The sequence below is a fragment of the Streptomyces sp. NPDC015032 genome (assembly GCF_043080425.1).
In the GTDB taxonomy this organism is placed as follows: Bacteria; Actinomycetota; Actinomycetes; order Streptomycetales; family Streptomycetaceae; genus Streptomyces.
In genome coordinates this window covers 1-57,355 of sequence record NZ_JBIBVN010000035.1, presented here as the reverse complement: position 1 = coordinate 57,355, position 57,355 = coordinate 1, and the positions used below count along the sequence as shown (strand labels likewise).

The window sequence follows — 57,355 nt, the reverse complement described above, 5'->3', positions numbered from 1 at the left end:
CCCCGGGGTCGCTGAGCGTGTCGGGCAGTACCTCGGAGTGCTGACGTGAAGCACCACTCCGAACAGGTCGCCTACGTAGTGGCCCTGGCCGCACTCGTGGCAGCGCTCTACTTCGGAATTTTCGGCAGCGGATAGGGACCAAGGGCTACGGCAGACCTCGGGAGGCGGCAAGGCCGCCGTCCCTGATGCCCTGCCCAGTGCCTGAAAGCTGCCGGGCAGATTCGCCGCCCTGCGCCCCAGCGAGCGCACCCAGACTCCACCCTCCGCAGGCGACCCGCCTGCCCGTGCCTGCCGAGGGTGGACGCCCAGCCCGGCCTGCCCTCCAGACCCCCGCCAGAGGTCGCGCCCGGCTGGGCCACCACATGACTGACAGCGGGCCGAACAACGCTTCGCTCAACCGGGCGAAGCGCATCCGCAGAAAGGAAAGTCACAATTCCGGAGATCGCGAAAACGGACGCCTTCATCGACCTTCCGAGAGGGCTGGAAGAAGACCTGATCAAGATCGGAAGCACACTTCCTGCTTGGAGCATGGAGGGAACGTTCCTGGCGGAGTCCACAATCGAGCGGTACCGGACCGCGCTGGACTCGGCTCCGCTGTTCGATGAATTCCGGGGTTTCCTCCTTTCCACCCTGGACGGGGTGACAGGCGGATACGCCGTCGTACGACTGCGAAACATCGCTGAGGCGCTGGGGTTCGAGGACCCGTTCCTGCGCTTGGCGACGGCGATTCTGGCCGAAGTAGCGATCCCGTTTCAGCCCTTCCAGCGGTGGCCGCTGTGGAAGGAGCTCGGGACCAACCTCGACGCCAATCCCGGCATGTCCACCGGCGTGGGCTACAACGCGTTCCACATGGACTTGGTCAACGTGACCCGGCCACCGGACTACACGACGCTTCTGTGCGTCCGGCCCGACCCGCTCGGTGCCGGTGCGAGCATCCTCTCCGACGCCCGCGCGGCCGTATCGCGCTTAATGCCGTCAAGCCGTGCCCGCCTCGCCGGCGCGACGTACAGCTACGGCTCGTTCTTCGAGCTGTCCGACGTCGGCGAGGAGTACAAGCCGTTCCCCATCCTGGACGGTGAACCCGCAGGCCGCGGGTTCGTGCGGTTCACCGCCAAGATGCTCGCCGAAGCCGGACTCGACCTTGACGAGGAACACGCCCACGCGGCCAGGGAACTTGCGGACGAGATGGTCGCCGGTCAGGTCTCCTTCACGCTTCAGCGCGGCGACTTCCTGATCGTGAACCAGCACCGCTGGGTGCACGGCCGCGAACCGCTCGCTGCCGGTCAGCACGACGTTACGCCCGAGGATCGGCGTCTTCTGCTCCAGCTGTTCCTGCGTGGCAGGGGCGCCGCGGAACCGGGCGCCTCGTAGGTCGTGCGGGCGGGCGCCTGGCTGGGTCCCGCCGAGGGTCCTAGATCCGCGAGTTGCGCAGCGACTGCCACGCAGCGCCGGCCAGCGCCCGCGTCGACCGGGGGACCGACAGCCCCTCGTGCTCGCGGTACAGCTCCCAGTTGTACCGGACCAGGGACAACTTGTTGGAGGACAGCGATCCCGCCTGGTGGGATCTGTACACGGCAAGCGGCTCGGGCAGACCCCGGGCGTCAGCGCCGTCGCGCATGATCGACAGCCACAGGGCGTAGTCCTGTCGCTTCCGCATCTCCGGCATCAGTCGCGTGCCGAGGACGGTGCGGTCGTACATGGCGGTCAGAGCGCCGATGTGGTCCCGGACCAGCATCGCGCGGTAGTCCACGTGTTCCCTCGCGCGGACCACGCGCCCGTTCGGGATGAAGTCGGTGCTCCCGCCCTCGTACTCGGCGGCCATCTTGAAGTACGAGGTGAACGTCAGCGGCGCGCTACCCGCCTCAGCAAATTCGATTTGCCGCTCAGTCTTCTCCGGAAGCCACATGTCGTCGCTGTCGAGAAAGGCGACGTAATCCCCCCGGGCCCGCTCAATTGCGAGGTTGCGTGCCCGGCCGGCACCGCCCTGCTCCGGTGCCGATTCCGGCAGGACGCGCTTGTCCTGCCGGGCGAACTCCATGAGCAGGTCCATGGAGCCATCGGAAGACTTGTCGTCGGTGATCAGCAGCTCCAGGTCGCTGTGGGTCTGCGTGAGCACCGACCGGACCGCTGCGCCGAGAGTCGCTGCCGAGTTGTACACGGGCATCACGACAGACACCAGGGGCACAGCGCTTCTCCTTGCCAGGCAAAGACGACAGTCCATTCAAACACTGGAATTGTAGTAGGAGCTGCCATGCATGTTGTTGTCGCTGGCCAGGGCTACGTGGGGCTGCCGCTGGCCGTACGCGCCGCAGAGATGGGCCACCGGGTCATCGGTTACGACGTGGACGATCGCCGGATCAAGCGGTTAGCGGTCGGTGAGTCATACGTGGAGGACATTCCCGCCGAGCGGCTGCGACCGCTCCTGGACAACGGGGCATACGTACCCTCGGCAGAGGCCGGGGACGTGGCCGGCTTCGACATCGCGATCATCACCGTGCCCACCCCGCTCCGGGACGGGGTACCCGACCTCTCGTACATCGAGTCGTCGGCCCGGCTGCTTGCGCGGCACCTGCGACTCGGGGCCACCGTGGTGCTGGAGTCCACGACATACCCGGGCACTACCGAGGAATTGCTCGCCCCGCTGCTGGAAGAGGGCTCTGGCCTGAGGGTGGGCGAGGACTTCCACCTCGGCTACAGCCCCGAGCGGATCGACCCGGGCAACCCGCGGTGGAGACTGGAGAACACCCCGAAGGTGGTCTCCGGCACCACGGCCGAGGGCCTGGCGGTGGTGGACGGCTTCTACGGGCAACTGGTCGAGCGCACGGTGCCGGTCTCCTCCTGCAAGGAGGCCGAACTGACCAAGCTGCTGGAGAACACCTTCCGGCACGTGAACATCGCCCTGGTCAACGAGCTCGCCATATTCGCGCACGACCTCGGCATCGACGTCTGGGAGGCGATTGACGCCGCCGCCACCAAGCCGTTCGGCTTCCTGCGCTTCACCCCCGGACCGGGGGTCGGCGGCCACTGCCTACCGATCGACCCCTCGTACCTGTCCTGGCGGGTCGAGCGGACGCTCGGCCAGCCCTTCCGCTTCGTGGAGCTGGCCAACGATGTCAACAGCCACATGCCCGACCACGTGGTGCGCCGGCTGGGCGAGGCTCTCAACGAGCGGCAGCGCTCGGTGAAGGGCTCCCGGGTGCTCCTGCTCGGTCTCGCGTACAAGAAGAACACTGGCGACGCGCGGGAGACGCCGGCCGCGCGGGTCGTCGAACTGCTGGCCCGGATGGGCGCCGAGGTCCGGGCCGCCGATCCGCACGTGGTGGTCGGAGTGCACGCCCCCGAGCCGATCATTCCGGGGCAGCGGGCGGCCGAGCACGACCGGCACGGCGACCCGTTCGCCGCCGTCCGTCGGGTCGAGGCGACGCCGGAGGAGCTGGCCACGGCCGACGCGGTGGTGCTGCTCGCCGACCACGACGAATTCGACTACGAGGCGGTGGAGCTGCATGCCCGGTACGTGCTGGACTGCCGGAACCGACTGTCCGGTGCGAACATCGATCTCCTGTAAGCGCCGGCGCTGGAGTCCACCCCGGCCGGTTGGACACGTGACCAACGCATGACCAACAGCCGTCACGAGCGGCCGGGAACACCCAGAAATGGCCCGGACCCGGCAGCAGGCTAGGTTCCTGATCGGACGACAAAATGCCTGGTCATGGGCTTTTTTGTGCCTCATTCAGGCCAGTGGTGGCGGCCCCGGTCGTCCTCGCTTTTCCCCGCTCTGACCAGAAATTGTCCGGTGTTCGGAACCCCTCCGTGACCAATGCGCAACCAATGCGTGACCAATACAGCCGAGCACTCGCCCGATCCGCCCCAGGCCAATGCGCTGCGCCGGCCCCAACGCGAGCTTCCACACGCCGTCACTCGCCGTTTTCCGCGCCGGGCATGGTGCATCGCCCGGCGCGGCCTCACCCCGCCCCGCGCGCTGCTCGTGTCCGCCGCGCGCGCACCGCACACCCCGGTGCGCCGGCGCGTCTCGGACCTGGACGACGCCGGTCTGCTCGGCTGGCTGGACGGGTTCGGCGGTTTCCCGCCCGAGCTGACCCGCTACCCGGCGTATCTCCGGTACGCGCTGCGCACGGTCCGCCGCGACCTCGCCCTCACCAGTCCTCGGAGGACCTGGACCACCTCCCCGAGGCCCCGCGCCACACCGAGCTGATCGACGGAGCCCTCGTATTCATGATGTCGCCCCCGCGGTCCTGGCACGGCCGTCTCATCACCGCCCTGACCACGACGCTCATGACACAGGCACCGACCGGCATCGAGGTCGAGCGAGAAATGACGATTCGCCTCGATGCCCGAAACCGCCCCGAGCCTGACCTCCTGCTGACGGACTTGACCTACGACGCCGACCGCACCCGGTACGCCCCGGAGCACGTGAAGCTCGTCGTGGAAGTCGTCTCCCCCGAGTCCGCCCACCGCGACCGCACAGTCAAGCTCCACAAATACGCGGAAGCCGGCATCCCGCACTACTGGTGCATCGAAGACGAGGATGGCGCACCCGCCGTCCACGTGTACGAGCTCGACGAACCGACGAGCGCCTACGCCCCCGCCGGCATCTTCCGGGGCTCCCTGCAGCGCCCGGTGCCCTTCGAGATCAGTCTCGACCTCAACAAGCTCACGCCTCCCCGAAGCAGCTGAAGGGGCCATGGCAAGGAGCACCCGTCGGCCACCCCCCAAGCGCCCGGTTCGAAGACCGGCCGTTCTTGGTGTCAACTGGTGTAGAGGGTGGGCAGATCGACCAGGAGGAGGTCGTCACGACGGTTGGCCAGGTCAACCAGGTCGGGGTAGAAGCCGTGCAGGGAGTACAGGGCCAGAGTCGTGGCAGCGGTGTCGTACCCCTGATCCGCGAGCAGGGCACGGATACGTTCCAAGCGCTCCAGGTCACCGGTCCCTCGGCGGGCGGCGGTCGCCTTGGCCTCGCCCAGCAGCGCGATCCTCGCGCGGGGAGCCTGCGGGCGCTCACCAGTGGCCAGGGCGATGACATCGACCTCGTGCTTCGTCCGGGCGGCCTGGTCGGCGACCTCGGTGGTACCGACTGGACCAGGCAGCCCACCGGGCAACAGGGCGTAGGCGTAACGACGGGTGAAGTCGCGGGCCAGGTCCTCGAAGTGCGGCCCGAGGATCTTGGAGTTGAAAGTCGGAGCGGCCTGCTGCCACACCTGCTCGGCGAAGCCCCGGTCCACGGCGGCGGCCTGTGGAAGGGTGATGAGCTGGTTGAAGCGGATGACGGGGTCAGCGAGCGTGATGACGGGGTGCCTGGAGCGCAGGATGTCCTGTTCCCGCCGAATGTAGCCGGTGGATTCCAGCACTCCGAGCGGGTGAGCGACGGCGTTGCGCGGGCGCTCCAGGGCGGCACCGATCTTGCTGGGGGTGGTAGCGCCTTGCGCGATCGCGGTGAGGATGTCGTAGTACAGCGTGTGCTGCGTGATCCTCGGGTCCTCGCGCAGCAGGTACTCGGTCTCGGTACGTGAGTACACTGCCCGCCCCGGGTCGAGCAGTGTCCGGGTAAGCCAAGTGTCGAAGCCGTCGTCCGGATGCGGCCGGGCAGCCACCGGCCGGTAGCCGGGGGCCCCGCCCAGGACCGCGTGCACCTTCAGCGCGGTCAGCGGGTCGGCGATCTGCCAAAAGGCCCGGCTGCCACGGTAGTCGAAGGCGCCCAGCCGTAGATCGACCACGGCACGTCCCCGCAGCGGCTTGGTCCCCGAGAGCAGTTCGTGCATGACACTCATCGCGGAGCCGCACAGGATCAGCCGCGGACCCGGCCCGGCGCCGGGCCGGACGCCCCGCTGGCGCTCGTCGTAGAGCTGTTGCAGCAGCCCCGGGATTTCAGGCGAGTGCTGGAGCAAATACGGCAATTCGTCGATCACCAGGAGCGGGTGCGACGAACGGGCGGTCACATCAAGGGCACTGGACAGGACATCACGCCAGTCGGTCAGACGCAGGCTCCCCGGCCTCAGGCCGGCATGGGCGGCGACCGCGTCACTGAACCGCTGGATCGCGGGCAGCCGCCCCTCCTCCCGGACCGCTGTGACGTACAGGCCTCCGACCTGATCGGACAGGGCCTGCAGAAGGTATGACTTCCCATGCCGCCGCCGCCCCGACACAATGCCGAGCCGCATCGCCGGATCCGGATCAGCGAGGAACTCCGCAAGCAGATCCCACTCCCGGTCCCGGTCGACCACGTCGTCCGGCTTGGTCAGCAGGCTTCTCTTCACTCGCTCTCCTCCACACCGACTGAACGAAACCCGTCTAAGTGTACTTCGACACAATGCGTCGCACTGGGATTGATCCCTGAGCCCCGACGGCAGGATGCGCGGGCAGATGCACGACGGCCTTCACCACTTTCACTGACGAACAAAGCCAGGCCGACGTGGCTCCACGCGCTCCCCCGCCCTCCCCTTCCGGGGCAAGCCGCCCTCGATCCGCACCACAACCCCAGGAGTCACCGCTGTTACGAACCATGCGGGCCGTCTCACCCAGCATGATGGCGACTTCTGGCACGGCAGCCCGCGCAGGGGCCGACCCGACGGTTGGGCGCATGACCAACGCATGACCAACAGCGGCCAGGAACGGTCAGAAGCGCCTGGGAAGAGACCGCCCCAGACAGTATGCGAGAACCTCCACCCGGACGACATAATGCCTGTTCAGAGGACCTTTCAAGGCTCAGGCCCGTCGGGGGTGGCGGTCCCGGTCGTCCTCGTCCTCCCCCGGTCCTCTCCGTCCGGCCGGGCGAATGCGACCCCGGCCCACCGCGCCGTCCACAGGGGTTCCCGCTCGCCCGCTCAGCCCACCCCGTCGATCCGCCCGGCCAGCGCCCGGAACTGGTCCCACCTCAGCGTCGGCTCGGCCGGGTCCCACAGCTTCTGGGCCGTCGCCCGCAGCGGCATCCGGATGCCCTGCGCCACCTGCGCCGGGGTCTGCGCCTGCGGCAGGTCGCCCCAGACCGCGAACCGGCCGCCGAGGATCTGGCCGGAGTAGCTCGCCGGGACCGGCTGGGTGCCGCGCAGGACGAGCGGGGTCCACTGCTCGTAGATCCGCTTGCCCGTGGGGTAGACGAAGTTGTTGGGCTGGCCGAGTACGTAATAGAGGAACTCGTCGTTGAGGTTCACCACGCGCCGCCCCTCGCGCAGGTACTCCTCCGGCGGCCGGGCGCCGTACTCCTTGCCCGTCCAGTACTCGACCTCGATGTCCTTGTCGGCGTGGACGACTCCGTCGCGGAAGAAGCCGTCGTTCCACGCCTTGGGCTGCTTGCCGTGCGGGCGCACCACCGCCGCGCGGTCGTTGAGCCAGCCGGTGGCGAGGTCCTTGATGCCGGCCTGCGGTCCGTATTTCTGCTGGGCGGCGCGTTGCAGCTGCGGGTACGAGGCGGCGGGGTCCCGCGCCATCAGCGCGAGATACTCGTCGGCGCCGAGGTGCCAGTAGCGGCCGCTGAAGAGCTCGGTGAACTCGCCGAGGAGTTCGTCGATGAGCTTCGCCGCGCCCGGGTTGGAGATGTCGAGCGATCCGGGCGAGCGGACCCCCGACACATTGCGCAGCTGGAGGTCGGGGTGGGCCCGCAGGACCGCGCCCAGATGGCCCGGGGAGTCGATCTCCGGGACGACCTCGATGTGCAGCCGGTCCGCCAGGCCGAGGATCCGGCGCACCTCCGCCTTGGTGAGGTGCTGCGGTGACACCACCTCGGGGTGGGTGTCGGACTGGATGCGGAACGCCTGGTCGTCGGAGAAGTGCAGGCCGAGCTGGTTGAGCTTGAGGTCGGCCATCTCGCGCAGCCGGTCCTCGATCCAGGCGACGCTGTAGTACTTGCGCGCGATGTCGAGGTTGAGGCCGCGCTGCGGCCGGTCGGGGCGGTCGCGCACCTCACCCTCGGGCATGGCGCCGTCGGCGCGCACCGACTGTTTCAGCGTGCGGGTTCCGTAGAAGACACCGGCCTGGTCGGGTCCGCTGATCGTGACCCGTCCGCCGTGGGACGTGAGGGTGTACGACTCGGGGGTGCCCCGGCCCGGGGTGAGGGCCAGTTCCACGTCGCCCGCGCGGGCGGGGACGTCACCGCGGTACTGGATCCTCAGCTCCTGGGCGAGCAGCTTGCCCTCGTCCGCGAGCGTCCCGCTGCCGCCGGCGATGACGACCCCGGCGGACGGGGCGGGCCGCCAGCCGGGGCCGCGGGCCGCGATGTGCTCCCGCACGGCGGGGATGGTGCGGGGCGGGGCGGAGAGCGGGTAGCTCCGGGTCGGCGAGGGGGCGGCCGAGGAGCCCGAGGGGGTGCGGGCCCCCGACTCCCCCGAGAGTCCACTGTCGGAGCCTTCCGGCCAGACGATGACGGCGATCGTCGCGGCGGCCGCCGCGGTGAGGGCCGCACCGGTCACGAGAGCGCCACGTGAGGGCGACATCGGTCAGAGACCTCCGAATACGAGCAGAGAACTGGGCAGGAAACCGTGCAGAAAGCAGGGCAAGAACGAGAGCAGAAGCGAGGGCGGAAGCGGGAGCACAATCAAGACAGGAACAGGCAGGGGCGAAGTAGGCGGAAATGGGAGTAAGCCGGGCATTCTCCTCGTCTCACGTCCCCTCAGGCGTTCCGAAACCCTCCCGTCCGGGTGAAGTTCGCGCATCCGTCGGACGACCGTTGCCCGGCCTCGCTAGTTTTGAGGCACATTCGTCACTCTCTTCACCCGGCGAATCTCCTTCCATCCTGCAACTCTCCCTTCACTCCGCAACTCTCCCTTCACTCCGCATCCACCCGTCCCGCTCCGGACCCCAGGATCACGGATGCCGCTGATTCGAGGAGCCCACGCTGTCCAGGTCCAGCGAGTCCCCCGCCGGCCTCCCGAAGCGGCTGCGGCGTCCGGACCCCCGGACGGCCGCACCCATCCGGCATTCCGGTCCGGCGCAGGGCCGGGCCGGGCTCCCGGGCCTCGACCGCTTCAACACCGCGCCGTCCGCCGAGGCCGAGGCCGCCCTGCTGGAGTGCTCCGGCAGCCGTCGCTGGGCGCAGCGGCTGGCCGCCCACCGCCCGTACCCCGACCTGGACGCCTTGCTGGCCGCCGCCGAAGAGGCAGGCTACGACCTGTCCCCGGCGGACCTCGCCGAGGCGCTCGCCGCCGAGGTCTCCCCCGGGCTGCACCACGCCGCGCCGTACTCCGCCCATCTCGCGCTGCGGGCCGCGCACGCCGCGTACGAGTCCCGCTTCGGCCATGTCTTCGTGATCTGCCTGGACGGCTTCGGGCCCGCCGAGCAGCCGGACCAGGTGCTCGCCGGGATCCGGACCAGGCTGGGCCACGACCCCGACCAGGAGCGGGTGGTCACGGCGGAGGAGATGCGGCGACTCGCCCGGGGCCGCATCATCGAGCTGATATCGGGTTCATAACGGAATGGGTTCGGCCAGTGGCGTTCAGCGGCCCGTTCTAGTCCGTCCGTGGCTGTTTGATTGCCACTTTGATCACACCAGAGGCCCCCGCGCGAGCGAACCGACAAAGCGTCGCTACGATGGCCGGGGCCGGTGGACCGTACCCGGCCGGGTCAGACCGACAGTCAAGCCGGCCGGCCCCAATCCCTGCTCCCGGAGGGTTCTTCCGTGCCGGCTGGAACGCTGTACCGCGGCCGGGAAGGCATGTGGTCCTGGGTGGCTCATCGAGTCACCGGTGTCCTCATTTTCTTCTTCCTGTTCGTACACGTCCTGGACACCGCTCTCGTTCGCGTTTCCCCCGAGGCGTACGACGATGTCGTGGCCACGTACAAGACGCCGATCGTCGCGCTCCTCGAATACGGCCTCGTGGCCGCCATTCTCTTCCACGCGCTGAACGGTCTTCGTATCGTCGCCGTGGACTTCTGGGCCAAGGGCCCGCGCTACCAGAAGCAGATGCTCTGGTCCGTCGTGGGTATCTGGGTCGTGCTGATGGTCGGGGCCCTGTACCCCGTCCTCGGCCACGCCGTACGCGAAGTCTTCGGGAGCTGAGGCCAATGTCCACCGAGTCCTCCGCCGCGATCGGCTCCGTCGAGGGCGTAAGCCTCTACGACGTCGACCACCCGGCCCCGGTCATCGAGCCGCCGCGCCAGCGGACCGGCAAGACCCCCAAGGGTTCGCGCACCAACTTCGAGATGTACGCCTGGCTCTTCATGCGCCTGTCGGGCATCGTCCTGGTCGTCCTGGTCCTGGGCCACCTGCTGATCCAGCTCGTGCTGGACGGCGGCGTCTCCAAGATCGGCTTCGCCTTCGTGGCGGGCCGCTGGGCCTCGCCGTTCTGGCAGGTCTGGGACCTGGCGATGCTGTGGCTGGCCATGCTGCACGGCGCCAACGGCCTCCGTACGGTCATCAACGACTACGCCGAACGGGACAACACCCGCTTCTGGCTGAAGATGCTGCTGTACACCGCCACGGTGTTCACCGTCCTGCTGGGCACGCTGGTGATCTTCACCTTCGACCCGAACATCCGCTAGGCGCCGGGCCAGAGGGACCAGAGGAAATCATGCAGATCCACAAGTACGACACCGTCATCGTCGGCGCCGGCGGCGCCGGCATGCGCGCGGCCATCGAGTCCACGAAGCGCAGCCGTACCGCCGTGCTCACGAAGCTCTACCCGACCCGCTCCCACACGGGCGCCGCGCAGGGCGGCATGGCCGCCGCGCTCGCCAACGTGGAAGAGGACAACTGGGAGTGGCACACCTTCGACACGATCAAGGGCGGCGACTACCTGGTCGACCAGGACGCCGCCGAGATCCTGGCGAAGGAGGCCATCGACTCCGTCCTCGACCTGGAGAAGATGGGCCTGCCGTTCAACCGCACGCCCGAGGGCCGTATCGACCAGCGTCGCTTCGGCGGCCACAGCCGTAACCACGGCGAGGCCCCGGTCCGCCGGTCCTGCTACGCCTCGGACCGCACCGGCCACATGATCCTCCAGACGCTGTACCAGAACTGCGTCAAGGAGGGTGTGGAGTTCTTCAACGAGTTCTACGTCCTGGACCTCCTGCTCCAGGAGGACCCCGAGACCGGGCAGAAGAAGTCCGCGGGCGTCGTCGCGTACGAGCTGGCGACCGGCGAGATCCACGTCTTCCAGGCGAAGGCGGTCATCTTCGCCTCCGGCGGCACCGGCAAGTTCTTCAAGGTGACGTCGAACGCGCACACCCTGACCGGTGACGGCCAGGCCGCCGCGTACCGCCGCGGGCTGCCGCTGGAGGACATGGAGTTCTTCCAGTTCCACCCGACGGGCATCTGGCGCATGGGCATCCTGCTGACGGAGGGCGCCCGTGGTGAGGGCGGCATCCTCCGCAACAAGGACGGCGAGCGCTTCATGGAGAAGTACGCGCCCGTCATGAAGGACCTCGCCTCCCGTGACGTCGTGTCCCGCTCCATCTACACGGAGATCCGTGAGGGCCGCGGCTGCGGCCCCGAGGGCGACCACGTCTACCTCGACCTCACGCACCTGCCGCCGGAGCAGCTGGACGCCAAGCTCCCGGACATCACCGAGTTCGCGCGTACGTACCTCGGCATCGAGCCGTACACGGACCCGATCCCGATCCAGCCGACCGCGCACTACGCCATGGGCGGCATCCCGACCAACGTCGAGGGCGAGGTGCTGGCCGACAACACCACCGTCGTCCCGGGCCTGTACGCCGCCGGCGAGGTCGCGTGCGTCTCCGTGCACGGCGCCAACCGGCTGGGCACCAACTCTCTGCTCGACATCAACGTCTTCGGACGCCGGTCGGGCATCGCCGCCGCCGAGTACTCCGCGAAGAACGACTTCGTCGAGCTTCCCGAGAACCCGGCGCAGCTGGTCGAGGAGCAGGTCGAGCGGCTGCGCAACTCGACGGGCACCGAGCGGGTCGCCACGCTCCGTCTGGAGCTGCAGGAGTGCATGGACGCCAACGTGATGGTGTTCCGTACCGAGCAGACCATCAAGACGGCTGTCGACAAGATCGCCGAGCTGCGCAAGCGCTACCTGAACGTGTCCATCCAGGACAAGGGCAAGCGGTTCAACACGGACCTGCTGGAGGCCATCGAGCTGGGCAACCTGCTCGACCTGGCCGAGGTCATGGCGACCTCCGCGCTGGCCCGCAAGGAGTCCCGCGGCGGTCACTACCGCGAGGACTACCCGAACCGCGACGACGTCAACTTCATGCGCCACACCATGGCGTACCGCGAGGTCGCGGCCGACGGCACCGAGTCGATCCGGCTCGACTACAAGCCGGTCGTCCAGACCCGCTACCAGCCGATGGAGCGTAAGTACTGATGGCTACCCCGACAATGGAGAAGGCCGGCCAGGCCGAGGCGGGCTTCGCCGACTCCCCGTACATCACGGCCACCTTCCGGATCCGCCGGTTCAACCCCGAGGTCTCCGACGAGGCCCAGTGGCAGGACTTCCAGATCTCGATCGACCCGAAGGAGCGTGTGCTCGACGCCCTTCACAAGATCAAGTGGGACGTCGACGGCACGCTGACCTTCCGCCGCTCCTGCGCGCACGGCATCTGCGGCTCCGACGCGATGCGGATCAACGGCAAGAACAGGCTCGCCTGCAAGACGCTGATCAAGGACATCAACCCGGAGAAGCCGATCACGATCGAGGCCATCAAGGGCCTCACGGTCCTCAAGGACCTCGTGGTCGACATGGACCCGTTCTTCCAGGCGTACCGCGATGTCATGCCCTTCCTCATCACCAAGGGGAACGAGCCGACCCGTGAGCGTCTGCAGTCCGCCGAGGACCGCGAGCGCTTCGACGACACCACCAAGTGCATTCTGTGCGCCGCGTGCACGTCCTCGTGCCCGGTGTTCTGGAACGACGGCCAGTACTTCGGCCCGGCGGCGATCGTCAACGCGCACCGCTTCATCTTCGACTCGCGCGACGAGGGCGGCGAGCAGCGCCTGGAGATCCTCAACGACCGTGACGGGGTGTGGCGTTGCCGCACCACCTTCAACTGCACGGACGCCTGCCCGCGTGGCATCGAGGTCACCAAGGCGATCCAGGAGGTCAAGCGGGCGCTGATCACGCGTCGCTTCTGACACCCCCGGCACCACGGTCGCGTCCGGTCGCTTCAAGAGGTCCCGTTTTCTGCACGGTTCGTGCGGGAGCGGGGCCTCTTGCTGCGCCGTCCTGGTGTTGACGGTACGGTCATGCGGAACCGGACACCGGTTCGCCGCCTCCGGCGCAGCAGGGCGCGGGGCGCGCAGGCTTGATCGAGAGCGGGGAACGTTGAGCGATCCGAATCCGTACGCGGACGACTCATACAAGTGGGGGCCTCCCCAGCAGCCGGGCAATCCGCCCACCGTCGCGGACGGCCAGGGACACGGGCAGCCCGGCCCGGGCACTCCGGCCTACGGCTACCCGCAGCAGCTGCCCGATTCCGCGACCCAGCCCGGCCCCGCCTACGGCTATCCCCAGGGGCAGCCGGGGCAGCCGGGTTACGGCTACCCGCAGCAGCCCGGCGGGGGCGCGCCGATGCTGACGTTCGGTGACATCACCGTCATGAACGACCAGATCGTGACGCCGGCCGGCACGATGCCGCTCAAGGGTGCGGTGTGGACGGCCACGGACCTGTCCCGCACCGAGGAGAAGATCCCGACGGTCGCGATCGTGCTCGCGATCGTCTTCGCACTGCTCTGCCTTGTCGGTCTGCTCTTCCTCCTGATGAAGGAGAAGAAGACGACCGGCTTCATCCAGGTCTCGGTGACCAGCGGCGGCAGGCACCACTCGACGATGATCCCGGCGACCGGCCCGGAGACCTTCCAGATGGTGATGGCCCAGATCAACACGGCCCGCTCGATGAGCATCTGACGGGCAGATCCTCCGTTCCCGACACCGGGGAGCCGGCGGCGACGGCCGTGGGGGCGTCGGCCGTAGGGGGAGTCGGCCGGAAGCGGGGCCGGGGCGCCGGGCGGCTCAGTCCCAGGCGGCGCCGCCCCGGCCCTCGGCGACCACCATGATGCGCCGCAGCATGTCGTTGAGCAGCGTGCGTTCGTCCTTGTCGAGGACGCCGAGCAGCCGGTACTCCTCGTGTCCGAGGACGTCCATCGCCCCCAGCCAGGTCGAGCGGCCCTCGTCGGTGAGTGCCACATCGACCCTTCGGCGGTCAGTGGCGGAGGGCGTGCGGCGGACGAGGCCGCGCCGTTCGAGCGCGTCCAGCCGGCCGGTGACGGAGGCGGGCGCGAGGTCGAGGTCGGCGGCGAGCTCGGAGGGGGCCGCCGTCCCGCCGCGTCCGGCCAGCTTGTGGAGCGTGTCGAACTCCTGGCGGTCCAGATCGAAGTCGGCCAGGGACTGTTCGCGCACTCGGCGCAGATGGACGGAGAGCTTCTTCATCCGGGTCACCGCGCCCTCGACATCGGGGTCGAGATCAGGAAGGACCGGTTTCCAGCGCTCCACATGTCCGTCGGTCCAGTCGCGTTGCTCCATGGGGAAAGCCTAAGGGCTGCCTTCCACTTCCCTTCGAACAATATATTTCGTTGACGAATAATTCGAAACCGAAATAGATTTCGCGCATGCCACATCCCCTGCGCACGCGCGCCTTCCGCCTGCTCTTCATCGGACGCTCCCTCTCGCTCCTCGGCGACGCCGCCATCCCCACCGCCCTCTCCCTGGCCGTCTACCTGGCCACCGGCTCGACCGGGGCGCTCGCCCTGGTGCTGGGCTGCGCAATGGTCCCCAAGCTGCTCCTCCTGCCCCTGGGGGGCGTCGTCGGCGACCGCTTCAACGCCCGGACCGTGGCGCTCACCACCGATCTCGTACGGTGCGCGACCCAGCTCTTCGTCGGCGTGGAGCTGCTCGGCGGCTCCCCCGCGCTCTGGCAGATCGCGGTTGCCGAGGCGATCGGCGGCGCCGCCGGGGCGTTCGCGATGCCGACCGTGTCCCCGCTGATCCGCGGCACCGTGGCGGAGTCGGGGCTGCTGCGCGCCAACTCGTTGATGGCAGTGGTCAACAGCGCGACCCGGCTCGGCGGCCCGGCCCTCGCCGGAGCCCTGATCCTGACCGCGGGGCCCGGCTGGGCCTTCGTCCTGGACGGCGCGAGCTTCGCGGTGAGCGCGGCGCTGCTGTCCGCCATGAAGGTGCGGCACATACCCATCCCCCGACGCTCCCTGCTCAGCGACCTCAAGGAGGGCTGGAGCGAGGTGCGGGGCCGCGACTGGTACTGGACGAGCCTGATCGCCCACGCCGTCTGGAACGGTGCGGCAGCGGTGCTGATGACCGTGGGTCCGGCCCTCTTCATCCACGAGCTGGGCGGCAAGGGCATCTGGGTCGCCCTGCTCCAGACCGGCGCGGCCGGTCTGCTCCTCGGCTCCCTGCTGGCCGGCCGGGCCCGCCCCCGCCGCCCGGTCCTGATCGCCAACCTGGGCCTTGCGACGTACGCCCTCCCGCTCGGCCTCCTCGCCGTCCACGCACCCGTCGCGGTGACCATCGCCGCGTACGGCGTCTCCCAGGCGGGCCTCGGCTTCCTCAACCCCGTCTGGGAGACCTCGGTCCAGTCCGCCATGCCCGCGCAGGCTCTGGCCCGCGTGACCTCGTACGACTGGCTGCTCTCGCTCGGCGCGATGCCGCTCGGATACGCCCTGGCCCCGCTCGCCGCCTCGGCCTGGGGCGCCGAAGTCCCCCTGACGGTCGCCGCGGTGGCGGTCGGCGCGGCCTGTCTGGCGACGGCGGCCGTACCGGGCGTGCGGCGTTTCCAGGCGCCCGGCAAACCGGCGGAGCACACTGCCGAAATGACGGCTTGAACATGTTCAAAGTCAGGTCTACAGTACATGACAACAGCTTTTGAACGCGTTCAAGGGAGGGTGGGGCATGGACCTCACTGTTGTCGCGTACGTCATCTACTTGCTGATCAGCGTGGCGCTCACCATCTGGGTCGCGCGCACGCTCAGCCGCAACGGCAGGGTGTTCCTCGCCGATGTACTGCACGGGAACGAGAAGCTCGCCGACGCCGTCAACCACCTGCTGGTGGTCGGCTTCTACCTGGTCAACCTGGGCTTCGTCACCCTCTACCTGAGGAATGACGACGGCGTCGCCGACGCCCGCGGGCTCTTCGAGGCGCTCTCGGTGAAGCTCGGCGTCGTCCTGCTCGTCCTCGGCGTACTGCACCTCGGCAACGTCTACGTCCTCAACAAGATCCGCCGCCGCGGCCTGATGGAGCGTGAGCAGACTCCGCCCGTGCCGCCGCAGGGCTGGACGGGACCGGGCACCGGCCCGTGGACCGCACCCACCGCCAAGGCCTGAGCCCGCCATGACGACCGGAACCGGTGGACGCCGTCCGTCCGTCGAACGGCTCACGGTGCTGTACGACGCGCAGTGCTCGCTCTGCGTCCATCTGCGCCAGTGGCTGATGAAGCAGCGTCAGCTCGTCCCGCTCGACCTCGTCCCGGCCGCCTCCGAGGAGGCGCGCCGCCGCTTCCCCGGGCTCGACCACGCCGGGACGCTCGACGAGATCACAGTGATCGGTGACCGGGGACAGATCTACCGCGGGACCTCCGCCTGGATCGTCTGCCTCTGGGCGCTGGCCGACCACCGGCCCAGGTCGCACTGGCTGACCACCCCGGCGGGCCGCCCGTTCGCCCGGGCCACCGTGCTCGCCGCCGCGAAGTACCGTTCGCTGACCGCCACACCGTGCGGCGACGGGGACGGTACCTGCGCGGTCCCCGGATCCGGGGACTGACCGGGGCGGATACCCTCGGGACCGTGGTGAAGGAAGCGAAGGACGTGAAGGAAGTCAAGGCCCCCAAGAGCGAGCAGACCCGCACACTCATCCTCGAAACCGCGCTCCGGCTCTTCCAGGAACGCGGCTACGACAAGACGACGATGCGGGCCATCGCCCAGGAGGCCGGCGTCTCCGTCGGGAACGCCTACTACTACTTCACGAACAAGGAACACCTCGTCCAGGGCTTCTACGACCGGCTCGCCGCCGAACACGAAACGGCGGTGCGGCCGGTCCTGGACGGCGACAAGGACCTCGCGGTGCGGATGCGCGGGGTCCTGCTCACATGGCTGGACGTGGCGGAGCCGTACCACCGCTTCGCCGCCCAGTTCTTCAAGAACGCCGCCGACCCGGAGAGCCCGCTCAGCCCGTTCTCGGCGGATTCGGTCGCGGCCCGCGAGGCGGCGATCTCCATCCACCGGCGATGCCTGGCCGGCTCCGACACCAAGACCGACCCGGAACTGGCCGAATTGCTACCGCAGTTGATGTGGCTGCTCCAGATGGGCCTGGTGCTGTACTGGGTGTACGACCGGACCGAGCACACCGAACGCAGCCGCCGCCTGGTCGAGCGCGCCGCTCCGATCGGTGCCCGCGCCATCGCGCTCTCCCGGTTCCGGGTGCTGCGACCGCTGGTGCGGCAGATCCATGAGCTGCTGGAGGAGTTCCTCCCCGGCGCCGCGAAGCGTCGGGCCTGAGGGACCGGGCAGGTCGCGGCGCGCAAATTCCGCCCCGGACGAGAAAGAAACACGTCAACGTGTCATCAGAAACCCTTGTTTTGTGCTTCGCAACCTCTATAGGTTCGCGCTGAAACAGTCACAAAAATGAGCGGAACGAACGTGCGCCCTCAACAAGACCTGTCCATAGCCGAGTTATCCGGTCGGCGGACAGTCTGCTCCTTCCCCGCCGGACTCCCGGGGCTGATCAGGGAAGCGTCCCGGATGAAGCCCGCGGCCGTCGCCGTCGAGTGCGGCGACGAGAGACTGACGTACGCGCAGCTCGAAGCGTGGTCCGACGAGATAGCCCGTACGCTGCGAGCCGAGACGCCGCCAGGACTGCCGGTGGCGGTGGCCGTTCCGCGGAGCGTTCGGTTGCCCGTGGCCCTGCTCGGCATCCTGAAGGCAGGACTTCCCTACCTTCCCCTGGATGCGGACGACCCCCCGGACCGGCTGCGCCGCGCACTCGGTGTATCGGGCAGCACCCTGGCCCTCGTCGCTGACGCAACACAGGGCCGGCTGGCGGCGCAGGGGCTGCGCACGCTCACGGTACCCGCGCACTTCGAGGGCCCGGCGGCCGGGGAAACGGAATGGGACTCCTTGCGCCCGGTCTCCGACGCGCAGCCCGTCTATGTGCTGTTCACCTCGGGATCCACCGGCACGCCCAAGGGAGTCGTGCTGCCGAGCACCGCTCTCGCCAACCGGCTGGTGTGGATGCGTGACACCTACGGGGTCGGCCCGGACGACCGCGTCCTGCAGAAGACGCCCGTCACCTTCGACGTCTCGGGCTGGGAACTGTGGCTTCCCCTCATCTCCGGCGGCACCTGCGTCCTGCTGCCACCCGAGGAACATCGCGAGCCCGGACTCGTGGCACGCGCCATCCGCGAACAGGGCATCACCCTCTGCCATTTCGTCCCCACCATGCTCCGCGAGTTCCTCCGCCACCGCGATTCGGCACGGTGCACCTCCCTCCGGCATGTCTTCTGCAGCGGTGAACCGCTGCCGGTCGAAGTGGCACGTACGTGCGTGGACACCATCCCCGCCGCCCTGCACAACCTCTACGGCCCCACCGAGGCCGCCATCGACGTCAGCCACTGGACCAGCCCGGCCTCGGCACGGGGGATCGACCGCGTCCTCATCGGCCGGCCGATCGACAACTGCGTACTGCTCGTGGTCGGCGAGGACGGCGGGCCGGTTCCCGACGGCGACGAAGGGGAGTTGTGCATCGGGGGCATACCACTGGCCCTGGGCTACCTCAACGATCCCGCGCGGACCGCCCGCGCCTTCGTGCCCGCACCACCGGGATCCTCCGTGGACCGGCTCTACCGGACCGGCGACCGGGTACGCCTGATCGACGGGAGCCTGGAGTACCTGGGACGGACCGACGGCCAGGTGAAGATCCGCGGGCAGCGCATCGAACCGCAGGAAGTCGAACACCACCTGCGCTCCCACCCCTTGGTGGACGACGCCGCGGTGGTGGCGGTCCGGCTCGGGGAGGACACCGAACTCGTGGCGTGGATCCGCGTGGCCGGGGCCGGTACCTCCCCCAGCGAGCTCTCCGCCGCCCTGCGCGCACACCTCACCTCCGCCCTCCCCTCCGCGTACGTGCCCGGGCACTACCTGATGGCCGACGAAATCCCCCAGACCGGCAGCGGCAAGCTGGACCGGGCGGGGCTGCGATCGCGCGCCGAACAGCAGCTCGGTGCCGGGCGGACCGCGGCTGCCTCCCCCTCCGCCGCGTCGGGCGAGCGGCCCCTGCTCGCGGCTCTGCTGCAAGAACGCAATGCGCGTACCGTCACGAGCAAGCCCCGCGAAGAAACTCACTGACCGGACGACCGGCCCTCACCGCGGTGCCATGCGTCCCCCCGTTCTTCCTTCTTCTCCGCCCGTCCGAGGCGCCCGCGCGCCCATGAGGACGAATCCCCCACGCGTCACGGGCACCACCCACCCCCGCGGCGCTCTCGAAGATCTGGAGCCATCCCATGCCGGTCGATCCCTCGCAGCAACCGCAGACCGAGGAGTGTTGTCCTCCCCGGACGGTCCACGACTTAGTGGCCCGCCGGGCCGCCCGCCATCCCGAAGCCACAGCCGTGATCACGGGCGAGCGCAGGACGAGTTACCGGGAGCTGCTCGCCCTCGCCACGCGGATCAGCGCGCTCCTCCCGGCCACCGGGTGGGGCAGAACCGGCATCTGCCTCGGGCGCGACGAGCGCACGGTGGCCGCCTTCCTGGGAGTGTGGCGGGCCGGCCGCTCCTGCGTGGCCCTCGATCCCGCGCTCCCGCCGTCCCGGCTGGCGCACATGGTCCGCTCCGCCGAGATCGACGAGGTCCTCACCACCCCCGAACTGGCCCCCGTCGTCGCGGCGGCGGGCGCACGCCCCCTCATCGTCGACGACGCCCCGCACCAGGGCGTTCACGACAGCCCCGCACCGCCCCCGGCGCGAACCGTGGGCGAGGAGGCGTACGTTCTGTTCACCTCCGGCTCCACGGGCATCCCCAAGGGCGTGGTCATCGGACACTCCTCCGTCCTCGCCCTGCTGGACTGGATGACACGGACGATCGAACCCGCGCACCTGCGTGTGGGCCTGGCGACCGCGTCGCTCTCCTTCGACGCCTCCATCCACCAGATCTTCGGCCCGTTGTGCGCGGGAGGCAGCGTCGCCCTCGCCGACGACATCCTGGCGCTCCCCGACCTCCCCGCGCGGGACGAGGTCACCATGATCAGCGCACCTCCCTCCGGTCTCGCGATGCTGCTGGAGCGCCCGTTGCCGCCGGGCGTGCGGCGGGTCAACGCCGGAGCGGAACCGGTGCCCCGCCCTCTTGTCGACCAGCTCTACGCACAACCGGGAGTCGAAACCGTCGTCAATCTCTACGGGCCCACCGAATGCACCGTCTTCTGCGCCACGCACCCGATAGGCCGTGACGAAACGGGCACGCCACCCATAGGTACGGCCGTCGCCGGCTGCGAGCTCTCGGTGCGCGATTCCCAGCAGCGCCCGGTGCCGGACGGTACCGCCGGCGAGCTGTGGGTCGCCGGCCCGCTGGTCGGCCTCGGCTACCTGGGATCCCCGGAGGCGACGGCGGCGAGCTTCGTCCCCGATCCCGCCGCGCCCGGCGGCAGGCGGTACCGGACGGGCGACCTCGTGCGCCGCACGAACGGTGTGCTGCACTACCTCGGACGCCTCGACGAGCAGGTCAAGGTGCGCGGCTTCCGCGTCGAGCCCGGTGACGTGGAGGCGGTCCTCGCGACGCTCCCGGGCGTGCGGCACGCCGTTGTCCTCGCCCCCGTGGGCCAAGGGGGAACACGGACTCTGCACGCGCATGTGGAGACCGCCTCGAAAGGCGCTCCTGCTCCCACCGAAGGGGAACTTCTCCGCCTGCTGCGCGCCCGCCTCCCGCACTACCTCGTGCCGGCCCGTGTTCTGGTGACGGACCGGCTGCCGCGGAGCAGCAACGGCAAGGTGGACCGCAAGGCCCTGTCCGCCGTGGTCCCTCCCCTCAGCACGACGGAACCGGGCGAGCGCCCCCGGCCGGGAGCGGAAACACGGCTCGCGGCGATCGTCGGTGAGGTGCTCGGCATGGACCGGGCGGTGGGCCGCACCGACCGTTTCGACCTTCTCGGAGGACACTCCCTGGCCGCCGCGCGGGTCCTCGCCCGAGTCCGCGCCGAATGGGGAGCGGCGGTCCCCCTGGGGGACTTCCTCACCGAGCCGACCGTGGCAGCACTGGCCGAACTCATCGGCGCCGCTCCCCCGATGCCCGCGCCGGCCCGGCTGCCGGACGCCACCGAGGCGCCGCTGAGCGACATGCAGCGCGAACTGTGGACGACCCGCCAGGTCAGCCCGGTCCCCGGCGTCACCACGGAGGCGTTCGTCCTCGGCATCGACGGCGCCGTCACCGCCGACGCGCTTCGCTCCGCCCTCGACGCACTCGTGGCGAGGCACGAGGCGCTGCGTACCGTCGTGAACGAGACCTCGCACGGCCCGGTGGCGCGGGTGCTGCCCCCGGCGCCGGTTTCCCTCACCGAACACGACGCGACGGAACGGACGGCGCAAGAGGCCGACGCGCTCGTCGACGCGGCGGCCCGGCAGGTCTTCACGCCCGAGGACACTCCGCTGCTGCGCGCCGTACTCGTCCGCACCGCCCCCGACCGCGCACGGCTGGTGATCGCCGTCGACCATCTGGCCTTCGACGGATGGTCGGGCGGCATCGTCCTGGACGAACTCGCTGCCGCCCTCGACGGCCGGCCCGTGCCGGAACCGGACGTGCAACTCGGGGACGTGGCGCGCTGGGAGGAGCAGGCCCTCGCGCTCTCCCTCCGGTCCGACCGCGACTTCTGGCGCGAGGAGCTCGAAGGGGCACTGCCTCCGTGGGACCTCGCACGCCGCGTGCGCGCGGGGGCACCCGCGCATCGGGGCGCCCGGCTGGTGCGTCTGCTGCCGCCCGGCACTGCCGGAGCCGTACGGGACCTGGCGGCTTCCTCGGGCGTCTCGGAATTCGCGGTGTACCTGGCAGCGCTCGACGTGCTCATCGCGCACTGGACCGGCCGGCACGACATCGTCGTGGCCGTACCGGTGGCGCGGCGCCCCTTACCGGAACTCGAACGGGTCGTGGGGCCCCTGCTCTGCGTTCCTCCGGTCCGGGTCCGTTTCCGGCCCGAGGAGAGTTTCCGTACCGTGGCCGCGCGGGCGGCTCTGGCGCGCAACCGGGCTCTCGCCCACACGATGCTCCCCGCCGCCGCACTCGCCGAGGCGGCCACGGCAGCGGGGCTCCCGAGACGCCCCGGCGCACCCCTGACTCCGGTATCGCTCTCCATGCGGCCGTCGGGGGCGCCGGTCCAGGTCGCCGCCGGCGCGGTGACCCTGCGGGTGCTCGGCGAACGCGACACCGGCAGTGCGCGGGACGATGTCACCTTCCTCGTCAACACGACGGCGTCGGGTACCGAGATCCATCTGGTCCACGACCTCGAATGTTTCGACGAACAGGCCGCCAGGGCCCTGCTGGACGGATTCCTCCATGTCCTGGCCCAGGGCACCGCGGCACCCGACCGCTCCTGCTCGGCCGTCGGCCTGCCCCTCCCGCCCCCGTCGGCCGCACCCCCGGCCCCGGACGAGAGGCAACGGGTCGCACCGTCCACCGTCGTCGAGGAATTCCTGGCGACGACCTGGGAACAGCTGTTGCCGGTGAAGGACGTGGCCGCCTCCGACTCGTTCTTCGACCTCGGAGGGAGCTCGCTCACCGCGATGCGGGTCGCGGCCGAGATCTGGGACGCGCTCGGCGTCGATGTCTCGGTGCGCACGGTCTTCGCGCTGCCGGTGCTGCGCGATCTGGCCGCCGAGGTCGAACAGCGGGCGCTGGCCGCCTTGGACGCGTCGGCCCCGGGCGAAAAGGGGGAGACGGCATGAGCGATGCGACGGCCACGACCTCGCAGGCCGACCAGGACCGGCTGCGTGCCCTGCTGTCCGCCCGCAGGGCACACCGCCCGCAGGATGCTCCGCGACGGGAGGAGGGACCCGTGCCGCTCAGTTCCGCGCAGCAGGCGATGTGGCTCGCCTCCCAGCTCCAGCCGGACAGCCCCGCGTACCTGGTCCCCGTCCTGCTGCGGCTGAGCGGCCCGCTGGACCGTCCGGCGCTCCTGGCGGCGCTGCGCGGGCTCACCGAACGGCACGACGTACTGCGCGGTGTCGTCGACGCCTCGGGCCCCGTCCCCGTTCTGGTCACGCGCCCGGCCTCGGCCATACCTCTGGACGTCGTGGACCTCGGCGGTGCCACGGACACCGAGGCCGAGCTCGACCGGCAGGTCCACGAGCGCGTGCGGCAGCCGATCGCACCCGAGCGCGAATGCCCGCTCCGCGTCGTCTGCTTCCGCCTCGACGAGCAGGAGCACGCGCTGCTGCTGGTCCTCCATCACCTGGCGACCGACGCCTGGTCCAACGGCCTCCTGCTCACCGACCTGGCCGCGCTCTACGCCCACGAGTTGGGGCAGGGGCCGCTGCCACCACGGCCCCCGCAGTACTCCGAGGTGGTCACTCCTCTCCCCGAGGCCTTGGCGGCTCGCCATCTGCACTGGTGGCAGGAGCAGCTGCGTGACGCTCCCGCCGCACTGGACCTGCCCGCCGACCGTCCTGCCCGGCCGGTTCCCTCCGACGCGGGTGCCGGCGTTCCCCTCGTCTTCCCCACCGAACTCAGGGCGCGCCTCGGCTCCCTGGCCGCTGACAACGGTGTCACGCTGTTCATGGTGCTTCTCGCCTGCTGGCAGGCGCTGCTGGCGCGGGTGTCCGACAGCGAGGACATCGCCGTGGGGGTACCGGACGGAGGACGGCACACGGCACGCGGCGAGCGGGCCGTCGGCCCGTTCGTCAACACGGTCGTGATGCGGACGGTCCTGTCTCCGGCGTGGTCGGGGCGGCGTCTGCTGGCCGAGGTGCGCGATGTCGTACTCGACGCGCTGGCCCGGGCGGACGTTCCGTTCGACCTCGTCGTGCGTCAGGTGCGCCCCGAGCGCGCGGCCGGCACCGGACCCCTCTTCGAGACGATGGCGAACCTGTACGTCCGGCCCGATCTCACCAGCCTCTTCCCCGGGCTGACGACACGGTTCACCGAGATCGCGACCGGCGCCGTCAAGAGCGAGCTGGCCCTGCACTGTTTCGAAGCGGGCGCCGAGGGTCCGCTGAGCGGAGTGCTTCAGTACCGTCGCGAGCGCTTCGCCCCCGCGACCGCGCAGCGGCTGGCCGAGTCCTACCTGCGGCTGCTGACCGGCCTGGCCGACGATCCCGACCGTCCCGTGAGCGAGCTGCTCCTGACGGACCCGGCGGAGGGGGTGCTGCGCGGGCCGGCGCGCACGTACCCGGGCGATCCCGTTCCCGAGCTGGTGCGGCGCTGGGCGCGCAACACGCCCGAACGGACCGCCGTCGTCGCGGAGGACGGCACCCTCACCTACGCGGAACTGGACGAGCGGGCCGCCCGCGTCGCCGACGGCCTGCTCGCGGCCGGGGTACGCGTCGGTGAGCCGGTGGCGGTACTGGCCGAGCGGGACATCCACCTGCCAGTGGCCCTGCTGGGCGTGCTCAAGGCCGGAGCGGCCTTCGTTCCGCTGGAGCCCGCTCACCCGGACGAGCGGCTCGCCCGCACCGTGACGGCGTCCGGTGCTCGGTTCGTGCTGGCCCGACGCGCTCTGGCCGACCGCGTGCGGACGTCGCACGTCCTGGTGACGGAGGATCTGTCCGCGTCCGGTGCCCCCCGCGCGGACCGGCCCGGGGCGCGAGTGGAAGTGAAGGAGGACCAGCTCGCCTACCTGATCTTCACCTCGGGAACGACCGGCACGCCCAAGGGCGTCGGCGTGGAGCACCGTTCCCTCACCCACTACCTGCACGCCGCGCTGGAGCGGATCGACGGTCACGGGCGGTCCTTCGCCCTGCTCTCCACGGCGGCGGCCGATCTCGGGTATCTCTCGTTGTTCGGGGCGCTGGTGAGCGGCGGCACGCTGCACCTGGTGGAACGCGAGCGGGCCACCGACCCCGCGGGGCTCGCCGCGTACTTCGCCGCCCACCCGGTGGACGTCGTCAAGATGGTGCCCAGCCACCTCGAACTCCTCGCCGCGCACGGGGACCTGGCGGCCGTGCTGCCCAAGCACCTCCTCGTACTCGCCGGAGAGGCGTGTTCGCCGCAGCTCGTCGCCCGCGTGCGGGCGGCCCGCCCCGGACTGCGGATGCACAACCACTACGGCCCCACCGAGACGACCGTGTCCGTCCTCGGGTGCGAGCCCGCCGACATCGGCGATCCCTCGGACACGACCGCTGTCTCCGTCCCGCTCGGCACGCCCTTCCCGAACGCACTCTGTTACGTCGTCGACCGCAGCGGACGGCTCGCGCCCCCGGGGACGCCTGGGGAACTGTGGATCGCCGGCCCCGGAGTGGCACGCGGCTACGCCGGGAACACGGAGGCCACCGCGCGGGCTTTCGTCCCGGATCCGGTCGGGGGAACCGAGCGCTGTTACCGCACGGGCGACCGGGTGCGCGTACGCGCGGACGGTCTCGTGGAGTTCCTCGGCCGTCTCGACGACCAGGTCAAGGTGCGCGGGTACCGGGTCGAACCGGGCGAGGTCGCCGCAGCCTGCCGGGCGCTGCCCTCCGTGCGCGAAGCGGTCGTGCTCGCCGTCGGGGAGGCACACCGGCGCCGCCTCGTCGCCTGGGTCGTCCCGGCGGACGACAGCGCCCCGCTCGACATCACGGCCGTGCGCTCCGCCCTGCGCTCTCAGCTGCCCGACCACATGGTCCCATCAGCCCTGGTACCCCTGCCCGAGATCCCGCTGACCCCGAACGGCAAGGTGGATCGCGCCGCTCTGCCCGTCCCGCGGACATCCGAGAAACACAGCGGTACGGCCCCGCGCAACGCTGCCGAGCGGCGCATCGCGGCGGCCTGGCAGGAGGTACTGGAACTCCCCGGCCAGGACCTCGACATCGACGCCGACTTCTTCGCGCTGGGCGGGGACTCCTTCAGCGCGCTGCGCGCCGCCCGGCTGATCGACCCCGGTCTGCGGGTGGTGTCGCTCTTCACCCACCCCACGGTGCGGGAACTGGCGCCCCTGCTCGACGATCCCGCATCCGCGGGCACCGGGCTCCTTCAGCGGCTGGCCGGGCCGCCCCCGGGCACGTCCCCGGAGGTGACCCTCGTCTGCGTGCCCTACGGCGGTGGCTCGGCGGCCTCGTACCAGCCCCTCGCACACGAACTCGCCACGCGACGGCCGGGCGTTCAGGTACTCGCTGTGGAGCTGCCCGGCCACGATCCCGCACGCGCCGACGAGGAGCTGCGGTCCCTCGGCGAGGTCGTGACACGCTGCCGGGACGAACTCGCCGACATCGACACCGGCAGGGTTCTGGTCTACGGGCACTGCGTCGGCACGGCACCCGCGGTCGCGCTGGCCCTCGCGCTGGAGGAGGGAGGCGAGGAACTCGCCGGTGTCGTTCTCGGCGCCGCCTTTCCCAGCGCACGGCTTCCCGGCAGACTGTCCGCCCTCTTCCACCGCTGGTTCCCCGACGACCGGCGCACGTCCGACCGGGCCTATCACGACGTGTTGCGGGCACTCGGCGGACAGCTGGAGGAGGAGACCCGAGGCGCGGTGATCCGTGCTGTCCGGCACGACGCGCGCCAGGCGGTCGACTGGTTCAGCACCCGCTTCGAGACCCGCGGCTCCCGGCGGCTGCGGGCGCCCGTGCTGTGCGTCATCGGCGACCGCGACCGCACCACCGAACTCTTCGAGGAGCGGTACCGCGAGTGGACCGCCGTCGCCGACGACGTCTCCCTCGCCCGCATCCCGCACGCAGGGCACTACTTCCTCAAACACCAGGCCTCCGAACTCGCCGGGCTCATCGAGAAACAGCTCTCCTCGCCGACGGCCCCCGCGCCCGCGCCGGCGGCACCGGACAGCTCGCCGGAACGACGGGACCTGCGCCGGTTCGGGCTCTTCGCGCTCGGCCAGACAGCCTCGATGACCGGCTCCGCGCTCACCTCCTTCGGCCTCGGGGTGTGGGTCTTCCAGAAGACCCACCAGGTGTCCTCCTACTCCCTGGTCACCATGCTGGCCATGCTTCCGGCCTTCCTCGCCGCGCCGCTGGGCGGTGCCGCCACCGACCGCTGGGACCGTCGCCGGGTCCTGCTGGGGTGTGCCGCCGTCTACGGTGTCACCCTGTCCGGCCTCGTCGCCGCCGCGGCCACCGGGACACTCCAGGTGTGGGAAGTCGCGGTGTTCGCCGCGCTCACCTCCCTCACCGCCGCGTTCCAGCGGCCTGCCTATCTCGCCTCGGTCGCCCAACTGGTGCCCAAGCCCTACCTCGCCCAGGCCAATGGCGTGGTGCAACTGGGCACCGCTCTCAGCACGCTGATCGCGCCGGTACTGGGCGGAGCGCTGATCAGTCTCGTCGGACTGGCCGGGGTGGTCTGCCTCGATCTCGTCGCCGTCTTCGCCGGTGGGGCCGTCCTTCTCGTCATCCGCTTCCCGGACCGCCTCTTCCGCAGACGCCGGGAGGGCTTCCTGGCCGCGATCACCGGAGGCTGGCGCTTCCTCGCCCGGCGGCCGCCCATGGTGGCGATGGTGGTCTTCTTCATCGTCGTCAACTACGTCACCGCCACCACCACGGTGCTCACGGCCCCGCTCGTCCTTTCCACAAGCAGTCCAGCCGTCCTCGGCACGGTCACCGCGGCGGGCGGCCTCGGCGCCGCGGTCGGCGGCCTGGCCATGGCCTTCTGGGGCGGCACCCGGCGCCTGGCCGACGGCATGATCGGCATGACGATCGGGATGGGACTGGCGACCGTGCTGATCGGGCTGCGGCCGGAACCCGTCCTCATGGGCGTGGGCCTGTTCCTGTGGTGGGTGTGCAACGCCGTCCTCAACGCACACTGGCTCGCCATCCTCCAGGCCAAGGTGGGCCTGGAACTGCAGGGCAGGGTCGTGGCCACCAACCAGATGCTCGCCACCGGACTGATGCCGCTCGGCTTCCTGCTCACCCCCGTCCTGCTGCACCACCTCTTCGACCCCCTCGTCGGGCACGCCCCCTTCCTCCAGATCGTGGGCGGCACGGGCCCGGGCCGGGGCATGGGGCTGCTCATGATCACCGGCGGACTCCTGCTCGCGGGATGGGGTGTCCTCGGCCTGCGGTACCGCCCCCTGCGCCACATCGAGAGCCGGCTCCCCGACGTCTCGACGGCGGGGGTCGTGGCGGATGACCTCGACACGCTCCAGGACGAGGCGGACGCCCTGCTGCGCCGGAGCACCACCTGACCCCGCTCGGGCCGTGCTGCCCTTCGGCGCCCGGGTGCGTACCCGGCCCGCGCCCTCGCCGCGACGTACTCACCGGAACCAGAAAGACGTGAACATGCACCAACTCCTTCACAGTGACGACGCCCCGACCTCGTCGCCCCTCTTCACCACCACGCTCTCGCTGCCCGGCTGCGAGGCCGACGCCTGGGTCGTCGTGGACAGCACCGTGCGAGGTCTCGCCATGGGCGGAACCCGCCTCACCGAGACCGTCGACGAGCACGAACTGGCGGCCCTGGCACGGGCGATGACCCACAAACTCGCACTCGTCGACCTGCCGATCGGCGGGGCCAAGGCGGGCATCCGCCCCCGCTCCGCCATCACGGACCGCAACCGGCTGACGCATACCTTCGGCCGGGTCAGCCGTCCGCTCCTGCACGGCGGTGTGTACCTGGGCTGCGACCAGGGCACGACGCAGGCGGATCGCGACGCGTGGTTCGCCGCGGCCGACTACGACCTCACCGAAGTACCCGGGTCCACCCGGCTGGACGTGCCGTGGGAGCAGTTCTACAAGACCATGTCCGACATCACGGGCTTCGGCGTCGCGACGGCGGCGCTGAGCGCACTGGAGGCGCAGCAGGTCACCGCACCCCAGCGCGTGGTCGTGCAGGGCTTCGGAGTGGTGGGCCGGGCGGCGGCACTGCATCTCGAACGCGCGGGCCACCGCATCGTGGCCGTCGCCGATGTCCTGGGCACCCTGACCGACCCGGCCGGTCTGAGCACGCAGGGGCTGATCGCGGCGACCTCCGCGGACGGCACCATCGACCGTTCGCGACTCCCGGCCCGGGTGCGGTCCCTCGGCCCGGACCGGGCCTGGCTGACCGTCGACGCGGATGTCCTCGTCCTCGCGGCCTCGGCCGACGCGATCGGCCTCGACTCGGTCCCGGACGTGCGCGCCCGCGTCGTCGTCGAGGGCGGCAACCTCAGCTGTGGCCCCGTCCCGCGCCGTCTCCTGCGCGAGGCGGGCCACACGGTACTGCCGGATGTGGTGGTGAACGTCGGCGGGGCAGCCCTGACCGGGGCGATTCTCACCGGGGTGGCCCCGTCCGGACTGCCCGCGCCCCGCCTCGCGGACTGGCTGCGTACCTGGATCGCGAAGAAGATCAGACGCAATTGTGCCCTCGTGACCGAGCTGACCCGCCAGGGCAGCCCCGACCCTGTCGCCGAACTCCTGGCCCACCGGGCGGTACACCGGTGAAGGCGCCCTCCTGGCACGATCCACGTGTACTCGTCGCACACACGGCGATGGCCGCGGAGCTGCTCCCCCACCTGGAACCGCTGGTCACGGCGGTACGGGCCACCTCTCTTCTCGACCTGCCGCGCAGCGAACTCGCCGAGGTCGAGGTACTGATCGGCCACCTCTTCCCCGAGGGCTCCCTCGCGCTGCTTCCCGGCCTCCGATGGCTGCACCTCACCGGCACCGGAAGCGACCACCTCTCCGCCGCCGGACTCGCGCCCGGGACGCTGGTGACCAACTCGGCGCGCGTCCCCGTCGAATCCGTCGCGGAGTACGCGCTCTCCGCACTGCTCATGCTGCTCAAGGAGTTCCCGACACTGTCGGCACGTCCGCAACGACGTGCCTGGCACACGTCCACCGCCACGATGCTGTGCGGATCGACCGTCCTGGTCGTGGGAGCCGGAAGAATCGGCCAGGCCGTGATCCGCAAGGTCACCGCGTTGGGTGCTCGATGCGTCGCCGTCACCCGCACCGGGGAACGGAGCGTACCGGGGGCGGACCGCACCGTGGGTGCCGATCGCCTGGCCGAGGCCGCCGCCACCGCCGACCACGTGGTCTGCTGCCTGCCGGCCACCGCCGGAACGCACCATCTCGTCAACGGCGATGTACTCGCCGCACTGCCGGCCGGGGCGGCGCTGGTCAACGTCGGCCGAGCCACCACGGTGGACGACAAGGCCCTGCACGCGGCCCTGGAGGCCGGGTCACTGCGCGGAGCGTTGCTCGACGTTCACGACGTCGAGCCTCTCCCCGCGGACGACCCTCGATGGCGGACACCGGGTCTGGTGATCTCCCCGCACTGCGCCTTCGCCTTCCCCGGCGAACCCGCCGCCGTGGGCCGGGCGTTTCAGGACAACCTCACTGACCTGCGAGCCGGCCGAGCGGCCCGGGACGCCGTCGTGGTCGGGATCCACCCCGGGTGAGGAACGCGGTGTCCTGGTGCCTGCGCCCGGGCGGAGCACTCGCTCCGTCCGGGCGCAGGTTCCTTTTCGCGTCGTGTGCTGTCGTGGCGGACGATTTCATGGCCGCCTTCGCCGAGGACGGCCACGGAGGCGAACCAGGCGGCCCGAGGCCCCGCCTGACAGATCGTCAGAGCCGCTTCAGCTCCCACAGCCGCCAGATGCCGGTGCCGTCCGAGAGGTACTGCGAGCCGGAGACATCGGTCGTACTGAGGACGTAGTCCTTCTTCTGCCACAGCGGCACCAGCGGCACGTCCTCGCCGACGAGCGCCTGGAGCTCCTTGAAGTCCGCCGCGGTACGGCCGCGGTCGCTGTACTGCTGCGTGGACGCGATCAGGGAGTCCATCTTCTTGCTGGAGTAGCCGTTGTGGAGGGAGTTGCTGCTGCCGACCAGCGGCTGGCTGAAGGTGTCGGGGTCCGGGTAGTCGGGGAGCCAGCCGACGGTGTACGCGTCGTACTTGCCGGCCGCGTACTCCTTCTGGAACTTCTGCCAGTCGACGGCCTTGACCGTGACCTTGAACAGCCCGTCCGCCTCCAGCTGGCCGCGCAGCTCCGCGGTCTCCTTGGCGTACGCCTCGTCGCCGCCGCGGTAGGCGAAGGTGATCGGCAGCGGCGTCTGCACACCGGCCTCCTGCATCAGCTTCTTGGCGCGAGCGGGGTCGGGCGAGGGGTAGGCGTCGAAGAACGGCGTGCTGTGCCCGATGTAGCCCTGCGGGATCAGCGAATAGAGCGGTTCGACCGTGCCCTTGTAGATGTCGGTCACCAGCGGTCCGCGGTCGACGAGCGACGCGATGGCCTGCCGGACCTTCTTGTTGGCGAGCGGTTTGCCGTCCCGGACGTTGAAGACGAGGTTGCGGATCTCGGCGCTGTCGGCCTCGGTGACGTGCAGGTCGGGGTCGCCCGGGTTGAGCTCGGTGAGTGTGCTCGGCGGCAACTGACGGTGCGTCACATCGAGCTGTCCGGTCTCCCAGTCCGTGAGGAGCTGTTCCGACTCCTTGTAGTAGTGCACGGTGACCGGAACACCGGTCTTCGTCAGCGCGCCCTTGTACCGGGGGTTGGGGACGAACTCGGCGAGGGCGCCGGGCCGGTACGACTTCAGGATGTACGGGCCCGAGCCGTCGACCGTGTTCCCGGTGCGGAGCTTTTTCGCCGGGTACGACTCGCGGTCGACGATCGAACCGGCTCCCGTGGCGAGCTTCTGCGGGAAGGTCGCATCGCGCGAGGAGAGGTTGAAGGTGATGGTGCGGCCTTCGGTCACCACGTTCTTGAGGCTCGGGAACAGCACCCACGGACCGACATCCGTCTTGATGCCGATCATGCGCTCGATGGAGAACTTGACATCGGCGGCGGTGATCTTGCGGCCGTTGGAGAAGTACACGTCGTCGCGCAGCTTGCACTGGTACGTCTGGAGCTTCTGCCCGATGAACCCACAGCTCTCGGCGGCGTCGGGTTCGGGGACGGTCGCTCCGGGCTTGAACGTCAGGAGGGACTGGTAGATGTTGCTGTACATCGCCCAGGAACCGGCGTCGTAGGCACCGGCCGGGTCGAGCGAGGTGACCTCGTCCGTCGTGCCCACCGAGACCGGATCGCTCTTCACCTCGTCCGAGGGAAGCAGCTGCCAGGCGCCGACGCCTGCGATGACCAAAACCGCGATAATCGCGAGAATCCGTAGCCGGATCGACCGCATTGCCGTGCTCTCCCTTACCAGCCCCACCTCGGCGTGGCGCTCAGATACGCACATCACCGCATGCTCGGCTCAGCCAATCACACGATTTTCACATCTGGAAGAGCAAATCTGGGACTCATAGCCTTTTGTTCGGCACTTGAAACCTTGGGCCCATCCACGGGGTCCGTAACCGGCCATCAACGGAACGTCAGGCCTGTCGGGAGGCGAGCTCCACGACGGTGATGTCGGAGGGTGCGCCGACCCGTACGGGCGGCCCCCAGGCACCCGCGCCGCGCGAGACGTAGAGCTGGGTGTCGCCGTAGCGGTCGAGCCCGGCGACCGTGGGATTGGCGAGCTCCGCCACGAAGTTGCCCGGCCAGAGCTGGCCTCCGTGAGTGTGGCCGGAGAGCTGGAGATCCACCCCGTGAGCGACGGCGTCGTGGATGACGACGGGCTGGTGGGCGAGGAGAACGGCCGCGCGCGCAGGGTCCCGGTCACCGAGCGCGCGGCCGAAGTCGGGCCCCTGTCCTTCGCTCTCCCCGGCAATGTCATTGACGCCCGCAAGATCGAATCCACCGATCTCGACCCGGTCGTTCTCCAAGGGGTGAAGACCCAATTCCTTTACATGATCAACCCATTGGGCGGCGCCGGAGTAATACTCATGATTGCCGGTGACGAAGTAACTGCCGTAACGGGCGCTGAGCAGCGCGAGCGGCTCCGCGGCCGGCCCGAGATCGGCGACCGTCCCGTCGACCAGGTCCCCCACGACGGCGACCAGGTCCGGCTGCGTCCGGTTGATGGTGTCGACGATCCGCCGGGTGTGCGAGCGGCCGAGGATCGGGCCGAGGTGGATGTCGCTGACGACGGCGATCCGGAAACCGTGCGCGGAACGGGGCAGCTTGGCGAGCGGCACGGTGATCCGCTTGACCCGCGGCCCGCGCAGCACGCCGTACGTGCCGTAGCCGACCGTGCCCAGGCCGGCGACGGCGGCGGCGCCCCCGACGGCCCGCGCGACGAAGAGACGGCGTGTGGGGGCGGCGGGACCGGGTGCGGCGGGGGTGTCGGCGAGGAGGGTGCCGGCGGCGGGGGCGTCGGCAGTGGCGGTGGCGTCGGTGACGGCGGCATCGGTGACGGCGGCGCAGGCGTCGGAGATGTCGGTGGCGGAAATGCCGGTGGCGGAAATGCCAGTGGCGGAGGTGTCGGCGCCCACGGCCGCGACCTGCGCCTGGGGGGCTTTTGTCGCTGAAGTGCCCCAGGCCCGGTCCGGCTCGTGTGCACGACGCGCGAGCGCCCGTCGCAGAATCGGCCGTACCGCCTCGCCCACCAGCAGAGCGAGCGTCAGGTACAGGAGCGCGGCCAGCCACAGATAGCCCGGCCAGGCCAGCGCCTGCTGGAGCCGGAAGGGCGCACCCGTACGGCCGGAGACCAGGGCGCCGACGCTCAGCAGCGGCAGGAGGAACGCGGCCGCCGTGCCGGTTCTGCGCAGGACGCTGCCGTCGGCCGTGGTGTCGCCGACGAAGCGGCGCCACAGGTAACGGTGCACGACGGCGAGCAGCGCGAGCACCACGACCGCTGTCAGCGCGAGACCGGCCACTGCCACGTACGACTCCTCCGCTCGTCGTGCGGTTTGTCAGGCACGTTCTCGGCGCAGAGCCCTGACACCACGGAACCCGATCACACCAACGGCCGTCCCCAGAAGAAAGGACGTGATGGCGAGCAGCAGATGCACCCAGAAGTACGCAGTCGGGTCACCCGCGTCGTCGAAGGCGAGTCCGCTGCCGTCCTTCCACAGGTTCTTGACGAAAGTGATCCAGATGAACCAGCTCCACACCCCGAAAGCGAGCAGGAACCAGGAGACGGGGCGGCTGAGCTTCATGGAATCAGTATCTCCGGCACGCTCCGGCGACGTCGCCCGGGGTGGGCTGTCCCGGGGGCGCGCACGGCGGTTCAAGCCATCCGTATCGCCGACCACACCTTCGCCCTGTACGTTTCCGACCGTGCCCGCTCTGAAAAAGATCGCATTGACGATCGCTTCCACCGCCTTGTTGTCCACTTTTGTCGTCAGCCCGGCATCAGCGGCCGACAAGGACGCCTCCGACAAGCGGCCGAAGCCGCCCGCCGGTATGTCCAGGGTCGGTGGCGAACTGCTGGGCCGGACCGGCACGCAGGTCAAGCTGGGAGCCGGCGCCCCGGTACTGCCCAAGAAGCTCACGGGCAGATCCTGGATCGTCGCGGACGCGGAGAACGGCCAGGTCCTCGCCTCGCACAACGCGCACTGGCGGCTGCCCCCCGCCTCCACCCTGAAGATGCTCTTCGCGGACACCGTGATGCCGGGGCTGCAGCCGAAGACCCGGACGTACACGGTGCAGGAGGAGGACCTCGCGGATCTCGGCGAGGGCAGCAGCCTGGTCGGCATCAAGGAGCACCTCAGTTACACGGTCCACGACCTGTGGCTCGGGGTGTTCCTGCGTTCGGGCAACGACGCGGTGCATGTGCTGTCCTCGATGTACGGCGGTGTCGCCAAGACCGTCGCCGACATGCAGGCGCACGCGGAGGAGCTGCAGGCGCTCGACACGAAGGTGGTGTCGCCCGACGGGTACGACGCGCCCGATCAGGTCTCCAGCGCGTACGACCTGACGCTGTTCGCCCGCAGCGGCCTGCAGAAGGCCGACTTCCGGGAGTACTGCTCGACGGCGGAGGCGGAGTTCCCCGGCGCGAAGAAGAAGAACGGGAAGCGCGAGAGCTTCGGGATCCAGAACACCAACCGGCTGCTCACCGGCGCGGACGGCGTCGACCCGTACAAGGGCATCGCGGGCGTCAAGAACGGCTACACCACCCACGCGGGCAACACCTTCACCGGGGTCGCCGAACGCGACGGCAAGGTGCTGCTCGTCACCGTCATGAACCCCTCGTCCGAAGAGCCGCACGCCGTCTACAAGGAGGCGGCCAGCCTCCTCGACTGGGGCTTCGACGCGAGCGGCAAGGTGACCCCGGTCGGCGAGCTGGTGCCCCCGAGGTCCGCGGACACCGGAACGGACAGCGGGGCCGGGAAGGGGCCGACGGCGAACGGGAAGAGCGACGGCGGCAACGGCTCCTCGCCCGCCGCCCGGGCCGCCGCGTCCGGCGGGGGCGGCGGAGGCGTCGGGATCGCGCTGGGGATCACCGGGGGCGTCCTGGTCCTGCTGGCCGGCGGGGTGTTCCTGGTCAACCGGCGCTGGCCGCTGCCGGACCTGGTGCGCCGCCTCCCCCGTCGCTGACGGCCGCCGGTTCCTTCCCGTTGCCCCTGCCGCTCCGCGTCGCCGTCCAGGCGGCGCAGAACAGCAGCAGCCTCGCCGTGAAGTTGATCCACAGCAGCAGCGCGACCGGCACGCCGAAGGCGCCGTACATGCTCTTCGACGCGACGCTCCTCATGTAGCTGCCGAGCAGCAGCTTGAGCAGCTCGAAGCCGACCGCGCCGATCACCCCGGCGACCAGCAGCCTGCGCCGCGGGGGCTCGACGCCGGGCAGCAGCGTCAGCAGGTAGAGCAGCAGCAGGAAGTCGCCGAGGGCCGCCACGACCAGGGCGGCCACCTGGAGCACCACACCGCCCGCCCCGCGGTCCGAGATGCCCAGCAGACCGGCGGTCCAGCCGACGGCGACGGAACCGGCCCAGGAGACGGTGAGGGTCGCGAGCGCCGCCCCGCCCAGGCCGAACAGCAGCCCGACGTCCTTGAGCTTGCGGATGACGGGATTGCCCTCGTCCACGTCGTCCATGCCCCACACGGCGCGCAGACACCCCCGCAGCGCACCGATCCAGCCGACGCCGGTGAAGAGCAGCGCCGCACCGGCGACCACCCCGATCGTGCCCGCGTTGGCCACCAGATCGCTGATGCCGAGCTGGTCGGAGATGCCCGGCACCTGCTCGGCGACCTTGCTCTCGATGGTGTGGAGCTGCTCGGCGGAGAGCAGCGCGGCACCGATCGCCGCACCGACCGCGATCAGCGGGAAGAGCGCCAGGAAGCTGATGAAGGTGATCGCGGCGGCGAGCCTGCTCCCGTGGACCCGGTCGAGCGCCTCGTACGAGCGCCAGGTGTGCGTCGCCATCAGCCGGGAGACGATCGGCCCGATGACGGGGAGGTTTTTCAGCCAGTCCATGACGTACGACTACCCTCCCGGGCGCGGAAATCCGAAATCCGTTCACCGCCGTACGAGCTGATATGCCCTCAGTCACCCATATCGGTGAGTGTTGTAACAAATCTCCCGAAAGGGTTTTCTCGGGCTATACGGTCACGATCATGTCTGTCGACACCGTGTCCCTGACCGGCTGGGGCCGTACCGCTCCGACGACCGCCCTGCGCTTTTGCCCCCGTACCTACGAGGAGGCGGCGGCGACGGTGCGCGGCTGCGGGCCCCGCGGCTCCATCGCCCGGGGCCTCGGCCGGGCCCACGGCGACGCCGCACAGAACGCGGGCGGCTCCGTGCTCGACATGACCGCGCTGAACCGGATCCGCACCATCGACGCCGGGGCCGGCCTGGTGGTCTGCGAGGCCGGGGTCAGCCTGCACCGGCTGATGGAAGTCCTGCTGCCGCTCGGCTGGTTCGTCCCCGTCACGCCGGCCACCCGTCATGTCACCGTGGGCGGCGCGATCGGCGCCGACGTCCACGGCCGCAACCAGCACATCGACGGCTCCTTCTCGCGGCACGTCCGGGAACTGGAGCTGCTGACCGCCGACGGCGAGATCCGTACGGTCCGGCCCGGCGCCGGTCTCTTCGACGCGACGACGGGCGGGCTGGGCCTGACGGGCGTGATCCTCTCGGCCACCCTGCGGCTCCACCGCGTCACCAGCTCATGGATGTCGGTCGACACCGAACGGACCGTCGACCTGGACGACCTGCTGGCCAGGCTCTCCGCCGGAGACCACCGCTACCGCTACTCCGCCGCCTGGGTCGACCTCCTCGCCCGCGGCCGGGCCACGGGGCGTGCCGTGCTCGCCCGGGGGGAGCACGTGCCCGGGTACCTGCTCGCGGCGCGCGCCGGGCGCACACCGCCGGCGTTCCGCCCGGGACAGCTGCCCGCCGCACCCGCCCTCGTGCCGGAGGGGCTGCTCGGCCGCGCCTCCGCCGCCCTGCTCAACGAGATCCGGTACCGCAGCGCTCCCACGTACCGCATCGGCGAACTCCAGAAGCTCTCCGCCTTCTTCCACCCCCTGGACGGCCTGCCGCGCTGGAACCGGCTGCACGGCCGCGGCGGACTCGTGCGGTACCAGTTCGTCGTCGGGCACGGTCAGGAGGAGGCGCTGCGCCGGATCGTGCGCCTGATCTCGCAGCTGCGCTGCCCTTCGTCGCTCGCCGTCCTCAAGCGGTTCGGCGCGGGAGGCCCTGGCTGGCTGTCGTTCCCGATGCCCGGTTGGTCGCTCGCGCTCGGTCTGCCCGCCGCCCTGCCGGGCCTGGCCACGTTCCTGGACGTGCTGGACGAGGAGGTGGCGGGGGCCGGTGGCCGGGTCTGCCTGGCGAAGGACTCGCGGCTGCGGCCGGATCTGCTGGCCGTGATGTACCCGCGGCTGGCCGAATTCCGGGCGCTGCGCGCCGAACTGGACCCGAACGGGGCGTTCCGCTCGGACCTGTCACGCCGCCTGTCCTTGTGACCCGTCACGCCGCCTGTCCTTGTGACCCGTCACGCCGCCTGTCCTCGTGACCTGTCACACCGCCTGTCCTTGTGACCCGTCACACCGCCCGTCCTCGGGACCTGTCACACCGACCGACCCTGCGTCCCGGCGACCTGCCCCACCACGGTCCGCTGCGGTCCACCCCGCCGTCCGGCGCCGTGGCCTCTGCGGTTCGTCCCCCCTGCAAGCTCCTCCCCCTCTTCTCTGCAAGGAGTGTTTCCGTGAAGGACGCCTTCGGTGCCCCGCAGTCCCTGCTCGTTCTCGGCGGCACGTCGGAGATCGCTCTCGCCACCGCACGCCGGCTGATCGCCCGCCGTACCCGCACGGTCTGGCTGGCCGGCCGGCCCTCCCCCGCGCTCGACTCGGCCGCCGCCGAACTGCGCGCCCGCGGCGCCGATGTCCATACGGTCGACTTCGACGCCCTGGACTCGGCGTCCCACGAGACCGCCCTGGGAAAGGTCTTCGCCGAGGGCGACATCGACGTGGTGCTCCTCGCCTTCGGCATCGCGGGCGACCAGGGGCGTGACGAGGAGGAGCCGCTCTCCGCGGTCCGGGTCGCCCAGACCAACTACACGGGGGCCGTCTCCGCCGGGCTGGTGTGCGCCGGCGCACTCCAGGCCCAGGGCCACGGCTCGCTGGTGGTGCTCTCCTCGGTGGCCGGCGAACGGATCCGCCGCGCGGACTTCATCTACGGGTCCAGCAAGGCGGGCCTGGACGCGTTCGCGCAGGGGCTGGGGGACGCGCTGCAGGGCACGGGGGTGCAGGTGCTGGTCGTCCGCCCCGGAGTCGTACGGCCCCGGAGCGCACGGCCGGAATCGGCGGCCGGGCCGGCGGCGCCGGCCCCGCGCGCGAAGGCCCGGCTCACCGCGGCCCGGTTCGCCGCGGCGCCGTTGGAGGCGCCGCCGCTCACGACGACCCCGGACGAGGTCGCGACTGCCATCGTGACGGGGCTGCGGCGGGGTTCGGAGACGGTGTGGGTGCCGGGGTCACTGCGGGTGGTGATGTCGGCACTGCGGCATGTGCCGCGCCCGTTGTTCCGGCGTCTGCCGGTCTGAGCCGACGGTCGGCGGAACGCTCAAGGAGAGCGCGTGGGCGTCGAGGAGCGGAAGGGGCCCGCTCAGGGTCGCAGAGAGGGCTCGTCCACGGCGGAACCGCCCTGCGCGGGCACGGCGGGCACACCGTCCCCGGCACCGAACGGGAACTCGTTGATCTTGCGCCAGACGCTGTCCGGGCCCTGCTCGTACAGCGCGAAGGAACCGCAGGTCCAGGCGGCCTCGTAGTCGGAGAGCTCCTCGTACGCCCGGTCCATCGCGGGCTCCGGGATGTCATGCGCCACGGTCACATGCGGGTGGTAGGGGAACTGGAGCTCGCGCACCAGCGGCCCGGAACTGTCCCTGACCCGCTTCTGCAGCCATGCGCAGGCCGAGGCCCCTTCGACGACCTGGACGAAGACCACCGGCGAGAGGGGACGGAAGGTGCCCGTGCCGGACAGTCGCATCGGGAAGGGGCGGCCGCCGGTCGCGATCTGGGCGAGATGCGCCTCGATCGCGGGCAGGGCGGCCGCCTCGGCCTCGGTCGGCGGGAGAAGCGTGACGTGGGTGGGAATGCCGTATGCGGCAGGATCCCCGAAGCTCGCGCGCCGCTCCTGGAGCAGGCTGCCGTAGGGCTCCGGGACCGCGATCGAAACGCCGAGCGTTACGGTCCCCACGTCGTTCTCCTCAATCCTCGATGATCGATGGTCCACGATGATCGATGGCCTGTTTTCGGCCATCCACCGGATCAGCTTCCCGTCGCCAGTGTGACGCCTGCGGACGCGAAACCGCCAGGGTCCTTGGACTCAGTGCTTCGCGGGCAGAAAGCCCATCCGGTCGTACGTCCGGGCCAGGGTCTCGGCCGCGACGGAGCGTGCCTTCTCCGCACCCTTGGCCAGGATCGAGTCCAGGGTCTCCGGGTCGTCCAGGTATTCCTGGGTGCGGGTGCGGAACGGTGTGACGAAGTCGACCATGACCTCGGCGAGGTCGGTCTTGAGCGCACCGTAGCCCTTGCCCTCGTACTTCTGCTCCAGTTCCGCGATTCCGGTGCCGGTGAGCGTGGAGTAGATGGTCAGCAGGTTGCTGACACCGGGCTTCCGGGCCCGGTCGAAGCGGATGACCGTGTCGGTGTCGGTGACCGCGCTCTTTACCTTCTTGGCGGTGGTCTTCGGCTCGTCGAGGAGGTTGATCAGGCCCTTCGGGGTGGCCGCCGACTTGCTCATCTTCGCCGACGGGTCCTGAAGGTCGTAGATCTTCGCCGTCTCCTTGAGGATGTACGGGTCGGGCACGGTGAACGTGTCGCCGTAGCTGCCGTTGAACCGCTCGGCGAGGTTACGGGTCAGCTCCAGGTGCTGGCGCTGGTCCTCACCGACCGGGACCTGGTCGGCCTGGTACAGCAGGATGTCGGCGACCATCAGCATCGGGTAGGTGAAGAGACCGACCGTGGTGCGGTCCGCGCCCTGCTTGGCGGACTTGTCCTTGAACTGCGTCATACGGGACGCCTCGCCGAAGCCGGTGAGGCAGTTCATGACCCAGCCGAGCTGGGCGTGCTCGGGCACATGGCTCTGGACGAAGAGGGTGCAGCGCTCCGGGTCGAGACCGGCGGCGAGGAGCTGGGCGACGGCGAGCCTGGTGTTCGCGCGCAGCTCCGCGGGGTCCTGCGGGATGGTGATCGCATGCAGGTCCACGACCATGTAGAAGGCGTCGTGGGATTCCTGCAGCGCCACCCACTGGCGGACCGCACCGAGGTAGTTGCCGAGGTGGAACGAGCCTGCGGTGGGCTGGATTCCGGAGAGCACGCGGGGGCGTTCAGAGGCCATGAAGCCCATTGTCTCAGGTACGGAACCCATCTCCGGCAGCCGGTGCGGAAGGGGCACGCGAGCGGCACGGAAGGTGTAGGGACCCGGGACGCGCGCCGTCGTGGACGAGACGAGCACCACAGCTGGGAGGTACGGCCAAAACCGCGGCGGAACGGGCGCGCCGTGATGTGAAGGTTTCCTCGCCAGGGTTCCGACCGACGATACAAAGTGGGCACCACCCCCCGTCCACGCCGCACGACGAACGGAGATCCCGTGTCGACCACGGAAACTGCCATCGCCTCCGCCGAGGCGCACAGCGCGCACAACTACCATCCGCTGCCCGTCGTCGTCGCCTCGGCGGACGGAGCCTGGATGACCGATGTCGAGGGCCGGCGCTACCTCGACCTGCTCGCCGGGTATTCGGCGCTCAACTTCGGTCACGGCAACCGGCGCCTGCTCGACGCCGCCAGGGCGCAGCTGGAGCGGGTGACCCTGACCTCGCGCGCCTTCTACCACGACCGGTTCGCCGATTTCTGCACCCGGCTCGCCGATCTGTGCGGCATGGAGACGGTGCTGCCGATGAACACCGGCGCGGAGGCCGTGGAGACCGCGGTGAAGACCGCCCGCAAGTGGGGCTACCGGGTGAAGGGCGTCCCGGACGGCATGGCGAAGATCATCGTCGCCTCGAACAACTTCCACGGCCGTACGACGACGATCATCAGCTTCTCCACGGACCCGGAGGCGCGGGAGGACTTCGGTCCGTACACGCCGGGGTTCGAAATCGTGCCGTACGGGGACCTGACCGCGCTCGCGGAGGCGATGACCGAGAACACGGTGGCGGTGCTGCTGGAGCCGATCCAGGGCGAGGCCGGGGTGCTGGTGCCGCCGCCCGGCTACCTCCCCCGGGTCCGTGAACTCACCCGCGAGCGGAACGTGCTGTTCATCGCCGACGAGATCCAGTCGGGCCTGGGCCGGACCGGGAAGACCTTCGCCTGTGAGCACGAGGGTGTCGTGCCGGACATGTATGTGCTCGGCAAGGCGCTGGGCGGTGGTGTGGTGCCGGTGTCGGCGGTCGTCTCCTCGCAGGATGTGCTCGGGGTGTTCCGGCCCGGTGAGCACGGTTCGACGTTCGGCGGGAATCCGCTGGCCTGCGCGGTCGCGCTGGAGGTCATCGCGATGCTCCGCACCGGCGAATTCCAGCAGCGGGCCACCGAGTTGGGCGAACACCTCCACCAGGAGCTGGGGCTGCTGGTGAGCGGGGGCGCGGTGGCGGAGGTACGGGGGCGCGGGCTGTGGGCGGGCGTCGACATCGCGCCGAGCCACGGCACCGGCCGGGAGATCTCCGAGAAGCTGATGAACCGCGGAGTGCTGGTCAAGGACACCCATGGGTCGACGATCCGGATCGCCCCGCCGCTGGTGATCAGCAAGGAGGACCTGGACTGGGGGCTGGAGCAGCTCCGCGGCGTCCTGCGCGCCTGAGAGCCTGTCGGGTGACCTCTGATCGGGCGGCCACGCCCTGGCACGCACCAGACCGCGTCCGCCACCCGATCGAAGGTCACCCGACAGGCTCTGAGCTCCCGTCGCCGACGGCTGCCGGGCCGGTGTCAGAGGATGACGTGGGGCAGGAAGCGGGCGTACTCGTCCGTGACCGGCCCGGCCGATTCACGGATGCCGAGCCCGGCCGCCCCGTCCTCGACGACCCACGCCCCCAGCACCACCCGGTTGCCGTCGAAGTCCGGCAGCGGCGCCAGTTCCTGGTAGCAGCACGGCTCGTCCCGCAGCACCGCGGGGCTGCCCGGCTCGTGGAGGGTGACCCCGGCCCCCTCCCGGCCGAACAGCGGCTTGGCGACGTAGCCGGGGCCGCCGCCACGGCCCCTGTCCGTATCCGTACTCGTACTCGCCGCCGCCGCGAGTTCGCGGGGACCGTCCAGATAGGAGGGGAGCAGGTTCGGGTGGCCGGGGAAGAGCTCCCAGAGGATCGCCAGGAGCGCCTTGTTGGAGAGGAGCATCTTCCAGGCGGGCTCGATCCAGCAGGTGGTGCCGGTGCCGCCGCCGTTGTCGAGGGTGTCCAGCACATGCGGCCCGAACCGGTCGGTGGCCAGCCATTCCCACGGGTACAGCTTGAAGCAGCTGCGGATGAAGCGGAGCCGCTCGTCCACGAACCGCCCGGCCAGCCGGTCCCAGCCGATCCGTTCGACGGAGAGCGCCTCCGTGTCGATGCCGGCCTGTTCGGCGGTCTCCCTCAGGTAGGCGACCGTCATCAGGTCCTCGCCCAGCTCGTCCCCGTCGGAGTGCGCGAAGTACAGCGGTCCCGGCGGCAGCAGGGCGGCCTGCCGCCGCCACGCCGCGACGAGACGTTCGTGCAGGGAGTTCCACTGGTCGGCGCCCGGGAAACGGTCCTCCATCCAGAACCACTGGGCGCTCGCGGCCTCCACGAGGGAGGTGGGGGTGTCCGCGTTGTACTCCAGCATCTTGGCCGGACCGGTTCCGTCGTAGCGCAGGTCGAACCTGCCGTACAGGGACGGCAGTTCGGCCCGGCGGTGCCAGGATCCGGTGATCAGCGCGGACAACCGGCGGTCGGTGATGCCGAGTTCGGCGAAGCGGTCGCGCTCCACGATGTGCGCGGCCGCGGCCAGACACATCGTGTGCAGTTCCTCGACGACCTCCTCCAGCGCCTCGACCTCGGGCAGCGAGAAGACGTAGTAGGCGCTCTCGTCCCAGTACGGGCGCAGTGACCCGTCCGGGTAGCGGGTGAGGGGGTAGACGATCCCCTGCTCCTCCACCGTGCGCTGCCAGCCGGGACGCGGCTGCGTGGTGCGGCGTTCCATACCGGGTCAGCCGCCGCCGGTGCCCGAGCAGCCGAAGCCGCCGCGGTCGACGGCGGACTTGTCGAAGCTGCCGCCCTGCACCTTGCCGTTCTCGCTGCTGCCGCCGTAGTAGTACGACCCCTTGCCGCTGCCGTTCTTGCACTCGTAGCTCGGCAGCTTGTCCCGGGTGACCGGGTCGACGCACCGTTTGTCCGGTTCCGAACCGCAGGAGGTGATCATCGCCGCGAGCACCCCCATGCCACCGAGCACCACCGTGCTCGACCTCAGTCTGCGTATGGCCATGTTTCCGTCTCCCCCGTCATACGAATCAAGCGTCATACGAATCAAGCCAATGTGGCCACTCGTCAGATTATGACCGACCGGCAAATGGGGGGGTGGGAGAAGGAGCGGGGCCGGGTGCGTGCAACTGCAAGGCGGAGGAGGGAGGCAACGCGGAGCGTTGTTGACTGACGACAACGCCGCAGATGTGCGTGCCCGGCCCCCGCGACGCCGCCCCCCATTTGCCGGTCGGGCTAAAGGGCTGCCGATCACGACGGGAAGCGGATGCACCGGACGTCCGCAAGTAAAGTCCTTATGTGTTCTTTGGGATGATCTGCGCGCTCGGCGCCGCCGTCTGCTTCGGTACGGCCTCCGTCCTCCAGGCCGTCGCCTCGCGGGCCGCCGCCCGGCCGGGGTCGGACGTGGGAGTCGATCCGGCGCTGCTGCTGCGCGCCCTGCGCCAGTGGCGTTATCTCGCGGGGCTGGCCCTCGACGGCTGCGGTTTCGTCCTCCAGATCATCGCCCTGCGGTCCCTGCCGATCTACGCGGTGGGCGCCGCCCTGGCCGCCAGCCTCGCGGTGACGGCGGTGGTCGCCGCGCGGCTGCTCAAGGTGCGGCTGAGCGGGGTCGAATGGACGGCGGTCGGCATCGTCTGCGCGGGCCTGGGCATGCTGGCCCTCGCCTCCGGCGGCGAGGGCCACGGCACCGGTCCGGCGGCCCTGCCCTGGTGGATGCTGGGGATCGCCCTCGGCATCCTGCTGATCGGCTCGGTGTCCGGGCGCCTCCCGGAGCAGGTGCGGGCGCTCGTGCTCGGGCTCGGCGCGGGGTGCGGTTTCGGGGTGGTGGAGGTGACCGTCCGGCTGATCGACGATCTGTCCCCGTCGGCGCTGCTCACCAACCCCGCCGTGTACGCGCTGTTGCTGGGCGGCGGTTCGGCGTTCCTGTTGCTCACCTCGGCGCTGCAACGCGGTTCGGTGACGACGGCGACGGCCGGCATGGTGCTCGGCGAGACGATCGGCCCGGCGCTCGTCGGCGTCATCTGGCTCGGCGACCGCACCCGCGAGGGCCTCGGCTGGCTGGCGGTCGCCGGCTTCGTGGTGGCGGTGGCGGGCGCGCTGGCCCTGGCCCGGTTCGGCGAGGCGTCACAGGACACCCCCGAACCGGTCTGAGCCCGCCCGCACCGTCCGCGCCCGCACCGTCCGCGCCCGGCGCGAGCCGCGCCGGACGGGCAGGCGGGCACGGGACATCCTCACCTCCCGGCTGAAGAAGCTCGTGGAGCACGGCGTCCTGACCAAGGAGCTCTACCAGGCCCACCCGCCGCGCTACGAGTACACGCTGACCGAGGCCGGATTCGCGCTGCACCCGGTCCTGCTCGCCCTCAAGGAATGGGGCGACCGCTACGTGACCGAGGGAGAACCCCCGACGGTGTTCCGGCACGACTGCGGCGCGGTCCTCCATCCGCGCACCGTCTGCGACGCCTGCAGCCGGCCCGTCCCGGCCGACACCACCCGCGCAATCCGCATCGGGGGCGTCCCCCAGCACTCCGGGGCGGACGCCCCCGACGCACCGTCACCGACGGGCACGTGATCATTCGGCGCCTTGGACGCCCGGATCCGCCGTCAGCCGGCGCTCTCCGGGACCAGTGAGGCGAACCCCTGACCGAGATCGGCGATCAGATCCGCTTCGTGTTCGAGGCCGACCGCGAACCGGATCAGGCCGGCCGGGACTCCGGCCTCGGCGAGCTCCTCCTCGGTCAGTTCGTTCGACCACATCGCGGCGGGCCGCACCAGCGTCGAGCGGGTGCCGCCCAGGCTGGGGGAACGCACCGGAAGGCGCAGGGCCGAGATGAGCTGCTCGGCCACCGGCCGGCCACCGCGGAGCTCGAAGCTCAGCAGCCCGCCGAAACCCCTCATCTGCCGCTCGGCGAGGTCGTGCTGGGGATGACCGGGGAGCCCTGGGTAATTCACCGCCCGTACCGCGGGGTGACCGGCCAGGAACTCCGCGACGGCCTGCGCACACCGATTCTGCCGCTCCGCCCGCAACGACAGTGTCCGCAGGCCGCGCAGCGCGAGCCAGGCGTCGAACGGGCTGATCACCGAACCCACCATGGTGTGCGCCTTCCAGAGCCGTTCGATCAGCTCGCCGCTCCCGAGCACGATCCCGGCCTGCACATCCGCGTGCCCCGATATGGCCTTGGTGACGCTGTGCATGACGAGGTCCACACCCTGCTCCAGCGGCCTCTGGTTGAAGGGGGTCGCCACGGTGTTGTCGGCGAAGGTGAGGATGCCGCGGGCGCGGGCCAGCGCGGTGACCGCGTTCACATCGGTCAGCCGGAGCAGCGGATTGCTGGGCGTCTCCAGCATGATCAGCCTGGTGTCCGGCGTGAGGGCCCGGGCGAAGGCGTCGGTGTCCGTCTGGTCCACGAAGGTCACCTCGACGCCGAAGCGGGGTGCGACATCCCGCAGCAGACTCAGCGTGCCGCCGTACATGCTGTGCTGGGCGACGACATGGTCGCCCTGGGACAGCAGGGCGACCATGGCCGTGGTGATCGCCCCCATGCCGGACGCCGTGGCCAGGGCCGCCTCGGCACCCTCCGCGGCCGCGACGACACGCTCCAGCCGGGCCTGCGTCGGGTTGCCGTAGCGCCGGTAGTAGTGCGGGGGCCGGGACTGCTCGTTGAGTGCGTCGAAGTCCTCCGCCGTGGCGGCCGAATAGTTCACCCCCTGGTGGATGGAGGGCGCGACGCTCAGATCTTCGGGATCGGAATCGGCGTGCGCAAGAAGAGTCTCAAGGGCCAGGAAAGAGTCCATGGCGCGAGCATGCAGGCCGATTGGCATTGTTTCCGATATCCAATCAGGGCAACATTGGACTGCATGGATGCCTCACCCCTGTCAGCCGGCCTCATCAGTGGCTCGTCCGGCCCGCTCTACCGACGACTGGCCGAGGGCCTTCGTGGCGCCGTGCGCCGGGGTGAGTTCGGCGCCGGTTCCAAGCTGCCCTCCGAGCGCGACCTCGCACGGTCGCTGGGCATCAGCCGGACCACCGTGATCGGCGCCTACCGGCTGCTGCGTGAGGAGGGTCTGCTGGAGAGCGCGCGCGGCAGCGGCACCCGGGTCGTCGCCTCCGGCCGCTGGATCGGCCCCCCGGTCCCCGCCGCGACGATGCCGTCGGCCAAACTGACGGGCGAGCCGGCCGCCGGTGTGGTGGACCTGTCCGGATCCGTCGTCGTCGGCCCCGAAGCGGTACCCCGCCCGACAGCGGACACCACCGACCTGTACGAGCTGACCGCCGACTTCGGCTACCAGCCGCTCGGCCTTCCCTCCCTGCGGGCCCGGATCGCCGCCCGCCACACCCGGCTCGGCTTGCCGACCACGGCCGACGAAGTGCTCGTCACCAGCGGAGCGCAGCAGGCGATCAGCCTGCTCTTCACGCTGTTCGGCCGCAACGGCGGCATCATCGTCACCGAGAACCCCAGCTACGCCGGCGCACTCGACGCCGCCCACGCCGCAGGGGCGAGGCTCCTCGCGCTGCCCATCGACGCCGAGGGCATCAAGGTACGTCCGCTGCGCGAGACGCTCGCCCGCCACCCCGTCTCGCTGCTGTACGTGATGACGACCTGCCAGAACCCGACGGGTACGGTCATGAGCACCCAGCGCCGCACCGACATCGCCCGGCTCGCCGAGCGCGCCGGTGTCCCGGTCGTCGACGACACGACCCTCGCCGACCTGGTCTTCGAAGGGCGCTGGCACCCCCTGCCGACCGCCGCTTCCGGTATCACCGTCGGATCCCTGAGCAAGCTGTTCCGGCCCGGCCTGCGGATCGGCTGGCTGCGGGCGCCCGGCGCGCTGATGACCAGGCTCGCCCGCCTGAAGGTCGTGGCGGACCTCGGGTCCTCACACGTCGGCCAGCAACTGGCCTCCCGCCTCCTGCCACTGTCCGAGGAGATGGCCACGGCACGGCGGGGGCAACTGACCGCACGGCTCGACCTGTTGAGCGAACTCTTGCGGTCACGGCTGCCGGCCTGGTCGTGGACCCGCCCGTCCGGCGGCCCCTTCCTGTGGGTGCGGCTCCCGTACGGCGACGGAGAGACCTTCGCCCAGCTCGCACTCGGGTACGGGGTTCAGGTACTCCCCGGCGCCCGAACCTCGCCCGACCGCGGCTTCACCGATCACCTCCGCCTGTCCTTCGTGAACGAACCCGCGACCCTGCGGATCGCGGTCGACCGGCTCGCCGAAGCGTGGGCCGCGTACGAGTCCGGCCACGGCCGAGGAGCGCTACGTGGTCAGCTCGGCCGTTTGCTGCCCGTTGACGCCACGGCGGTCCAGTGATCCGTACCCGGGGCTTTCGCGTTCCCGGCCTCAGGAGAGCACCCGGCAGAGGGCCTCCAGCGCGCCCGCCCAGGCGCTGTCGGTCGGTGTCCCGTAGCCGATGACCAGTGCGTCGCGCCCCGGCGGCGCCTGCGGGTGCCGGAAGCGCGAGAGCCCGTCCAGCGCGAGCCCCTGCCATGCCGCCGCCCGGAGCGCGGCCGCCTCGCCGCCCTCCGGGAGTTCGAGCACGGCGTGCAGACCGGCGGCGATACCGCTGACCCGGACGCCGGGGGCGCGTTCCGCGAGTACCGCGACGAGTTGATCACGACGGCGGCGGTAGCGCAGCCGCATCGCCCGCACATGGCGGTCGTACGCGCCCGACGCGATGAACTCCGTGAGCGTCAGCTGGTCCAGCGCACTCGACGACCAGTCGCTCAGCCCCTTCGCCTCGGTCACCTCCTCCACCAGGCTCTCCGGCAGCACCATCCACCCCAGCCGCAGCCCCGGCGCCAGGGACTTGCTCGTCGTCCCCAGGTGGACGACGCGTTCCGGGTCGAGTCCCTGGAGTGCGCCGACCGGCTGCCGGTCGTAGCGGAACTCCCCGTCGTAGTCGTCCTCCAGAATCAGCCCGCCCGTGCCGCGTGCCCAGTCGACCGCCGCCGCCCGCCGGTCGGCGTGGAGCGGCACGCCCGTCGGGAACTGGTGCGCGGGGGTCAGCAGGACCGCTCCCACCCCGCGCGTCCCGGCCAGTTCGCCGGTCCGGGCCCCGAGCCCGTCCACCGGCAGACAGGGCATGCGCAGACCGGCGTCCGTGAGCAGCTTCCAGTGGATGTCCAGTCCGTACGACTCGACGGCCACCTCCCGGACCCGCCGCCGGCGCAGCACCTCCCCCATCAGTTTCAGGGCCTGCACGAACCCGGCGCAGATCACGATCCGTTCCGGGTCCGCGTGCACCCCGCGGGCGCGGGCCAGATAGTCGGCGAGCACGGTGCGCAGTTCGGCGCGGCCGCGGGGATCCCCGTACCCGAAGGCGTCGTTGGGGGCGTCGGTCACGGCGCGCCGGGCCGCCTTGAGCCAGTCGGCCCGGGGGAAGGTGGAGAGGTCCGGCGATCCGGGCATCAGGTTGTGGGCGGGCCGGGGCCGTGCCGGCCGGGACCGCGCCGCCCTGGTGGCCGCCCGGCGCGGCTCGGCCCGCTGCGCCACCCGGGTACCGGAGCCCTGCCGGGCGGTGAGCCATCCCTCGGCGACCAGCTCCGCGTAGGCGTCGGCGACGGTGTTCCGGGCGATGCCGAGGTCGGCGGCGAGACCGCGGGAGGACGGCAGCCGGGTACCAGGGGTCAGCCGGCCGGTCCGCACGGCCTCGCGCAGGGCGTCCATGAGCCCGGTCCGCAGCCCCGCCGAGCCCGTCATCTCCAGATGCAGGTCGGCGCCGAAAGTGGCCCAGGAATCCATCATGGAATTGGACCATACCGCTGTGCCACCCACGCCGTAACGTCGTACCCATGACGACGAACGAGCACAGCCACCCGACCTCCGAACTCAACCCCGAGCACACCCCTCGTATGCAGCACTGGGCCGAGCTGGCCCCCGATGTCTACAAGGCCATGGTCCGGCTGGACGCGGCCTCCCGCCAGGGAGTCGACCCGGTCATCGGGGAGCTGGTGAAGATCCGCGCCTCGCAGCTCAACCACTGCGCGTTCTGTCTCGACATGCACACCAAGGACGCGCTCGCGGCCGGCGAGTCGATCGAGCGGATCATCCAGCTCAGCGCATGGGAGGAGTCGCAGCACTTCTACACGCCCAAGGAGATCGCGGCCATCGAGCTGACCGAGGCGGTGACCGTACTGACGGACGGTTTCGTGCCGGACGAGGTGTGGGAGAACGCCGCCAAGCACTTCGACGAGACCGAGCTCGCCCACCTCATCGCCGCGATCACGACGATCAACGCCTGGAACCGGTTCGCCGTGACCACCCGCATGGTCCCCGGCCACTACCGGCCGGGCGACATCAAGCACTGACCGGACCGCCGGCCCGGCCCGGACACCCGGTGGGCCCGGCCGTCCGGCGCCCGTTCCCCGACCGCCCCACCCCGGGAGTCCCGCCATGACCGCATCCGTTCTCCGCGCCCTGCACCACGACCGCACGCCCGGCGACCCGCTGGTCCTCCCCGGCCCGTGGGACGCGGCGAGCGCGCGCGTCTTCGTCGAGGCGGGGTTCCCGGCACTCGCCACGCCCAGCGCCGGGGTGGCGGCCTCCCTCGGTTACGAGGACGGCGCGACGCCCGCCGACGAGATGTTCGCCGCCGTGGCCCGGATCGTGCGCGCCGTTCCGGACACCGTCCCGGTGACGGCGGACATCGAGGCGGGGTACGGCCTGGCGGCCGGGGAACTGGTGGAGCGCCTCCTGGAGACCGGCGCCGTCGGCTGCAACCTGGAGGACTCGTCCGACGGCGCCCTCGTCGACGCCCGGCGGCAGGCGGACCGGCTGGCTGAGGTGCGGGGCGCGGCCGGGGACCGGCTCTTCGTCAACGCCCGCGTCGACACGTACGTGCGCGGTGTCCCCGACGGCACCGGCCAGGAGGCGGAGACCGTCCGCCGGGCCCTGCTGTACGTGGCGGCGGGCGCGGACTGCGTCTATCCGATCGCGGCCCCGCCCGAGGCCCTGCCCCGGCTGGCCGCGGCCGTTCCGGGCCCGCTCAACGCGCTCGCCCGGCCCGACGGGCCGGGCCCGCACGAGCTGGGGCTGCTGGGCGCCACCCGGATCACGTTCGGCCCCGGCCTGCAGCGCCGGGCCATGGCGGCCGTGCGCGGGATCGCCGACGAACTGCGCAAGGCGTGAGCGGTCCGCCCGGGGCCGCACGGTCACGCCGGTCTGCCGCCGAAGGCCGCCGGGGTCCGCTCCGGCACCGGCACGGCCCGCACCACGTTGCGGGAGCGGATCAAGCCGATCGCGCCGAGACCGGTGAACAGCGCGCCGGCGATCGACGCGAGGAACAGGGGGCGACGCAGGAGCGACAGGCCGATCACCGGGGTCGTGCTGCGCCGCTCGATCCGCGCGAACACCGCGGCCGGCACCACCGCCGCTACGGCCAACGAGACCACCGGTGCGCGCAACCAGCCATCCAGCCCCGGCGTCAGCGCGCTGAGCAAGGTGGCGAGCGCCGCTCCCAGCGCCAGGGCACCGGGCGGATCGGGCGGGCCGCCGCGCGGACTTTTGGATTCGCCGAGGACGCGGGCGGCAGCGGCGACCACGAGCAGGCCGACGGCGGCGCCGGGTCTTGCTCGGCGCCCCGTCGGAGCATCACGCCGGCGGCCACCTCGTCGCCGAGCGTTTCGCGCGGGATACCGAGGACCGCCACGTCTTGCAGGTCGGGGTGTTGGCAGAGAACGTCCTCGGACTCGCGTGGATGCGCCGAGCGCCTGCGGCATCCGGTGTCGAACCTCAGAGCGCCCGCTCCGCCTCGGGGTTCGCATCGCAGGCGCGTACAGCGGACAGGGGCTGCTTCTGCCGGCCGTCCGCATCGAAGTTGTCCGGCGAAAGCCACTCCCGCAGCGCCTTGCCGACCTGGGGCCACTCGGAGTCGATGACGGAGTACCAGGCGGTGTCCCGGCTGCGGCCCTTGTAGACCACGGCTTGGCGGAAGATCCCCTCGAAGGTGAAACCGAGCCGCTGTGCCGCCCTGCGCGAGGGCTCGTTGAGGCTGTCGCACTTCCACTCGTAGCGCCGGTAGCCGAGCTCGTCGAAGACGTAGGACATCAGCAGGAACTGTGCTTCCGTCGAGATCGGGGTCTGCTTGAGCAGGGGCGAGAACGCCACGTTTCCCACCTCGACGACGCCGTTGGACGGGTCTTGGCGCATCAGGGAGAGGGTGCCCACTGCCTTGCCGCTGCGCAGGTCGATGACCGCGTAGTGCAGAGGGTCGTCCGCCTGCGTCACCGTCACCACGTAGCCGCGGTAGTCGTCCCGGCTCCCGAACGGACCGGCCATCATGTATGTCCAGTCCCTGCCGTCCGCCGCGCGTGCGTAGGCGGAGTACAGGTCGTCGGTGTGCCGGTCCGCGTCCAGCGGTTCCACCCGGCAGAAGCGGCCGTCGAGGGTGACCCGGGCGGGCGCCGGACGGACCGTCCAGTCGGGCAGCGGGTGGCCGATGGGCTGGCCGTATTCATTCAGACGTGCGGACATTCTCTTCCCCCGCTTCGTGTCGGTTGCTGCCAGGCTAGGCAACGAGTGGACCCCCGGTAAGGTCCACAATGGACTCATTCCATAGGTCCACTCCCGTTCTGTCCGCGAGGGGGCAGGGTGCACGGGCAGTGGAAGCTCCGGACCGCTCGACTGCACGATCGTCGAACTCTCGGACGCACTGGCCCGGTTCAGGCGCACCCGGACTGGACTGAAGCCGGCGCGGCGCACCGGACTCGCGGCACACCTGCGGGTCAATACAGCTAGCCGGCCAAGCCGCTGGCTGCCCTACGACGGAAGTCGTCGGCGGTCAGGTCCCGCAGCCGGCGGCGTGTCCCGCGCGGCACGGTCGGCTCCGGGACCAGCAGGACGGGGGCCTGCGCCCGGGCTGTCACCTGGCGGCGTATCCCACCCCGCAGCAGCCTGACCAGCGGATGGCGCGGGCCGCCGCCGAGGACGAGAAGGTCGCCGGGATGGGCGGCGAGGGAGACAAGAACGTCGGCGACCGAGCCGCGTACCACAGTCGGCGCGACCGGTACGTCCTCGGGCATGCCCCCGAGTGCGGAGGCAATGGCGCGCTTCAGGCGCTCCTCGGCGGCACGCTCCGTCTGCGCGTCGAGCCCCGGCGAGGGTGCGCGCCGTGCTGCCGCCTCACCGCCCCTCGGGGTCCAGGCGCTCACCGGCACGAGCAGGTGTCCGCGGTGCCGGGCCTCCTGAACGGCCCGGGTCAGCGCGGCCAGGCTGCCGGGCGAACCGGAAACACCGACCACCACCCGGCTGGTGCGGCGAAGGGTTGAGGACTGACCACCGTTCACGGAGTCGTGCAGACGTGCAGACATTCTCTTCTCCCTGTGCGTGTCGCCCCTGCCAGGTTAGGCTTGGCGTGGACCCCCAACGAGGTCCACGATGGGGCCATTCCATGGGTCCACAAGGTCGGCCCTGGGGAGGCGGGCGTCGTACGAGGGGAGACGGAGCTGTGTCGACCTCCAGCAGCGAGGCCCTGAGGCCTCAACTCGACTTCCTCCAGCAGGAACCGCTGTCCCGAGCCCGCGACGGGGAGTCCCTGCAGAAACAGCTCCTGCACCGCATCCGCACCGCCGTCCTCGACGGCCGGCTGCCCGCCGGCAGCCGCCTGCCGGGCTCGCGCACCCTCGCCAGAGGGCTCGGGATCTCCCGCAACACCGTGACGCTCGTCTACGACGTGCTGGGCACCGAGGGCTACATCGTGCTCAGCAGACAAGGAACGCGGGTCGCCGCGCTGGCCCGACCGGAGCCCGACAGCCACGCCCACCACGCCCCCGCCCCACCCACGTTGTCGCAGCGCAGCGCCCGGATCCGCAAGCCCCTCCTGGGAGGCGTCGACTCCCTCGCCTTCACGCCGGGGGTGCCCGCCCTGGCCCAGTTCCCGCTGGCGGCCTGGCGACGCTCCCTCGACCGGACGCTCCAGCAGGGCGGAACGGGTCTGCTGGGCTACGGCCCGCCCCAGGGGGAGCCGGCGCTGAGAACCGCGGTCCTGCGCCACCTCGCGCTGGCCCGCGGCGTGCGCTGCGCCCCGGAGCAGGTCGTCATCACGGAGGGAGCGCAGGAGGCGCTCTCGCTGTGCGTCCGGCTGGTCACCGACCCGGGAGACACCGCCTGGATCGAGGACCCCGGCTACCGCGGCGCACAGACCGCTCTGGCCTCCGGCGACCTGGACGTCCTCCCCCTGCCGGTCGACGCGGAGGGCCTGCGTATCTCCGCGGCCGACTGGAGGGACCGCCCACCGCGCCTCATCTACACCACCCCCGCGCACCAGTACCCGACGGGTTCGGTCCTCACGGCCTCCCGACGCCTCGACCTGATCGAGAAGTGCCGCGACCACGGTGCCTGGATCATGGAGGACGACTACGACAGCGAATTCCGCCACAGCGGAGAACTCCTGGCCTGCATGCAGGGCATGACGCCGAACGCACCCGTGTTCTACGTGGGCACCTTCAGCAAGACGCTGTTCCCCTCGCTGCGCCTGGGATTCCTCGTGCTGCCCGAGGCACTGGTCAACCAGGCGGCACCGGTCGTGGACGAGATGCTGCGCGGCGGGCACCGCTGCGAGCAGCTGGCCCTGGCGCACTTCATGGAGAGCGGCCAGTACAGCAGGCACCTCGCACGCATGCGCCGCCTGTACCGCAGCCGCCGGGACGCGCTCAGGGCGGCGCTGGCCGAACACCTCGACGTGCCGCACACCCTGACCGGCGGCGACAGCGGCATGCACCTGACGGTCCGGCTGCCGGCGGACTTCCCGGATCAGCGCGTGGCCCGGGCCGCCCGGCGGCACCGGATGGCCCCCTGGCCCCTGTCCCGCTCCTCGCTGCTCGCGGACTCCGCCCACAACGGGCTCGTCCTGGGATACGGCAACACCCCCGAGTCATCGTTCGTACCGGGTGTGCAACAACTCGCGCACCTGATCAGGAAGTCCGGCTTCGAGGGACGTGGCTAAAACTCGGCGCCCAGCAGCTCCCAGAAGGCTTCCGGCCTCATCGCATCTCCCTCTCAAGGAGGGCCCGGAAGGTGCGCGGGGGCCGACCGGTGAGGCGCTGGACGGTGTCGGTGATGCGGTCCTCCGTGCCTTCGGCGATGGCACGGTCCATGTCGGCCAGCATTGCGGCGAACTCCACCGGCACCTGCTTCGTGAGGCGATCGCGCATCTGCTCGTAGGACAGACGGAGGTGGACCACGGGCCGGCCGGTGACCTCGGTGATGATCGCGGCGATGTCGTCGTAGCCGAGTGGCTCGGGTCCGGTGAGGAGGAGATCGGTGTTGGGGGCTTGCTCGTCGGTCAGAGCGCAGACGGCGACGGCCGCGATGTCCTCGGCGTCGACGAAGCCGACCCGGCCGCTTCCAGTGGCGGTCCAGATGATGCCCTCTTCGTGGATGCTGCGAGCGTGCGCGTGCGTGCCGGTGAAGTTCTGCATGAACCACGAGGGCCGCAGTACCGCCCACTGTTCGAAGAGATCGGGCAGGGCTTGGTGCACGGTTCCCACCGCCGGGCCGCCCTCGGGGATGGCCGAGGAGCTCAGCAGCACCGCGCGGTGCACGCCGGCGGCGCGGGCCTGATGGAGGAACGGCAGCATGGTCGCCGCGGGGTCGGAGTCACCCAGGGGCGGTATGAGGTAGACGCGGTCGACGCCGTCGAGGGCGGCCGCGTGGGTGGCGGGGCCGTACCAGTCGAAGGGGACCGGCTCGGTGCCGGCGACCGGGGTGGCCCGGCGGCTGGCGGCTTTGACGCGGTGACCCGCGGCCGTCAGCTGTGCGGCGGTGCGGCTTCCGGTGGTGCCGGTGGCGCCGATGACCAGTGTGGTGCCGGTGGTGGTCATCGGCTGCTCCCGGTGAAGTCGGCGCCGGGCTCCTGGACGGCGAGGGGGTTCCAGTAGTCGCGGTAGGAGGTGATGTGTCCGTCTCGAACGGTCACGACGGCGATGTAGGTCATGTCGAAGGGAGCGTCGCTCTCCACCAAGCGGCCGACGCCGCGCATCTCGACCACGATGGTCTGCGGGTCGGCGGTCTGGTGGATCCGCAGGTCGGGGAAGTCGTGCAGGTCGATGTGGTCGGGGTAGTGGCGCATGTAGGCGGCGATGGCCTCCTTGCCCTCCAGCCGCCGGGGCCAGCCGTCGGGGGCGAAGGGGAACTCCATGAGGCCGTCCTCGGCCCACAGGGCGACCCACGCGGGTATGTCCTTGTCGAGCAGCAGTCGCAGGCTGTGGCGGTACAGATCCGCCGGGGAGGTCGGTGCGGACATGGGTATCCTCCAACTCATAGAATCCGGACCCTGAGTCCGCTTCAACGATATGGACCACGGGTCCGTTTTGCAAATGGAAGGAGCGGCATGCCCGAACGCCAGTCGTCTCGCAAGGACGCCATCCGCAACCGGGAGGCCGTGCTCGCGGCCGCCGATGCCCTCTTCACCCGCCGCGAGAGTCCCGAGGACGTCACCATGGCCGACGTCGCGGCTGCGGCCGGCGTCGGCAAGGGCACGCTCTTCCGGGCCTTCGGCGATCGCGCCGGGCTGCTCCGCGCGCTGTACGAGGCACGGCTCGAACCGATCAGGCAGGCCGTCGAGACCGGCCCACCACCCCTGGGGCCCGCGACCCCACCGCGGGATCGCGTACCCGCCCTGCTCGATGCCGTCCTGTGCTTCAAACTCGACAACCGGCGCCTCGCGCTGGCCCTGGAGGAAGGCGGGAGTGGCAGCCCGTACCGGGCGGAGCACTACGAGCGGTGGCACAGCCTGCTCCGAGCCGTACTGGAGCAGATCCCCGGCCTGACCGACAGCGACTTCACCGCCCACGCCCTGCTTGCCGCCACACGAGCCGACCTCGTCGAGCACCTGGCCGGAGAAGAGCGCATCCCACGGGAAAGCATGCGGCGACAGTTGGCGAACTTCGTCACCAGCGTCCTGGCCTCCGGCTCACCGCAAGGGTTGACCGCCGAGGAGTGATCGAGGATCGGGCGAGTCCTTGATCAGCGGGGCCTCTCGCAAACGACCCTTTGCCCGAGCGAGATCAATAAAAGGCCGCTGGGCCGCCGTTGATCTTCGATCGGTTCTCAGAACCCGTTCTCACATAAACGTGGGCCGGACCCCCTTCTGAGACTTGTGTTGTGCGAGGAGTCGGGGCTGTGACGGACACTCAGGACCCTGACCGTGGCCTTTGTCCGGCCCAAGGGACAGCGCGGTGAGACGAGCTACCGTCTGATCGTTCACTCGTCGTAGTGCTGATCCCGGTCTCGGTCCGTGCAACGCCCGTCGCCCCTGCCACCGGCCGCTGTCAGCCGATGCCGCACCTCTGAGATCACGTCAAGTGGCGCTGGGCGCGCGGAGCGTGCGGCGGACAGCGGTGCGGAGCCATTGATGGGCTCCGTCGGCTGCGTTGCGGGGGTGCCAGGCCATGCCGATGGTCAGGGGCGGTAGCGGCAGGGGAATGTCGAGGAGGCGCAGGCCGAGAGCGGTGGCGGTGCGGGTCAGAGGCGATTCGGGGTCGCCGGGAAGTGCGGCGGGGACGAGGCAGACGACGTCGCTGCGGGCCGCGAGGGTCATCGCCGTCAGGTGGCTGGGGAGGACGGCGGTGACGCGCCGGCGGAGGTTCCGCTCGGCCAGGGCGGTGTCGAGAGGGCCGGTGAACCGGCCTCGTCGGCTGACCGATACGTGTTCGGCGGCAGCGAGCCGCGCCGGG

The 57,355-nt window shown here is 70.6% G+C and carries 50 protein-coding genes and 1 pseudogene (1 of these 51 cut by a window edge); 31 read left to right on the top strand and 20 right to left on the bottom strand.

All coding sequences use genetic code 11. From position 1 onward, the window contains the following. A protein-coding gene (locus ACF08M_RS32955; protein WP_392188920.1) for an NUDIX domain-containing protein crosses the window boundary here: on the top strand, positions 1-49 show its end. It extends 485 nt beyond the left edge of the window; the window shows 49 of its 534 coding nt (coding positions 486-534); the start codon falls outside the window, past its left edge; it ends in the stop codon at positions 47-49. 479 nt (positions 50-528) lie between these two features. Then, positions 529-1,371 (top strand): TauD/TfdA family dioxygenase, encoded by an 843-nt coding sequence (locus ACF08M_RS32950; protein ID WP_392188919.1) that lies wholly within the window; start codon positions 529-531, stop codon positions 1,369-1,371. A gap of 40 nt (positions 1,372-1,411) precedes the next feature. Here the strand turns inward: ACF08M_RS32950 and ACF08M_RS32945 are convergent, their stop codons facing one another. Next, on the bottom strand, positions 1,412-2,185 hold the full coding sequence (locus tag ACF08M_RS32945) for a glycosyltransferase family 2 protein (RefSeq protein ID WP_392188918.1): 774 nt from the start codon (positions 2,183-2,185) through the stop codon (positions 1,412-1,414). A gap of 66 nt (positions 2,186-2,251) precedes the next feature. Here ACF08M_RS32945 and ACF08M_RS32940 point away from each other — a divergent pair, with 66 nt between their 5' ends. From ACF08M_RS32940 to ACF08M_RS32930, 3 genes are all read left to right on the top strand, one after another. Next, complete coding sequence (locus ACF08M_RS32940; protein ID WP_392188917.1) at positions 2,252-3,565, top strand: nucleotide sugar dehydrogenase; 1,314 nt, start codon at positions 2,252-2,254, stop codon at positions 3,563-3,565. Between the two features lie 267 nt (positions 3,566-3,832). Next, positions 3,833-4,213, top strand: coding sequence for a hypothetical protein (locus tag ACF08M_RS32935; RefSeq protein WP_392188945.1), 381 nt, complete (start codon positions 3,833-3,835; stop codon positions 4,211-4,213). Further along, the gene (locus ACF08M_RS32930) at positions 4,174-4,695 is read left to right on the top strand and encodes a Uma2 family endonuclease (protein ID WP_392188942.1); all 522 of its coding nucleotides are present in this window, start codon (positions 4,174-4,176) and stop codon (positions 4,693-4,695) included. The genes ACF08M_RS32935 and ACF08M_RS32930 overlap by 40 nt, the downstream gene beginning before the upstream one ends. A gap of 71 nt (positions 4,696-4,766) precedes the next feature. On the opposite strand, the gene ACF08M_RS32925 is transcribed toward ACF08M_RS32930, so the two are convergent. Both ACF08M_RS32925 and ACF08M_RS32920 read right to left on the bottom strand, forming a co-directional pair. Beyond that, positions 4,767-6,272, bottom strand: coding sequence for an ATP-binding protein (locus tag ACF08M_RS32925; RefSeq protein ID WP_392188916.1), 1,506 nt, complete (start codon positions 6,270-6,272; stop codon positions 4,767-4,769). 567 nt (positions 6,273-6,839) lie between these two features. Further along, a complete protein-coding gene (locus ACF08M_RS32920; RefSeq protein ID WP_392188915.1) occupies positions 6,840-8,444 on the bottom strand; it encodes a glycoside hydrolase family 20 protein in 1,605 nt (534 codons plus the stop codon). Between the two features lie 476 nt (positions 8,445-8,920). Here ACF08M_RS32920 and ACF08M_RS32915 point away from each other — a divergent pair, with 476 nt between their 5' ends. The 6 genes from ACF08M_RS32915 (at position 8,921) to ACF08M_RS32890 (ending at position 13,817) form a co-directional block, all read left to right on the top strand. Beyond that, entirely contained in the window at positions 8,921-9,418 is a 498-nt protein-coding gene (locus tag ACF08M_RS32915) for a 2-oxo-4-hydroxy-4-carboxy-5-ureidoimidazoline decarboxylase (RefSeq protein ID WP_392188941.1), read from the top strand. A 207-nt stretch (positions 9,419-9,625) separates the two neighbouring features. Beyond that, on the top strand, positions 9,626-10,006 hold the full coding sequence (gene sdhC / locus ACF08M_RS32910; RefSeq protein ID WP_072486591.1) for a succinate dehydrogenase, cytochrome b556 subunit: 381 nt from the start codon (positions 9,626-9,628) through the stop codon (positions 10,004-10,006). A 5-nt stretch (positions 10,007-10,011) separates the two neighbouring features. Further along, the gene (locus tag ACF08M_RS32905; protein WP_392188914.1) at positions 10,012-10,488 is read left to right on the top strand and encodes a succinate dehydrogenase hydrophobic membrane anchor subunit; all 477 of its coding nucleotides are present in this window, start codon (positions 10,012-10,014) and stop codon (positions 10,486-10,488) included. Between the two features lie 29 nt (positions 10,489-10,517). Next, a complete protein-coding gene (sdhA, locus tag ACF08M_RS32900) occupies positions 10,518-12,278 on the top strand; it encodes a succinate dehydrogenase flavoprotein subunit (protein WP_392188913.1) in 1,761 nt (586 codons plus the stop codon). Beyond that, positions 12,278-13,045, top strand: coding sequence for a succinate dehydrogenase iron-sulfur subunit (locus tag ACF08M_RS32895; RefSeq protein WP_392188912.1), 768 nt, complete (start codon positions 12,278-12,280; stop codon positions 13,043-13,045). Before sdhA ends, ACF08M_RS32895 begins: the two co-directional genes overlap by 1 nt. 190 nt (positions 13,046-13,235) lie before the next feature. Then, on the top strand, positions 13,236-13,817 hold the full coding sequence (locus ACF08M_RS32890; protein ID WP_392188911.1) for a hypothetical protein: 582 nt from the start codon (positions 13,236-13,238) through the stop codon (positions 13,815-13,817). Positions 13,818-13,922: 105 nt separating this feature from the next. Here ACF08M_RS32890 and ACF08M_RS32885 read toward each other — a convergent pair whose 3' ends face one another. Next, positions 13,923-14,432, bottom strand: a complete 510-nt coding sequence (locus ACF08M_RS32885) for a MarR family winged helix-turn-helix transcriptional regulator (RefSeq protein ID WP_392188910.1) — start codon at positions 14,430-14,432, stop codon at positions 13,923-13,925. Between the two features lie 86 nt (positions 14,433-14,518). On the opposite strand from ACF08M_RS32885, the gene ACF08M_RS32880 reads away from it, so the two are divergent. The 9 genes from ACF08M_RS32880 (at position 14,519) to ACF08M_RS32840 (ending at position 30,402) form a co-directional block, all read left to right on the top strand. After that, positions 14,519-15,745 carry an MFS transporter gene (locus ACF08M_RS32880; RefSeq protein WP_392188909.1) on the top strand — a complete coding sequence of 409 codons (1,227 nt, stop codon included), beginning with the start codon at positions 14,519-14,521 and terminating at the stop codon, positions 15,743-15,745. Positions 15,746-15,812: 67 nt separating this feature from the next. Then, the gene (locus tag ACF08M_RS32875) at positions 15,813-16,244 is read left to right on the top strand and encodes a hypothetical protein (protein ID WP_392188908.1); all 432 of its coding nucleotides are present in this window, start codon (positions 15,813-15,815) and stop codon (positions 16,242-16,244) included. Between the two features lie 7 nt (positions 16,245-16,251). Beyond that, positions 16,252-16,680, top strand: a complete 429-nt coding sequence (locus ACF08M_RS32870) for a thiol-disulfide oxidoreductase DCC family protein (protein ID WP_392188907.1) — start codon at positions 16,252-16,254, stop codon at positions 16,678-16,680. A 23-nt stretch (positions 16,681-16,703) separates the two neighbouring features. Continuing rightward, on the top strand, positions 16,704-17,414 hold the full coding sequence (locus tag ACF08M_RS32865; RefSeq protein WP_392188906.1) for a TetR family transcriptional regulator: 711 nt from the start codon (positions 16,704-16,706) through the stop codon (positions 17,412-17,414). 126 nt (positions 17,415-17,540) lie between these two features. Further along, positions 17,541-19,259, top strand: a complete 1,719-nt coding sequence (locus tag ACF08M_RS32860) for an amino acid adenylation domain-containing protein (RefSeq protein WP_392188905.1) — start codon at positions 17,541-17,543, stop codon at positions 19,257-19,259. Positions 19,260-19,414: 155 nt separating this feature from the next. Further along, a complete protein-coding gene (locus ACF08M_RS32855) occupies positions 19,415-22,837 on the top strand; it encodes an amino acid adenylation domain-containing protein (RefSeq protein ID WP_392188904.1) in 3,423 nt (1,140 codons plus the stop codon). Beyond that, the gene (locus ACF08M_RS32850) at positions 22,834-28,209 is read left to right on the top strand and encodes an amino acid adenylation domain-containing protein (RefSeq protein WP_392188903.1); all 5,376 of its coding nucleotides are present in this window, start codon (positions 22,834-22,836) and stop codon (positions 28,207-28,209) included. Before ACF08M_RS32855 ends, ACF08M_RS32850 begins: the two co-directional genes overlap by 4 nt. A gap of 94 nt (positions 28,210-28,303) precedes the next feature. Then, positions 28,304-29,443, top strand: a complete 1,140-nt coding sequence (locus ACF08M_RS32845) for a Glu/Leu/Phe/Val dehydrogenase dimerization domain-containing protein (RefSeq protein WP_392188902.1) — start codon at positions 28,304-28,306, stop codon at positions 29,441-29,443. After that, on the top strand, positions 29,440-30,402 hold the full coding sequence (locus ACF08M_RS32840) for an NAD(P)-dependent oxidoreductase (RefSeq protein ID WP_392188901.1): 963 nt from the start codon (positions 29,440-29,442) through the stop codon (positions 30,400-30,402). The genes ACF08M_RS32845 and ACF08M_RS32840 overlap by 4 nt, the downstream gene beginning before the upstream one ends. 166 nt (positions 30,403-30,568) lie before the next feature. Here ACF08M_RS32840 and ACF08M_RS32835 read toward each other — a convergent pair whose 3' ends face one another. From ACF08M_RS32835 to ACF08M_RS32825, 3 genes are all read right to left on the bottom strand, one after another. Next, on the bottom strand, positions 30,569-32,125 hold the full coding sequence (locus ACF08M_RS32835; protein WP_392188940.1) for an ABC transporter substrate-binding protein: 1,557 nt from the start codon (positions 32,123-32,125) through the stop codon (positions 30,569-30,571). A gap of 187 nt (positions 32,126-32,312) precedes the next feature. Next, a complete protein-coding gene (locus ACF08M_RS32830) occupies positions 32,313-33,704 on the bottom strand; it encodes a metallophosphoesterase (RefSeq protein ID WP_392188900.1) in 1,392 nt (463 codons plus the stop codon). Between the two features lie 30 nt (positions 33,705-33,734). Then, positions 33,735-33,980: an SCO4848 family membrane protein gene (locus tag ACF08M_RS32825; protein ID WP_093549020.1), complete on the bottom strand. Its 246-nt coding sequence runs from the start codon at positions 33,978-33,980 to the stop codon at positions 33,735-33,737. Here ACF08M_RS32825 and ACF08M_RS32820 point away from each other — a divergent pair. After that, positions 33,919-35,361: a D-alanyl-D-alanine carboxypeptidase gene (locus tag ACF08M_RS32820; protein WP_392188899.1), complete on the top strand. Its 1,443-nt coding sequence runs from the start codon at positions 33,919-33,921 to the stop codon at positions 35,359-35,361. The two genes, ACF08M_RS32825 and ACF08M_RS32820, sit on opposite strands and share 62 nt — an antisense overlap. Here ACF08M_RS32820 and ACF08M_RS32815 read toward each other — a convergent pair. Continuing rightward, positions 35,309-36,238 (bottom strand): YihY/virulence factor BrkB family protein, encoded by a 930-nt coding sequence (locus ACF08M_RS32815; RefSeq protein WP_392188898.1) that lies wholly within the window; start codon positions 36,236-36,238, stop codon positions 35,309-35,311. The two genes, ACF08M_RS32820 and ACF08M_RS32815, sit on opposite strands and share 53 nt — an antisense overlap. A 140-nt stretch (positions 36,239-36,378) precedes the next feature. Here ACF08M_RS32815 and ACF08M_RS32810 point away from each other — a divergent pair, with 140 nt between their 5' ends. Both ACF08M_RS32810 and ACF08M_RS32805 read left to right on the top strand, forming a co-directional pair. Beyond that, on the top strand, positions 36,379-37,728 hold the full coding sequence (locus ACF08M_RS32810) for an FAD-binding protein (protein ID WP_392188897.1): 1,350 nt from the start codon (positions 36,379-36,381) through the stop codon (positions 37,726-37,728). Between the two features lie 242 nt (positions 37,729-37,970). Further along, positions 37,971-38,804, top strand: a complete 834-nt coding sequence (locus ACF08M_RS32805) for a decaprenylphospho-beta-D-erythro-pentofuranosid-2-ulose 2-reductase (RefSeq protein ID WP_392188896.1) — start codon at positions 37,971-37,973, stop codon at positions 38,802-38,804. Between the two features lie 62 nt (positions 38,805-38,866). Here ACF08M_RS32805 and ACF08M_RS32800 read toward each other — a convergent pair whose 3' ends face one another. After that, positions 38,867-39,457: a 2'-5' RNA ligase family protein gene (locus ACF08M_RS32800; protein WP_392188895.1), complete on the bottom strand. Its 591-nt coding sequence runs from the start codon at positions 39,455-39,457 to the stop codon at positions 38,867-38,869. A gap of 129 nt (positions 39,458-39,586) precedes the next feature. Beyond that, positions 39,587-40,609 (bottom strand): tryptophan--tRNA ligase, encoded by a 1,023-nt coding sequence (gene trpS / locus ACF08M_RS32795; RefSeq protein ID WP_392188939.1) that lies wholly within the window; start codon positions 40,607-40,609, stop codon positions 39,587-39,589. Between the two features lie 243 nt (positions 40,610-40,852). On the opposite strand from trpS, the gene rocD reads away from it, so the two are divergent. Further along, on the top strand, positions 40,853-42,058 hold the full coding sequence (rocD, locus tag ACF08M_RS32790; protein WP_392188894.1) for an ornithine--oxo-acid transaminase: 1,206 nt from the start codon (positions 40,853-40,855) through the stop codon (positions 42,056-42,058). 125 nt (positions 42,059-42,183) lie between these two features. Here rocD and ACF08M_RS32785 read toward each other — a convergent pair whose 3' ends face one another. Beyond that, a complete protein-coding gene (locus ACF08M_RS32785; protein ID WP_392188893.1) occupies positions 42,184-43,407 on the bottom strand; it encodes a glutathionylspermidine synthase family protein in 1,224 nt (407 codons plus the stop codon). A 6-nt stretch (positions 43,408-43,413) separates the two neighbouring features. After that, a complete protein-coding gene (locus ACF08M_RS32780) occupies positions 43,414-43,689 on the bottom strand; it encodes a hypothetical protein (RefSeq protein ID WP_392188892.1) in 276 nt (91 codons plus the stop codon). A 305-nt stretch (positions 43,690-43,994) separates the two neighbouring features. Between ACF08M_RS32780 and ACF08M_RS32775 the strand changes: the two genes are divergently transcribed. Further along, complete coding sequence (locus ACF08M_RS32775) at positions 43,995-44,834, top strand: hypothetical protein (protein WP_392188938.1); 840 nt, start codon at positions 43,995-43,997, stop codon at positions 44,832-44,834. 76 nt (positions 44,835-44,910) lie between these two features. Next, complete coding sequence (locus tag ACF08M_RS32770; RefSeq protein ID WP_392188937.1) at positions 44,911-45,252, top strand: winged helix-turn-helix transcriptional regulator; 342 nt, start codon at positions 44,911-44,913, stop codon at positions 45,250-45,252. A 32-nt stretch (positions 45,253-45,284) separates the two neighbouring features. On the opposite strand, the gene ACF08M_RS32765 is transcribed toward ACF08M_RS32770, so the two are convergent. After that, positions 45,285-46,475 carry a trans-sulfuration enzyme family protein gene (locus ACF08M_RS32765; protein ID WP_392188891.1) on the bottom strand — a complete coding sequence of 397 codons (1,191 nt, stop codon included), beginning with the start codon at positions 46,473-46,475 and terminating at the stop codon, positions 45,285-45,287. A 63-nt stretch (positions 46,476-46,538) separates the two neighbouring features. Here ACF08M_RS32765 and ACF08M_RS32760 point away from each other — a divergent pair, with 63 nt between their 5' ends. Beyond that, positions 46,539-47,993 (top strand): PLP-dependent aminotransferase family protein, encoded by a 1,455-nt coding sequence (locus tag ACF08M_RS32760; protein WP_392188890.1) that lies wholly within the window; start codon positions 46,539-46,541, stop codon positions 47,991-47,993. A 30-nt stretch (positions 47,994-48,023) separates the two neighbouring features. On the opposite strand, the gene ACF08M_RS32755 is transcribed toward ACF08M_RS32760, so the two are convergent. Beyond that, positions 48,024-49,427 (bottom strand): PLP-dependent aminotransferase family protein, encoded by a 1,404-nt coding sequence (locus ACF08M_RS32755; protein ID WP_392188889.1) that lies wholly within the window; start codon positions 49,425-49,427, stop codon positions 48,024-48,026. Between the two features lie 47 nt (positions 49,428-49,474). Here ACF08M_RS32755 and ACF08M_RS32750 point away from each other — a divergent pair, with 47 nt between their 5' ends. Together ACF08M_RS32750 and ACF08M_RS32745 are read left to right on the top strand one after the other, a co-directional pair. Then, complete coding sequence (locus ACF08M_RS32750) at positions 49,475-49,990, top strand: carboxymuconolactone decarboxylase family protein (RefSeq protein WP_392188888.1); 516 nt, start codon at positions 49,475-49,477, stop codon at positions 49,988-49,990. 85 nt (positions 49,991-50,075) lie between these two features. Next, positions 50,076-50,810, top strand: coding sequence for an isocitrate lyase/phosphoenolpyruvate mutase family protein (locus ACF08M_RS32745; RefSeq protein ID WP_392188887.1), 735 nt, complete (start codon positions 50,076-50,078; stop codon positions 50,808-50,810). Positions 50,811-50,833: 23 nt separating this feature from the next. On the opposite strand, the gene ACF08M_RS32740 is transcribed toward ACF08M_RS32745, so the two are convergent. From ACF08M_RS32740 to ACF08M_RS32730, 3 genes are all read right to left on the bottom strand, one after another. Continuing rightward, positions 50,834-51,223 carry a hypothetical protein gene (locus tag ACF08M_RS32740; RefSeq protein ID WP_392188886.1) on the bottom strand — a complete coding sequence of 130 codons (390 nt, stop codon included), beginning with the start codon at positions 51,221-51,223 and terminating at the stop codon, positions 50,834-50,836. A gap of 190 nt (positions 51,224-51,413) precedes the next feature. Continuing rightward, the gene (locus ACF08M_RS32735) at positions 51,414-52,154 is read right to left on the bottom strand and encodes a GNAT family N-acetyltransferase (RefSeq protein ID WP_392188885.1); all 741 of its coding nucleotides are present in this window, start codon (positions 52,152-52,154) and stop codon (positions 51,414-51,416) included. A gap of 260 nt (positions 52,155-52,414) precedes the next feature. After that, positions 52,415-52,990: a universal stress protein gene (locus ACF08M_RS32730; RefSeq protein ID WP_392188884.1), complete on the bottom strand. Its 576-nt coding sequence runs from the start codon at positions 52,988-52,990 to the stop codon at positions 52,415-52,417. 137 nt (positions 52,991-53,127) lie between these two features. Here ACF08M_RS32730 and ACF08M_RS32725 point away from each other — a divergent pair, with 137 nt between their 5' ends. Beyond that, entirely contained in the window at positions 53,128-54,624 is a 1,497-nt protein-coding gene (locus tag ACF08M_RS32725; RefSeq protein WP_392188883.1) for a PLP-dependent aminotransferase family protein, read from the top strand. A gap of 37 nt (positions 54,625-54,661) precedes the next feature. Here ACF08M_RS32725 and ACF08M_RS32720 read toward each other — a convergent pair whose 3' ends face one another. Then, complete coding sequence (locus ACF08M_RS32720; RefSeq protein ID WP_392188882.1) at positions 54,662-55,501, bottom strand: NAD(P)H-binding protein; 840 nt, start codon at positions 55,499-55,501, stop codon at positions 54,662-54,664. Continuing rightward, a complete protein-coding gene (locus tag ACF08M_RS32715; RefSeq protein WP_392188881.1) occupies positions 55,498-55,923 on the bottom strand; it encodes a nuclear transport factor 2 family protein in 426 nt (141 codons plus the stop codon). Before ACF08M_RS32715 ends, ACF08M_RS32720 begins: the two co-directional genes overlap by 4 nt. An 87-nt stretch (positions 55,924-56,010) precedes the next feature. On the opposite strand from ACF08M_RS32715, the gene ACF08M_RS32710 reads away from it, so the two are divergent. Beyond that, the gene (locus ACF08M_RS32710; protein WP_392188880.1) at positions 56,011-56,622 is read left to right on the top strand and encodes a TetR/AcrR family transcriptional regulator; all 612 of its coding nucleotides are present in this window, start codon (positions 56,011-56,013) and stop codon (positions 56,620-56,622) included. Between the two features lie 357 nt (positions 56,623-56,979). Here the strand turns inward: ACF08M_RS32710 and ACF08M_RS32705 are convergent. Beyond that, positions 56,980-57,355 (bottom strand): annotated as a pseudogene (locus tag ACF08M_RS32705) (LysR family transcriptional regulator); the annotation flags it as partial.

Coding starts and splice junctions, on each gene's coding strand:
- ACF08M_RS32810 (WP_392188897.1), top strand. CDS start 36,379: ATGTCTGTCGACACCGTGTCCCTGACCGGCTGGGGCCGTACCGCTCCG.
- ACF08M_RS32765 (WP_392188891.1), bottom strand. CDS start 46,475: ATGGACTCTTTCCTGGCCCTTGAGACTCTTCTTGCGCACGCCGATTCC.
- ACF08M_RS32905 (WP_392188914.1), top strand. CDS start 10,012: ATGTCCACCGAGTCCTCCGCCGCGATCGGCTCCGTCGAGGGCGTAAGC.
- ACF08M_RS32895 (WP_392188912.1), top strand. CDS start 12,278: ATGGCTACCCCGACAATGGAGAAGGCCGGCCAGGCCGAGGCGGGCTTC.
- ACF08M_RS32855 (WP_392188904.1), top strand. CDS start 19,415: ATGCCGGTCGATCCCTCGCAGCAACCGCAGACCGAGGAGTGTTGTCCT.
- ACF08M_RS32950 (WP_392188919.1), top strand. CDS start 529: ATGGAGGGAACGTTCCTGGCGGAGTCCACAATCGAGCGGTACCGGACC.
- ACF08M_RS32850 (WP_392188903.1), top strand. CDS start 22,834: ATGAGCGATGCGACGGCCACGACCTCGCAGGCCGACCAGGACCGGCTG.
- ACF08M_RS32745 (WP_392188887.1), top strand. CDS start 50,076: ATGACCGCATCCGTTCTCCGCGCCCTGCACCACGACCGCACGCCCGGC.
- ACF08M_RS32715 (WP_392188881.1), bottom strand. CDS start 55,923: ATGTCCGCACCGACCTCCCCGGCGGATCTGTACCGCCACAGCCTGCGA.
- sdhA (WP_392188913.1), top strand. CDS start 10,518: ATGCAGATCCACAAGTACGACACCGTCATCGTCGGCGCCGGCGGCGCC.
- ACF08M_RS32735 (WP_392188885.1), bottom strand. CDS start 52,154: ATGTCCGCACGTCTGAATGAATACGGCCAGCCCATCGGCCACCCGCTG.
- ACF08M_RS32775 (WP_392188938.1), top strand. CDS start 43,995: ATGATCTGCGCGCTCGGCGCCGCCGTCTGCTTCGGTACGGCCTCCGTC.
- ACF08M_RS32780 (WP_392188892.1), bottom strand. CDS start 43,689: ATGGCCATACGCAGACTGAGGTCGAGCACGGTGGTGCTCGGTGGCATG.
- ACF08M_RS32870 (WP_392188907.1), top strand. CDS start 16,252: ATGACGACCGGAACCGGTGGACGCCGTCCGTCCGTCGAACGGCTCACG.
- ACF08M_RS32885 (WP_392188910.1), bottom strand. CDS start 14,432: ATGGAGCAACGCGACTGGACCGACGGACATGTGGAGCGCTGGAAACCG.
- ACF08M_RS32760 (WP_392188890.1), top strand. CDS start 46,539: ATGGATGCCTCACCCCTGTCAGCCGGCCTCATCAGTGGCTCGTCCGGC.
- ACF08M_RS32720 (WP_392188882.1), bottom strand. CDS start 55,501: ATGACCACCACCGGCACCACACTGGTCATCGGCGCCACCGGCACCACC.
- trpS (WP_392188939.1), bottom strand. CDS start 40,609: ATGGGCTTCATGGCCTCTGAACGCCCCCGCGTGCTCTCCGGAATCCAG.
- ACF08M_RS32825 (WP_093549020.1), bottom strand. CDS start 33,980: ATGAAGCTCAGCCGCCCCGTCTCCTGGTTCCTGCTCGCTTTCGGGGTG.
- ACF08M_RS32710 (WP_392188880.1), top strand. CDS start 56,011: ATGCCCGAACGCCAGTCGTCTCGCAAGGACGCCATCCGCAACCGGGAG.
- ACF08M_RS32730 (WP_392188884.1), bottom strand. CDS start 52,990: ATGTCTGCACGTCTGCACGACTCCGTGAACGGTGGTCAGTCCTCAACC.
- ACF08M_RS32920 (WP_392188915.1), bottom strand. CDS start 8,444: ATGTCGCCCTCACGTGGCGCTCTCGTGACCGGTGCGGCCCTCACCGCG.
- ACF08M_RS32785 (WP_392188893.1), bottom strand. CDS start 43,407: ATGGAACGCCGCACCACGCAGCCGCGTCCCGGCTGGCAGCGCACGGTG.
- ACF08M_RS32755 (WP_392188889.1), bottom strand. CDS start 49,427: ATGATGGATTCCTGGGCCACTTTCGGCGCCGACCTGCATCTGGAGATG.
- ACF08M_RS32820 (WP_392188899.1), top strand. CDS start 33,919: ATGAACCAGCTCCACACCCCGAAAGCGAGCAGGAACCAGGAGACGGGG.
- ACF08M_RS32880 (WP_392188909.1), top strand. CDS start 14,519: ATGCCACATCCCCTGCGCACGCGCGCCTTCCGCCTGCTCTTCATCGGA.
- ACF08M_RS32845 (WP_392188902.1), top strand. CDS start 28,304: ATGCACCAACTCCTTCACAGTGACGACGCCCCGACCTCGTCGCCCCTC.
- ACF08M_RS32875 (WP_392188908.1), top strand. CDS start 15,813: ATGGACCTCACTGTTGTCGCGTACGTCATCTACTTGCTGATCAGCGTG.
- ACF08M_RS32750 (WP_392188888.1), top strand. CDS start 49,475: ATGACGACGAACGAGCACAGCCACCCGACCTCCGAACTCAACCCCGAG.
- ACF08M_RS32940 (WP_392188917.1), top strand. CDS start 2,252: ATGCATGTTGTTGTCGCTGGCCAGGGCTACGTGGGGCTGCCGCTGGCC.
- ACF08M_RS32835 (WP_392188940.1), bottom strand. CDS start 32,125: ATGCGGTCGATCCGGCTACGGATTCTCGCGATTATCGCGGTTTTGGTC.
- ACF08M_RS32815 (WP_392188898.1), bottom strand. CDS start 36,238: ATGGACTGGCTGAAAAACCTCCCCGTCATCGGGCCGATCGTCTCCCGG.
- ACF08M_RS32860 (WP_392188905.1), top strand. CDS start 17,541: ATGAGCGGAACGAACGTGCGCCCTCAACAAGACCTGTCCATAGCCGAG.